This is a genomic window from Vibrio sp. VPAP30 (genome assembly GCF_001188205.1).
GTDB lineage: Bacteria > Pseudomonadota > Gammaproteobacteria > Enterobacterales > Vibrionaceae > Vibrio > Vibrio bivalvicida.
Window position 1 is genome coordinate 1 of record NZ_LBLS01000033.1, and the last position, 56,319, is coordinate 56,319.

Annotated in this window: 58 protein-coding genes, 1 tRNA gene and 1 rRNA gene (1 of these 60 only partly in view); 43 read left to right on the top strand and 17 right to left on the bottom strand. The window is 44.7% G+C overall.

All coding sequences use genetic code 11. The annotated features are described in order from the left end of the window. The first annotated feature begins 157 nt into the window (after window positions 1-157). Window positions 158-273: ribosomal RNA gene (gene rrf, locus ZX61_RS14110) — 5S ribosomal RNA — on the top strand. 32 nt (window positions 274-305) lie between these two features. Next, window positions 306-382 (top strand) — tRNA-Asp (locus ZX61_RS14115). A 620-nt stretch (window positions 383-1,002) separates the two neighbouring features. Here ZX61_RS14115 and ZX61_RS14120 read toward each other — a convergent pair. The 4 genes from ZX61_RS14120 to hemC are packed head-to-tail and all read right to left on the bottom strand — an operon-like array spanning window position 1,003 to window position 5,099. Then, complete coding sequence (locus ZX61_RS14120) at window positions 1,003-2,190, bottom strand: heme biosynthesis protein HemY (protein WP_049845269.1); 1,188 nt, start codon at window positions 2,188-2,190, stop codon at window positions 1,003-1,005. Continuing rightward, window positions 2,190-3,407, bottom strand: a complete 1,218-nt coding sequence (locus tag ZX61_RS14125; RefSeq protein ID WP_049845270.1) for a uroporphyrinogen-III C-methyltransferase — start codon at window positions 3,405-3,407, stop codon at window positions 2,190-2,192. Before ZX61_RS14125 ends, ZX61_RS14120 begins: the two co-directional genes overlap by 1 nt. A gap of 3 nt (window positions 3,408-3,410) precedes the next feature. Then, the gene (locus ZX61_RS14130) at window positions 3,411-4,154 is read right to left on the bottom strand and encodes a uroporphyrinogen-III synthase (RefSeq protein WP_049845271.1); all 744 of its coding nucleotides are present in this window, start codon (window positions 4,152-4,154) and stop codon (window positions 3,411-3,413) included. A gap of 6 nt (window positions 4,155-4,160) precedes the next feature. Continuing rightward, on the bottom strand, window positions 4,161-5,099 hold the full coding sequence (hemC, locus tag ZX61_RS14135; protein WP_049845272.1) for a hydroxymethylbilane synthase: 939 nt from the start codon (window positions 5,097-5,099) through the stop codon (window positions 4,161-4,163). 335 nt (window positions 5,100-5,434) lie between these two features. On the opposite strand from hemC, the gene ZX61_RS14140 reads away from it, so the two are divergent. Then, window positions 5,435-7,963, top strand: coding sequence for a class I adenylate cyclase (locus ZX61_RS14140; RefSeq protein WP_049845273.1), 2,529 nt, complete (start codon window positions 5,435-5,437; stop codon window positions 7,961-7,963). A 46-nt stretch (window positions 7,964-8,009) separates the two neighbouring features. Here ZX61_RS14140 and cyaY read toward each other — a convergent pair whose 3' ends face one another. Next, window positions 8,010-8,324 carry an iron donor protein CyaY gene (gene cyaY, locus ZX61_RS14145; protein WP_049845274.1) on the bottom strand — a complete coding sequence of 105 codons (315 nt, stop codon included), beginning with the start codon at window positions 8,322-8,324 and terminating at the stop codon, window positions 8,010-8,012. A gap of 75 nt (window positions 8,325-8,399) precedes the next feature. Here cyaY and lptM point away from each other — a divergent pair, with 75 nt between their 5' ends. From lptM to ZX61_RS14180, 7 genes are all read left to right on the top strand, one after another. Next, window positions 8,400-8,519 carry an LPS translocon maturation chaperone LptM gene (gene lptM, locus ZX61_RS24730; protein WP_408058679.1) on the top strand — a complete coding sequence of 40 codons (120 nt, stop codon included), beginning with the start codon at window positions 8,400-8,402 and terminating at the stop codon, window positions 8,517-8,519. 30 nt (window positions 8,520-8,549) lie between these two features. Continuing rightward, window positions 8,550-9,803, top strand: coding sequence for a diaminopimelate decarboxylase (gene lysA, locus ZX61_RS14155; protein WP_049845276.1), 1,254 nt, complete (start codon window positions 8,550-8,552; stop codon window positions 9,801-9,803). Window positions 9,804-9,813: 10 nt separating this feature from the next. Beyond that, the gene (gene dapF / locus ZX61_RS14160) at window positions 9,814-10,644 is read left to right on the top strand and encodes a diaminopimelate epimerase (protein ID WP_049845277.1); all 831 of its coding nucleotides are present in this window, start codon (window positions 9,814-9,816) and stop codon (window positions 10,642-10,644) included. A 22-nt stretch (window positions 10,645-10,666) separates the two neighbouring features. After that, window positions 10,667-11,371: a DUF484 family protein gene (locus tag ZX61_RS14165; RefSeq protein WP_049845278.1), complete on the top strand. Its 705-nt coding sequence runs from the start codon at window positions 10,667-10,669 to the stop codon at window positions 11,369-11,371. Next, a complete protein-coding gene (gene xerC, locus ZX61_RS14170; protein WP_049845279.1) occupies window positions 11,343-12,272 on the top strand; it encodes a tyrosine recombinase XerC in 930 nt (309 codons plus the stop codon). Before ZX61_RS14165 ends, xerC begins: the two co-directional genes overlap by 29 nt. Beyond that, window positions 12,272-12,994 (top strand): 5-amino-6-(5-phospho-D-ribitylamino)uracil phosphatase YigB, encoded by a 723-nt coding sequence (gene yigB / locus ZX61_RS14175; RefSeq protein WP_049845280.1) that lies wholly within the window; start codon window positions 12,272-12,274, stop codon window positions 12,992-12,994. The genes xerC and yigB overlap by 1 nt, the downstream gene beginning before the upstream one ends. Before the next feature lie 96 nt (window positions 12,995-13,090). Further along, window positions 13,091-15,565, top strand: a complete 2,475-nt coding sequence (locus tag ZX61_RS14180) for a bifunctional diguanylate cyclase/phosphodiesterase (protein WP_049845281.1) — start codon at window positions 13,091-13,093, stop codon at window positions 15,563-15,565. Here ZX61_RS14180 and ZX61_RS14185 read toward each other — a convergent pair. Together ZX61_RS14185 and ZX61_RS14190 are read right to left on the bottom strand one after the other, a co-directional pair. Further along, window positions 15,549-16,178, bottom strand: a complete 630-nt coding sequence (locus ZX61_RS14185; protein ID WP_049845282.1) for a tRNA-uridine aminocarboxypropyltransferase — start codon at window positions 16,176-16,178, stop codon at window positions 15,549-15,551. The two genes, ZX61_RS14180 and ZX61_RS14185, sit on opposite strands and share 17 nt — an antisense overlap. After that, window positions 16,175-17,707, bottom strand: a complete 1,533-nt coding sequence (locus tag ZX61_RS14190; protein WP_049845283.1) for a COG3650 family protein — start codon at window positions 17,705-17,707, stop codon at window positions 16,175-16,177. The genes ZX61_RS14185 and ZX61_RS14190 overlap by 4 nt, the downstream gene beginning before the upstream one ends. A gap of 38 nt (window positions 17,708-17,745) precedes the next feature. Here ZX61_RS14190 and ZX61_RS14195 point away from each other — a divergent pair, with 38 nt between their 5' ends. Beyond that, a complete protein-coding gene (locus tag ZX61_RS14195) occupies window positions 17,746-18,216 on the top strand; it encodes an EVE domain-containing protein (protein WP_049845284.1) in 471 nt (156 codons plus the stop codon). 62 nt (window positions 18,217-18,278) lie between these two features. Here ZX61_RS14195 and ZX61_RS14200 read toward each other — a convergent pair whose 3' ends face one another. Together ZX61_RS14200 and ZX61_RS14205 are read right to left on the bottom strand one after the other, a co-directional pair. Next, the gene (locus ZX61_RS14200) at window positions 18,279-19,106 is read right to left on the bottom strand and encodes a Cof-type HAD-IIB family hydrolase (RefSeq protein WP_049845285.1); all 828 of its coding nucleotides are present in this window, start codon (window positions 19,104-19,106) and stop codon (window positions 18,279-18,281) included. 109 nt (window positions 19,107-19,215) lie between these two features. Further along, on the bottom strand, window positions 19,216-20,202 hold the full coding sequence (locus ZX61_RS14205; protein WP_049845286.1) for an alpha/beta fold hydrolase: 987 nt from the start codon (window positions 20,200-20,202) through the stop codon (window positions 19,216-19,218). 86 nt (window positions 20,203-20,288) lie between these two features. Here ZX61_RS14205 and rhtB point away from each other — a divergent pair, with 86 nt between their 5' ends. The 7 genes from rhtB (at window position 20,289) to ZX61_RS14240 (ending at window position 26,593) form a co-directional block, all read left to right on the top strand. Beyond that, on the top strand, window positions 20,289-20,906 hold the full coding sequence (rhtB, locus tag ZX61_RS14210; protein ID WP_049845287.1) for a homoserine/homoserine lactone efflux protein: 618 nt from the start codon (window positions 20,289-20,291) through the stop codon (window positions 20,904-20,906). A 21-nt stretch (window positions 20,907-20,927) separates the two neighbouring features. Further along, a complete protein-coding gene (locus ZX61_RS14215) occupies window positions 20,928-22,154 on the top strand; it encodes an EAL and HDOD domain-containing protein (protein WP_049845288.1) in 1,227 nt (408 codons plus the stop codon). A 97-nt stretch (window positions 22,155-22,251) separates the two neighbouring features. After that, the gene (locus tag ZX61_RS14220; protein WP_004745032.1) at window positions 22,252-22,593 is read left to right on the top strand and encodes a metalloregulator ArsR/SmtB family transcription factor; all 342 of its coding nucleotides are present in this window, start codon (window positions 22,252-22,254) and stop codon (window positions 22,591-22,593) included. Between the two features lie 24 nt (window positions 22,594-22,617). Then, a complete protein-coding gene (locus ZX61_RS14225) occupies window positions 22,618-23,619 on the top strand; it encodes an ArsJ-associated glyceraldehyde-3-phosphate dehydrogenase (RefSeq protein WP_049845289.1) in 1,002 nt (333 codons plus the stop codon). A gap of 69 nt (window positions 23,620-23,688) precedes the next feature. After that, window positions 23,689-24,186, top strand: coding sequence for a phosphatase domain-containing putative toxin (locus ZX61_RS14230; RefSeq protein WP_200904247.1), 498 nt, complete (start codon window positions 23,689-23,691; stop codon window positions 24,184-24,186). Between the two features lie 72 nt (window positions 24,187-24,258). Beyond that, the gene (gene arsJ / locus ZX61_RS14235) at window positions 24,259-25,479 is read left to right on the top strand and encodes an organoarsenical effux MFS transporter ArsJ (RefSeq protein WP_049845290.1); all 1,221 of its coding nucleotides are present in this window, start codon (window positions 24,259-24,261) and stop codon (window positions 25,477-25,479) included. 100 nt (window positions 25,480-25,579) lie between these two features. Beyond that, window positions 25,580-26,593, top strand: coding sequence for an acyltransferase (locus ZX61_RS14240; protein ID WP_049845291.1), 1,014 nt, complete (start codon window positions 25,580-25,582; stop codon window positions 26,591-26,593). Here the strand turns inward: ZX61_RS14240 and ZX61_RS14245 are convergent. Next, the gene (locus ZX61_RS14245; protein ID WP_049845292.1) at window positions 26,590-26,922 is read right to left on the bottom strand and encodes a DUF2500 domain-containing protein; all 333 of its coding nucleotides are present in this window, start codon (window positions 26,920-26,922) and stop codon (window positions 26,590-26,592) included. The two genes, ZX61_RS14240 and ZX61_RS14245, sit on opposite strands and share 4 nt — an antisense overlap. A gap of 267 nt (window positions 26,923-27,189) precedes the next feature. On the opposite strand from ZX61_RS14245, the gene ZX61_RS14250 reads away from it, so the two are divergent. The 4 genes from ZX61_RS14250 to ZX61_RS14265 all read left to right on the top strand — a co-directional run bounded on the left by ZX61_RS14250 (window position 27,190) and on the right by ZX61_RS14265 (window position 30,138). After that, window positions 27,190-27,555, top strand: coding sequence for a hypothetical protein (locus tag ZX61_RS14250; protein WP_049845293.1), 366 nt, complete (start codon window positions 27,190-27,192; stop codon window positions 27,553-27,555). Between the two features lie 934 nt (window positions 27,556-28,489). Beyond that, a complete protein-coding gene (locus ZX61_RS14255) occupies window positions 28,490-29,113 on the top strand; it encodes a lysoplasmalogenase (RefSeq protein ID WP_049845294.1) in 624 nt (207 codons plus the stop codon). A 62-nt stretch (window positions 29,114-29,175) separates the two neighbouring features. Beyond that, entirely contained in the window at window positions 29,176-29,412 is a 237-nt protein-coding gene (locus ZX61_RS14260; RefSeq protein ID WP_049845295.1) for a YecH family metal-binding protein, read from the top strand. A gap of 141 nt (window positions 29,413-29,553) precedes the next feature. Continuing rightward, the gene (locus tag ZX61_RS14265) at window positions 29,554-30,138 is read left to right on the top strand and encodes a YhgN family NAAT transporter (RefSeq protein WP_049845296.1); all 585 of its coding nucleotides are present in this window, start codon (window positions 29,554-29,556) and stop codon (window positions 30,136-30,138) included. Between the two features lie 46 nt (window positions 30,139-30,184). Here ZX61_RS14265 and ZX61_RS14270 read toward each other — a convergent pair whose 3' ends face one another. Then, on the bottom strand, window positions 30,185-30,451 hold the full coding sequence (locus tag ZX61_RS14270; RefSeq protein WP_049845297.1) for a DUF1145 domain-containing protein: 267 nt from the start codon (window positions 30,449-30,451) through the stop codon (window positions 30,185-30,187). 10 nt (window positions 30,452-30,461) lie between these two features. Further along, complete coding sequence (rsmD, locus tag ZX61_RS14275) at window positions 30,462-31,064, bottom strand: 16S rRNA (guanine(966)-N(2))-methyltransferase RsmD (RefSeq protein WP_049845343.1); 603 nt, start codon at window positions 31,062-31,064, stop codon at window positions 30,462-30,464. Window positions 31,065-31,272: 208 nt separating this feature from the next. On the opposite strand from rsmD, the gene ftsY reads away from it, so the two are divergent. The 6 genes from ftsY to glpG all read left to right on the top strand — a co-directional run bounded on the left by ftsY (window position 31,273) and on the right by glpG (window position 36,859). Next, window positions 31,273-32,490: a signal recognition particle-docking protein FtsY gene (gene ftsY, locus ZX61_RS14280; protein ID WP_049845298.1), complete on the top strand. Its 1,218-nt coding sequence runs from the start codon at window positions 31,273-31,275 to the stop codon at window positions 32,488-32,490. Window positions 32,491-32,568: 78 nt separating this feature from the next. Next, the gene (ftsE, locus tag ZX61_RS14285; protein WP_049845299.1) at window positions 32,569-33,243 is read left to right on the top strand and encodes a cell division ATP-binding protein FtsE; all 675 of its coding nucleotides are present in this window, start codon (window positions 32,569-32,571) and stop codon (window positions 33,241-33,243) included. After that, window positions 33,233-34,201, top strand: coding sequence for a permease-like cell division protein FtsX (gene ftsX / locus ZX61_RS14290; protein ID WP_049845300.1), 969 nt, complete (start codon window positions 33,233-33,235; stop codon window positions 34,199-34,201). The genes ftsE and ftsX overlap by 11 nt, the downstream gene beginning before the upstream one ends. Before the next feature lie 183 nt (window positions 34,202-34,384). Further along, window positions 34,385-35,242: an RNA polymerase sigma factor RpoH gene (rpoH, locus tag ZX61_RS14295; protein WP_049845301.1), complete on the top strand. Its 858-nt coding sequence runs from the start codon at window positions 34,385-34,387 to the stop codon at window positions 35,240-35,242. A gap of 452 nt (window positions 35,243-35,694) precedes the next feature. Next, a complete protein-coding gene (gene glpE, locus ZX61_RS14300; RefSeq protein WP_049845302.1) occupies window positions 35,695-36,021 on the top strand; it encodes a thiosulfate sulfurtransferase GlpE in 327 nt (108 codons plus the stop codon). A gap of 4 nt (window positions 36,022-36,025) precedes the next feature. Then, window positions 36,026-36,859: a rhomboid family intramembrane serine protease GlpG gene (glpG, locus tag ZX61_RS14305; protein ID WP_049845303.1), complete on the top strand. Its 834-nt coding sequence runs from the start codon at window positions 36,026-36,028 to the stop codon at window positions 36,857-36,859. 44 nt (window positions 36,860-36,903) lie between these two features. On the opposite strand, the gene ZX61_RS14310 is transcribed toward glpG, so the two are convergent. Beyond that, entirely contained in the window at window positions 36,904-37,311 is a 408-nt protein-coding gene (locus ZX61_RS14310; protein WP_049845304.1) for a flagellar basal body-associated protein FliL, read from the bottom strand. A 165-nt stretch (window positions 37,312-37,476) separates the two neighbouring features. Between ZX61_RS14310 and ZX61_RS14315 the strand changes: the two genes are divergently transcribed. Together ZX61_RS14315 and ubiA are read left to right on the top strand one after the other, a co-directional pair. After that, on the top strand, window positions 37,477-38,016 hold the full coding sequence (locus tag ZX61_RS14315) for a chorismate lyase (protein ID WP_049845305.1): 540 nt from the start codon (window positions 37,477-37,479) through the stop codon (window positions 38,014-38,016). Beyond that, complete coding sequence (gene ubiA / locus ZX61_RS14320; protein WP_049845306.1) at window positions 38,017-38,871, top strand: 4-hydroxybenzoate octaprenyltransferase; 855 nt, start codon at window positions 38,017-38,019, stop codon at window positions 38,869-38,871. It abuts the gene before it with no gap. Between the two features lie 62 nt (window positions 38,872-38,933). On the opposite strand, the gene plsB is transcribed toward ubiA, so the two are convergent. Beyond that, window positions 38,934-41,369: a glycerol-3-phosphate 1-O-acyltransferase PlsB gene (plsB, locus tag ZX61_RS14325; protein WP_200904248.1), complete on the bottom strand. Its 2,436-nt coding sequence runs from the start codon at window positions 41,367-41,369 to the stop codon at window positions 38,934-38,936. A gap of 204 nt (window positions 41,370-41,573) precedes the next feature. Here plsB and ZX61_RS14330 point away from each other — a divergent pair, with 204 nt between their 5' ends. The 6 genes from ZX61_RS14330 (at window position 41,574) to fghA (ending at window position 47,239) form a co-directional block, all read left to right on the top strand. After that, on the top strand, window positions 41,574-41,936 hold the full coding sequence (locus ZX61_RS14330) for a diacylglycerol kinase (RefSeq protein WP_049845308.1): 363 nt from the start codon (window positions 41,574-41,576) through the stop codon (window positions 41,934-41,936). A 109-nt stretch (window positions 41,937-42,045) separates the two neighbouring features. Then, window positions 42,046-42,666 (top strand): transcriptional repressor LexA, encoded by a 621-nt coding sequence (lexA, locus tag ZX61_RS14335; protein WP_049845309.1) that lies wholly within the window; start codon window positions 42,046-42,048, stop codon window positions 42,664-42,666. 89 nt (window positions 42,667-42,755) lie between these two features. Then, the gene (locus ZX61_RS14340) at window positions 42,756-43,568 is read left to right on the top strand and encodes a class I SAM-dependent methyltransferase (protein ID WP_049845310.1); all 813 of its coding nucleotides are present in this window, start codon (window positions 42,756-42,758) and stop codon (window positions 43,566-43,568) included. Between the two features lie 41 nt (window positions 43,569-43,609). Then, window positions 43,610-44,947 carry an MATE family efflux transporter DinF gene (gene dinF / locus ZX61_RS14345; protein WP_049845311.1) on the top strand — a complete coding sequence of 446 codons (1,338 nt, stop codon included), beginning with the start codon at window positions 43,610-43,612 and terminating at the stop codon, window positions 44,945-44,947. A gap of 229 nt (window positions 44,948-45,176) precedes the next feature. After that, entirely contained in the window at window positions 45,177-46,325 is a 1,149-nt protein-coding gene (locus ZX61_RS14350; RefSeq protein WP_049845312.1) for an S-(hydroxymethyl)glutathione dehydrogenase/class III alcohol dehydrogenase, read from the top strand. A 74-nt stretch (window positions 46,326-46,399) separates the two neighbouring features. Further along, on the top strand, window positions 46,400-47,239 hold the full coding sequence (gene fghA / locus ZX61_RS14355) for an S-formylglutathione hydrolase (protein WP_049845313.1): 840 nt from the start codon (window positions 46,400-46,402) through the stop codon (window positions 47,237-47,239). Between the two features lie 63 nt (window positions 47,240-47,302). Here the strand turns inward: fghA and sthA are convergent, their stop codons facing one another. Next, entirely contained in the window at window positions 47,303-48,733 is a 1,431-nt protein-coding gene (gene sthA, locus ZX61_RS14360; RefSeq protein ID WP_074181705.1) for a Si-specific NAD(P)(+) transhydrogenase, read from the bottom strand. 258 nt (window positions 48,734-48,991) lie between these two features. Between sthA and fabR the strand changes: the two genes are divergently transcribed. The 6 genes from fabR (at window position 48,992) to ZX61_RS14390 (ending at window position 53,832) form a co-directional block, all read left to right on the top strand. Then, window positions 48,992-49,633 carry an HTH-type transcriptional repressor FabR gene (gene fabR, locus ZX61_RS14365; protein ID WP_049845315.1) on the top strand — a complete coding sequence of 214 codons (642 nt, stop codon included), beginning with the start codon at window positions 48,992-48,994 and terminating at the stop codon, window positions 49,631-49,633. Further along, window positions 49,633-50,022: a YijD family membrane protein gene (locus tag ZX61_RS14370; protein ID WP_049845316.1), complete on the top strand. Its 390-nt coding sequence runs from the start codon at window positions 49,633-49,635 to the stop codon at window positions 50,020-50,022. Before fabR ends, ZX61_RS14370 begins: the two co-directional genes overlap by 1 nt. 286 nt (window positions 50,023-50,308) lie before the next feature. Then, window positions 50,309-51,571, top strand: coding sequence for a tyrosine-type recombinase/integrase (locus tag ZX61_RS14375; RefSeq protein ID WP_049845317.1), 1,263 nt, complete (start codon window positions 50,309-50,311; stop codon window positions 51,569-51,571). Window positions 51,572-51,706: 135 nt separating this feature from the next. Beyond that, window positions 51,707-52,012, top strand: a complete 306-nt coding sequence (locus ZX61_RS14380; RefSeq protein WP_049845318.1) for a hypothetical protein — start codon at window positions 51,707-51,709, stop codon at window positions 52,010-52,012. Then, a complete protein-coding gene (locus ZX61_RS14385; RefSeq protein ID WP_049845319.1) occupies window positions 52,005-53,246 on the top strand; it encodes a PfkB family carbohydrate kinase in 1,242 nt (413 codons plus the stop codon). Before ZX61_RS14380 ends, ZX61_RS14385 begins: the two co-directional genes overlap by 8 nt. Continuing rightward, window positions 53,236-53,832: a 7-cyano-7-deazaguanine synthase gene (locus tag ZX61_RS14390; RefSeq protein ID WP_200904249.1), complete on the top strand. Its 597-nt coding sequence runs from the start codon at window positions 53,236-53,238 to the stop codon at window positions 53,830-53,832. Before ZX61_RS14385 ends, ZX61_RS14390 begins: the two co-directional genes overlap by 11 nt. Window positions 53,833-53,840: 8 nt before the next feature. Here the strand turns inward: ZX61_RS14390 and ZX61_RS14395 are convergent, their stop codons facing one another. Continuing rightward, window positions 53,841-54,614, bottom strand: a complete 774-nt coding sequence (locus ZX61_RS14395; protein ID WP_049845320.1) for an 8-oxoguanine DNA glycosylase — start codon at window positions 54,612-54,614, stop codon at window positions 53,841-53,843. 36 nt (window positions 54,615-54,650) lie between these two features. Next, on the bottom strand, window positions 54,651-55,202 hold the full coding sequence (locus tag ZX61_RS14400) for a hypothetical protein (RefSeq protein ID WP_150115010.1): 552 nt from the start codon (window positions 55,200-55,202) through the stop codon (window positions 54,651-54,653). A gap of 192 nt (window positions 55,203-55,394) precedes the next feature. On the opposite strand from ZX61_RS14400, the gene ZX61_RS14405 reads away from it, so the two are divergent. Next, window positions 55,395-56,319, top strand: the 5' portion of a protein-coding gene (locus tag ZX61_RS14405; RefSeq protein WP_049845322.1) for a hypothetical protein. It continues 299 nt past the right edge of the window; only the first 925 of its 1,224 coding nucleotides appear in the window; the start codon lies at window positions 55,395-55,397; its stop codon lies off the right edge, out of view.

A 56,319-nucleotide genomic window follows, 5' to 3' on the forward strand; every position in this document is an offset into this window, starting at 1 on the left:
AGGCAGGGTGTGTAAGCGTTGTGAGGCGTTGAGCTAACCTGTACTAATTGCCCGTGAGGCTTAACCATACAACACCCAAAGGGTTTTGATGGACTCAAAGCAAGAACAGATTGAATGTGTTAAGAACCTAAAACAGCTTTCCGAATTAAAGAATTTGCTTGGCGACCATAGCGATTTGGACCCACCTGATTCCATGCCGAACTCAGAAGTGAAACGAATTAGCGCCGATGGTAGTGTGGGGTTTCCCCATGTGAGAGTAGGACATCGCCAGGCTTTAAATTTAGACTCAAGAGTCTGACCAGTGCGGAGCGGTAGTTCAGTTGGTTAGAATACCGGCCTGTCACGCCGGGGGTCGCGGGTTCGAGTCCCGTCCGCTCCGCCACTTACTTAAAAACCCAGTCTTCGGACTGGGTTTTGTCGTTTTAGAAGCCCGCTGCTAACGCAACGGGCTTCTTGCGTTTTAGGGGAAGTGGAACGGACTACGTCCTCGGGAACGTTTCACTCGAGACGCGAGAACGGCTTCGCTCTGCGAGAGGTGAGTGTTGGCTGATAGATCAGATGGTTTACAATGAACTGAATTACCGGGCCCCCAAAAGAGCTGCTCATACAGGTCTACAATCTTTATAGCTTCGGTCATTCCATAGAGTGACGAAGGAGCGAGTAGGGAATCTCTCAAGGTTATCAACTCGCTAGAAGAGATCCCCCAACTCACGCATCCCTCGATCTTGAGGACGACAGCAGTAAAAGGAGGGTGGACACTAGGTATCTACCCTTCTATCGTTTCCAGTTTTCCAGTTTTCCAGTTTTCCAGTTTTCCAGTTTTCCAGTTTTCCAGTTTTCCGTAGGACGAAGTCCGTTCCCGTATCCTTGTTCTATAGCGAACAGACAACGTGAGTACTCTCACTGCAACCCTTAATGTTTTTCGATTCGCGCCGTATTGATTAGATATTAAAAAAGCCACTCGAGTGAGTGGCTTTGGTCAGTTCATTTCTAATTGATTTACTAAGCGGCAGGTTCTTTGATAAGAGTGAGAGCCTTCTTCGATACCTCATGAGCTGCCTTAGTTAAGTTCTGCTTCTCTAATGCATCAGAAAGGTAACTGTAGTCTGACACATTAGAGCGTACAGACAGTGCCTTCTCTAAGTGCTGCTGAGCTTGCGGCCACTCTTCATTGCGTAAATGGAACTGAGCGATTGCGCTGTGCGCTTCCGCGTTGTTAGAGTCTTTGCGCAGAGCACTTTCTAAGAAGGTAACCACAGGGTGGCTGTCTACTAATTTCAGCTCTGGCAATAGAGCATAGAGATTAGAGTTAGGATGTTTGCTAAGTGTCTCTTTAATTAGAGTGAAGGCTTCACTATCGGCTTGGCGAGCGATTAGCTGTTTGGCAAAGCATTCGACAAGGTGCGCATCCACCTTAGCTTTACGCGGCAGAGCATTCCAGTGAGCAATTAACCCTTCACTGCCTTTTTGCTCAGCGACTTCAGTGAGTAGACCGCATTGAGCGCGTTGAGTTAGGGGGGCCAGCTCTTCTTTTGAGACGATCTTGTGCTTGACTAATTTAGGCAATAGCTCGATTAGTGGCTGCCACAGCTTGAGTTCAATATAAATTTGCTTGAGAAGGTTCAAGACAATCGCGTTATTGGGATAGGGGCCTTTTAAGTTAGAAAGTGTATCGAAAGCATCGTTATAGTTGGCGTCACGAATCTGTTGTTTTGCACGGGTAAGCTCAACGGCTAACAGAGAATCATCTTGCTGGGCGGCTAATTCTAAGTAACGGTCACGTTGCTCATTATTGCCCATACCTTGCGAAGCTTCTGAGGCAACCAGGTAGCATAGCAGCGGCATGTCATGGTGGTTTGCCCAGCGTGTGACCTTTTTCTCCGCGAGTTTGAAGTCACCTTCTAGTAACTTGATGATACCTTCGTTGGTATAACGGCGTGAGCGACGCATTTTTCGCACACTGAACCAATTCCATGTTGAAGAACTGGCGCTCAGTGCTTTTTTCACTATAAACTCAAGGCCGAACAGAGCGGCGAGTGTAGCAATAATAAATATCACCAAAGTCGTCACACTCATCTCAATCGTCTTGCCAGCAACTGAAATCAGCACATAGCCTTGTTGGCCTGCATACTGAGTTCCGGCAAACAGACCTAAGCCAAGAACGACAAAGAGGAAAATAATTCGAAACATTAGTTTTCCTCCCTTACTAAGGTAGTAACTTCGCGGCGTAAGCGTTCACGAATAACATCGGATAGTTGTTGCTGAGTTTCCAGTTTTACTGGGTATTTAACTTCTACCTTCTGTTTACTTAATAGCTCAAGTGCTTTATTGAATTCTTTCACTTCATTGGAGTCTTGATTAAAGAAAGTCGCTGACCACTTATCTGCTGTAGTTAATGCGGTGCTGTAGATCTCTTGCTGTTCTACATAGACGGCTTTAATTGCTGTCTCTAACTTAGCCTTAATATTCTCTTTCAAGTAAAAGTGTTGTTCCGGCGATAGTAGAGGGATGACATTACCATCACGAGTTCTAAACGTAATGAAGTTCTCGGAGAAGTCTTTTAGAGAGGCCATTAAGTTATTTTGCCAATCATTTACATCTTCAGAAACAACCTGTTTCTCGACCTGCTGCGCTTCTGGTAACAGTGCATTGGCTAACGGCAGGCTATCAACCTGCTGTTGCAGCGCAGTAATTCGCAGCACTAAGCCTTCTCTATCGACAAGCGGAATAGTTTTTAGCTTGGTGATGTCGTTAGCCATAGATTTACGTAGAGGTACTAGGCTTGGGTCATTAAGAGCCGCGATTCGCTGATCGGCACTTTCCATTAGTTTGGTGGCACTCACCGCATCGTGTTCTAAAAACAGTTTTCTACCTGCCAGTTTGACTAAGTAATCGGCCTCTGCAAGCAGCCAGTCATTTGGTCGTCGACCTTTCACGTCAGCAACAGCCACTTGCAAACTTTCAATACTTTTTTGTTGCTGTTCAAGAATGGTTTCAGCACGGTGGGTAACCTCAGTCGCTTTGGCAATGGCTTGCTGTTGAGTTGATTCAAGTTCGGATTGAATCGTGCTTTGCGTATTTTTGAGCTGAGTTTGTAGTGCTTCTATTTGCGCTTGATAGTGAGCATTTTTCTGCTGCATTTGGAAGGTGAGGCCACCACCAAACAGTAAAGAGATAACAATCGCAATAGTGCCGAGTTTGACACCGCGCTTGCCTTGCTTTTCTTCAAACTCAGGCGGAGTGCTTGAAGCCAAATTAGGATCAGATGGTGTTGTTTTCTCTGCGGTGGTTTCATCCGCTGGAGCTTGAATAGTTTCAGACGCTATTGGTGCTGCTTTGGTTACTTCCTCTGCCGATTTTTTTTCTTGGTCAGGGGTGTTGTTATCGTTGTTATTTTTGTTGGTCATTACTTATTGTCCTGTTTCACTTGGCCGGAGAGCAGCCAGTAATACTTTATTTGAGGCACTGAAGGTGTTGGTAACAACTTGAAAACCGACTTCTCGTGCTTGTTGCGCTATTCGCTCACTAGGTACATAAAGGTGGAGCGTAAATAACCAGTTCTTGTGGTCATCAGTTAGCAGAGAAACAAAGTAACTAAGCTGACCTGAACTGGTGATGACTAATTGAGTTATTCGTTCATTCTGCCAGATAGGAACGAGCAAATCTGAGCGGAAAGCTAGGTTTTCTCGTTTATACACCTCGCGATATTCGACCAAAGCCCCTCGAGCAACGAGTGTGTCGAAAATCAGCTCTCGGCCGCCATTGCCACGTAAGATGAGTATCTTTTTGTTGGCGATGGAGCAAAGGGGCTCTTGCTGGAGCAGGTGCTCACTATCACTGACTTGTGGGTAGTGTACTTTTTGTTGAGTCGCTTTGCTTAAAACGTGCGCTGTTTTTTGACCAACGGCAAGGTAGATGGAGTTGGTTGGCCAGTTTTGACCTTGCTGCTTAAGGTGAGTATCTGTGGCTGTCACCGCATGCTGACTGACAGCGATAATAATATTGAATTGGGAAATGGATACCTCCAGCCCTAGCAATTGCTCTCCGGGCTGGATTTCAATCAGAGGTTGGTGGTAGCTTGCAATACCAATTCCTGATAATTGTTCACATAGTGAGCGGCCTTGTTGTCCCGGCCGAGTGACCAGTACTGCCATATAGAGTTACTCGTGATCCGCGTATAGCTTGGTTAAGATTTCTTGCGCACCATCGTCGAGTAGCTGATTTGCAAGCTTAACGCCCAATGCTTCAGCTTCAGTGCGAGAGCCGCGAATCTCACCACGAACTATCTTTGAACCATCAGGCTCGCCGACTAGAGCACGCAACCAGATGTTATCGCCATCGATTAGAGAGTAGCTGCCAATAGGTACCTGACAGCCCCCTTCTAGAGTTAGGTTCATAGCACGCTCACATAGGATGCGATCAGTGGTTTCTTTATGATTGAGTGGTTCAAGCAGTTGAATTAGGCGCTCGTCATCAAGGCGACACTCAATGCCTACTGCGCCTTGCCCTACGGCTGGTAGAGATTGTTCTGGTTCGATAAAGCTTTTAATACGTTCTTCAAGTTCTAGGCGCTTAAGGCCTGCCGCCGCTAGGATAATGGCATCGTATTGGCCATCATCGAGTTTACCTAGACGTGTCCCCACGTTACCACGCAGCTCTTTGATCACTAAGTCTGGACGATATTCTTTTAGCTGACACTGTCGTCGTAAGCTACAAGTACCCACAACCGCCCCTTGAGGTAGCTCATCAATATTGTTAAATGTGTTCGAGACGAAAGCATCACGAGGATCTTCACGTTCGCAGATTGTGACTAGGCCAAGACCTTCTGGAAAGTCGACAGGAACATCTTTCATCGAGTGAACGGCAAGGTCTGCACGTCCTTCGAGCATGGCCACTTCTAACTCTTTTACGAACAAACCTTTACCGCCAACTTTTGCTAAAGGGGTATCTAGGATGATATCGCCTTTGGTTACCATGGTTACTAGCTCAACTTCCAAGCCCGGGTGAGCAGACATCAAAGCATCTTTAACGTAGTGAGCTTGCCAAAGGGCAAGAGGGCTTTTGCGAGTAGCGATTCGAATTGGGGTTTGTTGAGTCATAGTGTTCTGCTGATAACAAAATAATGCTCTAATCCTACCACTGTCGGCAAAAAAAGTATTATTGCTTATTTGTTCACATGAGGCTTAGATGTTTGCTAGCACAAAATGATTAAAAGAGTGTGATTAAGGTCTCGTTTGTAAAGTAGGCTATTATTATTAATAGTAGTTACGTACCACACTAAGAGCGACGACTTCAGATGGACAAAAATGTGTCGAATCGATCGTACATTTCTTTACCAATCCAAAGAAAAGTGATAGATTGATCACGTTTTGTTGGTGCTTTAGAACAATTAATAGTCAAGGTGCCATCTAGGATATGAACCAAGGAAACTCCCTTGCAGGCTTACACTAAGACGCTAGTTAAAAGACTTGATAACCTAAACCAGCAACGTGTTGAACGTGCGCTGGCTCTTATGGATTTGCCAAGTCAGCGAGTGTTCCACCTGATCCCGACATTGCTTCATTTCAATCATCCGGTTATTCCTGGATATTTTGACGCGCAAGTACCATTCGGTATTCGCGAATTCGAATTGAATGATATTCAGCAGCAGTTCGTTGAAGACACTCAGTTAACCATTGGTCAGCTTCTTACTACTAGTGATACCCCTGCGATTTTAGGGCTGTACACTATGGGTAGTACCTCTTCTATTGGTCAAAGTACATCAAGCGACCTAGATATTTGGGTGTGCGTTTCGCCAAGCATGAGTTGTGACGAACGTGAAAGCCTCACCAACAAATGTTTGTTGATTACTGACTGGGCTCAAACTCAGGGTGTGGAAGCAAACTTCTTCTTGATGGATGAGCAGCGTTTCCGCTCAAACCACTCTGAAGAGATGACAGGCGATAACTGTGGTTCTTCCCAACATTTGTTGTTGCTCGATGAATTCTACCGTAGTGCAGTGCGACTCGCTGGTCAGCGTTTATTGTGGCAAATTGTTCCTCCTGAAATGGAAGAGTGCTACGACGAATATGTTACAGACCTCTGTAGTAAAGGTTATATCGATTGTTCGAAATGGATCGATTTCGGTCAGCTCAACCGAATTCCTGCAGAGGAGTATTTTGGTTCGAACTTATGGCAGCTATACAAGAGTATCGATTCGCCATATAAGTCAGTTCTAAAAGCCATTCTGTTAGAAGCCTATTCGTGGGAGTACCCTAATACTCAACTTCTAAGCCTTGATACTAAACGCCGTTTTTTTGCTCACGAACCCGATCTTTACGGGATGGATGCATATTATCTGATGCTCGAAAAGGTGACGCGTTATTTACAGCGAATCGGTGACAGTACTCGTTTAGATCTTGTTCGTCGTTGTTTTTACCTTAAAACTCATGAGAAGTTGTCTCGAGAGCCAAGTATTGGCTCTGTCGCTTGGCGACGTGAAGCTTTAGCCGACATGGTTCAGAAGTGGGATTGGGATACATCTGTTATTGCTGAATTGGATGACCGCCGTAATTGGAAGGTAGAACAAGTTAAGGTGGTGCATCACGCTTTGCTTGATGCTTTGATGCAAAGTTACCGTAACCTAATTCAGTTTGCGCGCCGCAATGATATTACCTCGGCGATCAGTCCTCAGGATATCAGTATTCTTGCACGTAAGTTATACGCGGCATTTGAAGTGTTACCGGGCAAAGTGACATTGCTCAACCCACAGATCTCGCCAGATTTACACGAGTCAGATTTAACCTTTATTGAAGTGCGCCCTGGTCGTACTAATCAATCAGGATGGTATCTGTATAAGCAGCCGCTGACGCCACACAGAATTCTTGGTCAGGCCCCACTTGAGCATAATGAGTACCTAAGTAAGCTAGTTGCTTGGTCATTCTTTAATGGTTTAATTACCGAGTCGACTCGACTGCACTCGGTTATACGCGATGCTCACCTTGATATCGACAAGTTTTATCAGATGGTGAGTGATTTGCGTAATACCTTCTCGCTACGTAAGCGTCGTCCAACGATGCAGGCATTAGCTAGCCCGTGTGAGATTAGCCAGTTAGCGATGTTTATTAACTTCGAGAATGATCCAACGTCGGAGTTAAGTGGCAAATCACTTAAGCTTGATCCTAAGACCACGGATATTTTCAGCTTTGGACGTGAGCAGAAGTGCTTAGTCGGCAGTGTCGACTTGGTGTACCGCAACTCTTGGCACGAAGTGCGCACTTTGCATTTTAAAGGCGAGACAGCGATGCTTGATGCTCTAAAAACAGTGTTGGGTAAAATGCACCAAGATGCCATTCCACCTGAGTCAGTAGATGTATTCTGCTACAGTAAAAATTTACGTGGTGTGATGCGTAACATGGTCTATCAACTCCTTGCTGAGTGTATCGATTTGCGCTTAAAACCGATTGAGCAGGAGAAACGTCGCCGCTTTAAAGCGTTGCGTATTGGTCAGCAAACCTATGGATTGTTCTTTGAACGTCGTGGCGTTTCTGTGCAAATGTTGGAAAACTCGGTGGATTTCTACCGCAGTATCTCAACCAATAAACTCAAAGGTTCACCGCTGTTAATGCTCGATAAAGAGCAAGATTATCAACTGCCCGATATTGTAGACGGTTTTGCCAGCGAAGGTTTGATTCAGTTCTTCTTTGAAGACAGTGAGCTGGGCTTTAATATTTATGTGCTTGATGAAGCGAATCGAGTTGAAGTCTACCACCAGTTTAAAGGTGAGAAAGACGAAATGATTGCGAGCGTGAACAGTTTCTACACCTCGGTGCAAGATGAGAATCCCCTGTCGTCTAAGCTGATCAATTTCAACTTGCCGCAGTATTATCAGATTGTCCATCCTGAAGAAGATGAGCCATACATCGTACCTTATCGCAACGATGGGGCAAGTTATTCAAGACCAAGTAAAATAGCTAACGCCTAGATACAAAAAAGAGCATCAATTGATGCTCTTTGTCGTTGATGGGAGATTATACCCACTCAATCTCTTCATCGCAGTGTTTTTCACACTCTTGTTTTACCATCGCGATCAGCTCAAGACTTGTTTTAGAGCATGTCCACTGCTCGTCAATCAGAGCAAAGTGGAAACCGCCGGATTTTGAGGCTAGCCAAATCTCTTTCATTGGCTCTTGGCGGTTGATAATGATTTGACTACGGTCTTCGAACTCCAATGTCATTACGTTTCCAGACGTCTCGTAGTCGATGTCCGCACCTGAATCATCAATCATTTCCTCGATGATTTGCATTTGAACATCTACCAACTGATGAAATTCAGTATCGTTCATCTAATCTATCCTATTGCTTTTCTTGAGTGTGGTGCGATTATAGGGGGCATTGACAGAATAATCACGATACAACCGATGAAAAAATCAATCTTAGCGCTATTTATCTTTTCAGTCCTTGGCTTAGCTGGCTGTGGTCAAACTGGACCTCTATACATGCCTGAAGACGCTCCACAACAAGAGCAACCTTCGCAATAAAACTAAAATCAGAATATAAGGGAAAGTACTTTGGATTACTTCAACTATCAGGATGATGGCCAGCTATGGGCCGAAGACGTCTCACTGACTGAACTGGCAGAGCAGTTTGGTACGCCACTTTACGTTTACTCGCGCGCGACACTTGAACGCCATTGGCATGCATTTGATAAATCGGTCGGAGAGCATCCACATCTTGTTTGTTACGCAGTGAAAGCGAACTCTAACCTAGGGGTGTTAAATACCTTAGCGCGTTTGGGTTCTGGCTTTGATATTGTCTCTGGTGGTGAACTAGAGCGTGTGATTGCCGCGGGCGGTGAACCTAGTAAAGTGGTTTTCTCCGGTGTAGGTAAAACAGCAGCGGAAATGAAGCGTGCGCTAGAGTTAGGTATTAAGTGCTTCAACGTTGAGTCTGAGCCTGAATTAGAGCGCCTAAACAAGGTTGCTGGTGAATTGGGTGTCAAAGCGCCGATTTCTCTGCGTATCAACCCAGATGTTGACGCCAATACTCACCCTTATATTTCTACTGGTTTACGTGATAACAAATTTGGTATTGCATTTGATCGTGCCCCTGCGGTTTATAAGTTTGCTCAAAGCTTAGCAAACCTCAACGTACAGGGCATTGACTGTCATATTGGTTCTCAGCTAACGGATATTGAGCCGTTCATTGATGCGACTGACCGTTTACTTGCGCTGATTGACGACTTGAAAGCGCAGGGAATTACTATCGACCATCTTGATGTTGGTGGTGGTCTCGGTGTTGTCTATCGTGATGAACTGCCACCAGAGCCTTCCGATTACGCTAAAGCGCTACTTGGCCGTTTAGAAAACCATCAAGATCTTGAGCTGATTTTCGAGCCAGGTAGAGCTATCGCCGCTAATGCAGGCTTGCTACTGACTAAAGTTGAGTTCCTTAAGCACACTGAACACAAGAATTTTGCCGTTATTGACGCAGCGATGAATGACTTAATGCGTCCAGCGTTGTACCAAGCATGGCAGGATATTGTGCCTGTGGTACCACGTGAAGGTGAAGCTGTGACCTATGATCTGGTAGGTCCTATCTGTGAAACCGGTGACTTCCTCGGCAAGGACCGCGCCCTCGTGTTGCAACAAAACGATCTGTTAGCAGTGCGCTCGGCTGGTGCATACGGCTTTGTTATGTCGTCTAACTACAATACCCGTTGCCGCGCAGCAGAAGTGATGGTTGATGGTAAAAAAGCTCACCTAGTCCGCCAGAGAGAAGAGCTATCTAGCCTTTGGGCACTTGAAAACGTACTTCCGGAGTAATTGGAGTCTTATGCATTTCCATTTTTCTAAAATGCACGGTTTGGGTAATGATTTCATGGTTGTTGATTGCATTACCCAGAACATTTTCTTTTCCCCAGACCTTATTCGCCGCTTGGCGGATCGTCATACTGGGGTGGGCTTTGATCAGCTACTAGTGGTTGAAGCTCCTTATGATCCAGAAACAGATTTCCACTATCGGATTTTTAATGCTGATGGTAGTGAAGTTGAGCAGTGTGGCAATGGTGCGCGTTGCTTTGCTCGTTTTGTGCGCATGAAAGGGCTGACTAATAAGTACAGCGTCAGTGTGAGTACCAAAAAAGGAAAAATGGTTCTTAACATTGAGGAAGACGATCAGGTAACCGTGAATATGGGGGTTCCTGAATTTGAGCCGAACAAGATTCCGTTTAAAGCCAAGCAAACTGAGAAAACCTATATTCTTCGTACTGATGATAAAACACTATTCTGTGGCGCCGTAAGCATGGGTAACCCTCATGTTGTCAATGTGGTAGATGACGTTGCAACAGCCGATGTAGATACTCTTGGTCCTTTATTAGAATCTCACGAGCGCTTCCCTGAACGTGTCAACGCAGGCTTTATGCAGGTCGTAAGTCGTAACGAAGTGAATTTGCGCGTCTATGAACGTGGTGCAGGTGAAACTCAAGCGTGCGGCAGTGGTGCATGTGGCGCGGTTGCGGTTGGCATTGTCCAAGGGCTGTTGGATGACAAAGTGACGGTTAACTTGCCAGGTGGTTCACTTAAAATTGCATGGCAAGGCGAAGGTAAACCGCTGTATATGACAGGACCTGCTACCCATGTATTTGATGGTCAACTAAGCTGCTAATAATAAGAAATAAGGAACTAACGTGTCTCAAATAGAAGCGGATGCGCTAACGGCGGAAGTGGTTGCCGAATACCTGCGTGACAATCCTGACTTTTTTCATCATCGACGTGATCTAGTCGATCGGCTAGCGCTCCCTCATCAAGAACAAGGCGCTGTCTCTTTGGTGCATGTGCAAATGAATCGCCAGCGTCAACGGATTGAAGAGTTGGAAGAAGAGATCACGGCTTTAATGTCTTTGGCGAAGAACAATGATCGTACTTTCCATGAGTTTATGCAGCTTCAGGAGCAGATCCTAAAATGTGACTCGCTATTGTCAGTGGTAAAAGCGATTGAAGAGATGGCAAAGTCACTCGATTTGGTGGCTTATGTTCGCCTGCTTGATAGCGAGTCGAATTACTATTCGCTAAGTAAAGAGCGTTACCAACGATTTTCGACCAATCATCTTAATGGCAAAAATGCCTACTTAGGCCGTATGCGCAAAGTGGATCGCGAACTCTTATTTGGTGACAATCAGCGTGCACCAGAAATGGGTTCTTACGTGGTATTGCCACTACACAAGCAAACTCTGCAAGGTGTATTGGTCTTTTCAAGCAGCGATGGTGGACACTTCCAACCTCATATGGATACCCTGTTCTTGCGCCACTTAGCCCTTGTTCTTTCCCATCTTATCGATAGCCTACCTTGGCAAAGCGAAGACCATGAGCGAATCACTAGCACCTCTGCCTAATGGTCTTCAACGGCCCCTTGAACGCTTCTACGAATATCTAAGGAGCGAAAAGGGGCTGAGTTTACACACTCAACGTAATTATAAACAGCAGCTTGAAACTATGGCTCGACACCTCGCTCATCTTGGCTTGAAGGAGTGGCAACAGGTTGATGCTGGATGGGTTCGTCAACTTGCCAGTAAAGGCATGCGCGAAGGAATGAAAGCGAGTAGTTTAGCGACACGCCTTTCATCGCTGCGTAGCTTCTTTGACTTTCTTATCTTGCGTGGAGAAATGACGGCCAATCCCGCAAAAGGGGTGTCTGCACCACGTAAAAAGCGCCCACTGCCTAAGAATCTCGATGTGGATGAAGTCGGTCAGTTGCTTGACGTTAATGAAGATGATCCACTCGCAGTGCGAGATAGAGCCATGATGGAGCTCATGTACGGTGCGGGCTTGCGTTTAGCCGAGATGGTTAGCGTCAACGTTAAAGATGTTCGTCTCTCTTCTGGTGAGCTGAGAGTTATTGGTAAAGGTGACAAAGAACGTAAAGTCCCATTTTCCGGTATGGCCGCAGAGTGGGTTGCCAAATGGCTGAAACTAAGACCGAGTCTGGCCAACAGCGATGAAGAGGGGCTATTTGTCTCTAAGCTTGGGGTTAGAATCTCACACCGTAGTGTGCAAAAGCGTATGGCTGAGTGGGGGCAAAAACAGTCGGTAGCCAGCCATATTAGTCCGCATAAGTTGCGCCACTCTTTTGCGACTCATATGTTGGAGTCGAGTAACAATTTACGTGCTGTACAAGAGTTGCTTGGCCATGAAAACATTTCTACTACGCAAATCTATACTCATTTAGATTTTCAACATCTTGCCGAAGTGTATGACCAGGCACACCCAAGAGCGAAAAAGAAGGATAGCGACTAATGCAGTTTTTCCGCCATTTGAAGCCTATCCAAGCGATGACCTTCGACCTTGACGATACGCTGTATGACAATCGCCCTGTTATTCGTCAGGTGGAAGCAAAAATGGTGGCATGGCTGCACAGGTACCATCCTATTTCTGCCACTAAAACCTTGCGCTGGTGGTATGACTTAAAGCGTTCCTTAGCTGAAGATGACCCTTGGCTGCTCAATGACGTCACACTATGGCGTTTTAAGCAGATTGAGCGAGGTTTATATATTTTGGGTTATCGAGAACAGCAGGCAAAGCAAGCGGCCAATGACGCTATTGAAGAGGTGCTGCGCTTACGTAGCGACTTTACCGTACCGCAAGAGTCACACGGTGTGATGGCCGAGTTAGCAAAACGCTTTCCTTTGGTGGCGATAACCAATGGTAACGTCGATGTAGATAAGATAGGTTTAGCGAACTACTTTTCCTTGGTCTTGAAAGCAGGGCCAGACGGTTACGCTAAACCCCATCAAGAGTTGTTCCACAAAGCTCAACGGTTTTTATCCGTACCAGCGGAAAACATCCTTCATGTTGGTGATCACTTAGTTTCAGATGTTGTCGGTGCTAAGCTGAGTGGTTTACAAGCTTGTTGGTACAACGATCAGGGTAAGAATATTTACCACATCAATAAGTCGCGCGTGCTACCAGACGTTGAAGTGAATCGATTAAATGACCTGCTATTATTGAGCGAGATGTAAATAACTTTAGATCAAAACAACACTTTTCATATTGGTTTAGTTCGATTACGGTATAGCAAAACATAAATCTAAATCGACAACGTCTTAGGCTTTTAAATGCGCACATATTCAAAGTTGATTACCAATAATCGGCAATTAATTGCGTATCTAAGGGATATTCCGACGAAGAATTACTCTTCGTTTCTTGTTCAGCTTCTGTCTACGGATCCAGAGCAAGTCGTATGCGACTATGCAGACCATATTCTTGAGCATATTCCTGGATGCCATATCATCGGGCATAGTACTCGTCACACCATAGTTGATGGTCAGGTTATCCACCGGGGTAGCTTGGTTTCTGTATCCTGTTTTGAACACACGAGTGTCACTTCTACTTGTGTACCTATTACTGATAACCCGCTTCCTGAAGCAAAACAGATCATCTGTGGACTTGCTCTTAACCATCATTCCAAGTCGATCATTAGCTTTTCACAACATGTCAGCTCGCTTGATTTTAATCTCTATCAAGCTTTAGGCACGCTGACCAATGTCCCTATTAGTGGTGGCGTGGCTGCGAATGTTGCTGATCGAGAAGAGTGGGTGTTGTTTGGCAATCAAACATTCCAAAAAATGACGGTTTCTGCTGCCTTGCACAGTGACAAACTTCAGGTTTGGCGTCGTGCATTTTCTGAATGGACACCGATTGGTGGGCCACTTAGAGTCACCGATGCCGACGGCACCAAATTACGCTCGTTAGACTATCAACCCGCTTATTCACTTTATCAAACTCGACTTTCCGAAGGTCGGACTCTGACCTTAGAGCAGATGTTGAGCTTCCCTTTAAAAAGTAGCTCTGGAGTCGTTAGCTGTCCGAGAGAGTTGTATCCAGATGGCAGTATTGAAGTGGATAATGCAGTGGATATCGGTGATGAAGTACGAATTTGCTATAACCACCCCTCTCTAACGCTGGAGCAGGTACGGCATGATGTCATTGGTTTAGCTCGTCACAATCCAGAGTCGATATTTATCTATAATTGTGAATCGCGTTTGGAGTTTATTGAAGGCGTCAGTGAAACTCAGCTATTTGACCAATTCGAAACGTGTTGTGGCTCATACTGCCTAGGTGAATTCTATCAAGGTGAGACGCAGCAAACTCTTCACCACAGTATGACCTACATGGCTTACAGTGAAGACGTGAATCGCCCAGCGCTGGTTTTAAACGAAAAAGCAGAGTTTCCCGTTTCCCCTTTGTTTCATTTGATCAGCTATACAATCGATGATCTTAATCAAACGCAGAAAAATATGGAGTTAAAACTCGCTCAGCAAACCGAAAAGCTCATCAACAGTTATCGATTGGATAAGCGTACCGGGCTAAAAAACCGCGTGGCTTTGCAAGATAGGTTGAAGGTCGTGAAAGATGATGAGCATGTGGTCACTTTGAAACTATCAAATTTTCATCAAATCAATGAGAAATATGGTTATCAAGTTGCTGATGAGCTTATTCGAGATTTAAGCGACTACTGTATCGGTAGTCTTTCACAACTTCGCTGGGCGCCAATTATCGATCAATTGTTTTATATTGGCACTGCGGAATGGGCATTGGTTTTTTCCTCTGATGCACCTGGCGAAGAAATCCAGCAGGAGTTTTCTCAGTTTGCCGATCAGATTGAGCATATTAACTTTGAGCCCTATGGTTTGCCTGAAGTCGACTATCTATCGGTGTCCGTCTCAGGTGGTATTGCTAGTAAACGGGACTTTCAGGCAATTTCAGGGGATGAGTTACTGCTTAAATCGATTGATGCCCGCCGAACTGGCAAGGTTCGTAATACGCACTTTTTGAATGCTTGTGATTGCTCAATTAGTGCGATGGAGCAGCAGGATAAGCTCAATCTGATGGGGGTGGTTAGCCGCGCTATTCTCAATAAACGGATTATAACTTACAGTCAGCCAATCTTTGCTGCTCACACGCGCAAACAGGTATCGCAAGAGTGTTTAGTGCGTATTGAAGATGATGGTGAGATTATTGCTCCTGGTCGGTTCTTGCCGATAATTGAAGGCACGCATCTCTATACGCGATTAAGTCGCCACATGCTGGCGTCAACCATAGAATATATGGCTGATAAGCAAGATTCATTTTCCGTTAATTTGTCCCCGCAAGATATGCTCAGTGACAAAACCCTCTACCTTTTAGAGCAAGCCGTCTCACAGATGAATGATCCCTATCGATTGGGTATTGAAGTCTTAGAGTCAGAGCGGATTAAAGATTTTGGTCGCATGGCAGAAATTTGCGCTCACTTTAAACAACTTGGTGTGCGACTACTGGTGGATGATTTTGGTTCTGGTTACTCGAATATTGACGAAATCATTCGCTTAGAACCAGATGTGATCAAGCTTGATGGCAGCTTAATAAAAACCATAGATCAAGACCCCAAACAGCGTCAAATTACCGGTCAGTTGGTTAAGTTATGCCAAGTACTCAATGCGAAAACGGTGGCTGAGTTTGTGCACAATCAAGAAGTGTGCAAAATCGCAGAAAACCTAGGTGTGGACTATCTGCAAGGTTTCTACTTTGCCGAGCCTAGTCGTTTGTTTTAGTTTTTAAAGCATGACCACTCTTGTCGGCCTTAAAAGCTTGCATATAGTGGTCAAAGAAGGTGAGTAGCTGATTGGCTTGCTCGGTTTGACCTACTTCTTTGAGTATCTCACAGCCTACTTCTATAGTGCACAATTGACCTTGCTCTTGATTACGACGCAATTGATAGCTTGAATTTTTAGTTGGGTTAATACGGATGAGAGGAAGCACCTTAAGCCAGTGACTTTTGCGCAGCATCTTTTTTGCTTCCTGCCATGTGCCATCGAGAACGATAAATAAAGGTGTCTTGCTGTTTTGTTTAGCCTGAGCGACTGCCTGAGTTACTGCGACACTTTTGTCGCCAGGAAACAGTAAGTAAGCCTGGTATTTCTCACTTTGCAGCATAGCTAGCAGTTTGTCACAAGGTTGGGTGCGTTGCCAAATATGTACACTGGTTGAAGATAGGCTCTTATCTAGCCATTGGCCGGTATTGGTTTCACGCGTAGCTTCATTTTCATGGGTTAACAGTGCAAGGTGGAAGCGAGTGTTGATGCTCGGTAGCTTGTGGCATACACATTGATACTGCAACTTGCACTGAGGGCATGGATTACCCTCAGGGAGGCTCGTTGGGCTCACAGCAGGACACCTTGTTGATGTGGCGTTTGTCCGTCGGAGAACAGTTGTACTGGACTGATTTGGTCATAGTCAGCAACAGGTGCGGAGCTTGGATTGAGTGGGTAGCTACCACCTTGATGTTTTAGCACGTGTTGATTAGGAATCGTCCCACCGCCACTGACAAACAAGATTAAGTCTTGCCATTCATTGCTTTGCCCTAAGCCGAGATTAATAGGTGTTCTGACTAGAGTTATACGGCTGTTGAAACGCCAAGCTTGCTGGTGATTTTCAAAAATCAGCAAGGTACAACCACCAGAGCCACACCAGTCTAATTGTGTCAGCAGTTCTTTCTTGCCATCACCATTTAGGTCGTACTCCAACCAGCGGTATCGTGTTCCAGTTGGATCGGTATTTTCGGATTTAAAGTAATCACGTAATGCTTGGTCGACTTTAGGGTTGAATTCGGCGCTAGAAGGGATGGCTTGCGGATTTGAAGTCGCCTTCGAAGTGGCGCTTTGCATGTCTGGCTGTGCTTTAAACAGAGTCAATCCACCATCGGCAATAGGATAGATAAGACTGCCTACCTTCTCTTGGCTAGCGCTGAGTTGGTAGCCATCACGAGTGAAGATTCGCTCTGACAATAATGCTTGCTGTTGATGACGAGTCATCACCACTTGAATCTGGTCTTTGTTAAGCTGCTGCCAGTAGCCACTCTCAACGGAATCCGCTTCTCCTGTCGTGTAGCTGTAGGTGGTTGTTGCTGAGTGATCCGGAAAGATTTTTAATGCGACGCTAAAGTTGTTCGATTTGGTTGAGGCCGCTTGATAGAGACCAGTCCAATCCTGAGTGGTGTCTTGATTAGATAGGGTGGCACACCCTTGGTAGCGGTTGCCTTCAAGCTCAAGTGTTGCACTCCAGCCATAAAGTGAATCGCTCATCCCATCAACACAGCTACGTTGGTTGAGCTCTAGTGAACCACCTTCAAACTGGTAACGACGTCGATCAGATTCAATACGGCTACCTGAGAGCGCTAACTGGCGTTTATCTTCACCGATTTTCTGAAAAGTCAGCGTGTTGCTGGCGAAATTAATCGACCAGAAGGGCTCATTGCCAAAAGCTCTGGTCGGTTTAAGCGCTTGATCACAACGCTTTGGATTCTCTGCGCTAAGAAGGTTAATCGAGTCGACAACAAAGCGTGCACTGTAGTCAGCAACAAAACCATCCGCTTGGCCAGTTTCAAGGTGACCGATAACTTCACCATAAAGAGGAGCATAAGGAGAGCGAACTAACTTTAGCGCTTGATGGAAGCGATCGTCAGAGATATCGAGCCAATACTGTTGATTACTACCACAGGGTGTAATGGAGCGTACTTCATGGCCAAGCACGACTTCACCGCGCATAACAAAGGTTTGCGGCTTTATCGTATCAGGCTTGTCTAAGCTCGCTTGCACGACCGTTTTAGGGTCGTTGTCTTCGATGGTTGTTGACGTCGAACAGGCTTGTAATGCGAGTAAAATGATCACAGCTGCTGGGTTTCGGAGCGCCTTCATGCTATATCTTCCCTATTAAGAAACTGGCGGAGCCTATTATGGCATATTGGCTATTCAAAACTGAACCAGACACCTTTTCTATTGACACACTCCGAACACAAAATACCTCATGCTGGGAAGGAGTACGTAATTATCAGGCACGTAACATGATGCGTGATCAAGTCAAACTCGGTGATTTGGTGCTGATCTATCACTCATCTTGTAAGAAAGTCGGAGTGGCAGGGATTGCGAAGGTGGTGAAGGAGTCATACCCCGACCATTTTTCGTTTGATCCTGAAAGTGATTATTACGACCCGAAATCAACACCAGACAATCCACGCTGGTTTATGGTTGATATCGAGTTCGTGCGTAAGACAGATCGTTTGATCCCACTGACAGTACTGAAAACAATGCCAGAACTAGAAAATATGCCGCTGGTGAAAAGGGGTAATCGGCTGTCAATCATGCCAGTCACCGAGCAAGAGTGGGCTGCGATTTTAGATAAAGAAAAACTACCTAGCCAAAGGTAACTGCGATAACAAAACAGGCTGCGTAATGCAGCCTGTATTGAATTGATTGCGATAGCCGCTATCTAAAAAAGATTATCGTGCAGATAGTGAGCTACTGCGTCATCGGCATTACTGCCGATCATTTCGTTATTTGGTAGTGCCGCTTTGACCTTATGGTGCGACGTTCCCATCACTAAACCCTTGCCGGCCATTTCTAACATCTCGGCGTCATTCATTCCATCACCAAAAGCAATACAGTTTTCTAAGTTCAAGTCTAACGATTTTGCTACTGCTTCAAGTGCATGGCCTTTTGATACTTCTGCAGCCATGACTTCTAGGCACCAAGGGGTAGAGAAAGCGATATTTAGCTTATCGCCAAATTTTTCACGCAGTTTATTTTCAAATGTGACTAGGTGATCGTGATCTTGATCTGGATGGGTAAAAAAGATTTTTGCGATACCATCGCTAGGTGCTTTAGAAGCGTTGAAGCGCTTATAGCTAAAGCCAGACTCGCTGTGGAATTTAGCCAGCATTTCATCCTCTCGATCGAGTAACCAATCTTCGTTTTGATACATGTGGATAAAAATGCTTGGATCTTCGCTGATCACATCGATCACTGGCTGGACTAGCTCTTGTGGGACATTGTTGCTGTACATCAGTTGATCGTTTTGGTCATGAACACGGGCACCGTTAGAGGTGATCATATAAGCTGGAATTCCGGCGATTTCGCGAATACCTGCCACATCAACGTGGTGACGCCCAGTCGCAAAGATAAATGTGAAACCTTTTTCGTGTAGCGCTTTGAGAGTTTGTTTAGAAAACTCGCTCAGTTGGTGGTTCGGTGCGAGTAAAGTGCCATCAAGGTCAGAGGCTACAATGTGAAAAGGAGTATCTTTACGTGTTTTGGTCATATCACCCTCGTATGTACAGCGTTAGTTACCCATTAGGGTTGAGAGGGTAAGTTTACTTGAACATAAAGGGGAAAAAGAGGGTAAAGATCACCCTATGGTATTTCCTATTTTAGTGCTGTTCGAAAAAGGTCAATGTGGTATCGAGGGCTTGGTTGCGAAGTTCATCTTTTTCAAACAGTAGCTCGTGCTTTGCACCGTGAACGATCTTAAATGCGCATTGGGTATTGGTGCGAGCAAGTTTTTTCATAAAACGTATTTGAGCTTGATTTGACACGATTTGGTCCTCACTCGCTTGCATGACCAATAAAGGGGCCTTTAGGTGGCGAGTCATTAAATAGCACTGCTTACAGGCCATCAATCCTTGCCACACCCAACGCGTGCTTGCACCACCAATTTTAAGCTCAGGTTGTTGATCATAGAGATCACGAAACCAGTGATAGCGCACATCGCTTTGACTTAGTAAGTTACCGTCAAATGGTTTGGGGAAATAAGCCATCTGGCCTGGAGCGAATGTGGGTTTGGGATAAATAGCGGTTAATATTTGGCCTAGAATTGTCGCAATCGGCTTTAAATGCCAAGGTAAATCCACGCCGTACATAGGCGCACTGAGCGAAACTGCATCAAATGGGTAGTCATAGGTTTGCAGATAACGAGTTGCGATGTTCCCCCCCATTGAGTGGCCCAATAAATAGCGCTTCTGATACATGTCTAAGCTGAAATGATGCAGCAGCTTGTCGAAGTCTTTGACGTAGTCATCGAATTCTTCAACATAGCCCATCTGCTTGTCTTCAATTAGGCGGTCAGACAAACCTTGGCCACGATGGTCGTAAGAATAAATATCGTAACCTTGGTGGAATAGGTCGTAAAATAGCTCTTGGTATTTTATGGTGCACTCAATACGCCCATTGACAACGACAATGGCTTTGTTGTGCTCTGGGGAAGTGAGCTTAATCCAGTACAGCGCGGTTTTATCGAACGATTTTATATAACCTTCTTCTCTAGACTCCCATAATTTAGCAATATTGTTATTGATTGCTTGCTCAAAATTGGACTCTTGAGTATAAGAAGGAGTAATGTTGAAGCTTGAATCATTCATGGTTGTTAAGCGCCTGATTACGGTTTCATTTTTGCGACAAAGTTAGATTATGTGTCTCTAGCTGCATTTAGTCGAGAGGAAATACTATGGATATGCACGTTTGGCTTGCTTATGTGGTCACCGCGATTGTTTTTAGTTTAGCGCCGGGGTCTGGCACGGTGAACTCAATTAGTAACGGTTTGAGCTATGGTACTCGTCGTTCGCTGGCGGCAATTGCAGGGCTTCAGATTGGTCTAACTATCCATATTATGTTGGTTGGTGCTGGCATTGGTGCGTTGGTGGCTCAGTCTGCGTTCGCCTTTAGTATAATCAAATGGGTGGGTGCCGCTTACTTGGTTTGGTTAGGTATTCAAAAGTGGCGCGATCACTCTAGCTTAGCAGCCACGGAAGCGACTCAGCACCTATCGAGCAGGAGTTTGATGCGTAAAGCAGTACTGATCAACCTGACTAACCCTAAGTCTATTGTGTTTTTAGTTGCTTTGTTTCCACAGTTTATAGACCCAACTAAAGATCAACTAACCCAACTTATGGTATTGGGTGTGACAACTGTGACGATCGACGCGTGCGTGATGTTGGGCTATACCAGCTTGGCGGCGCAAATGGGGCGCTTTATTCGCTCTGATAAGATCATGTCGCGCATTAATAAAGTCTTTGGCTCTATGTTTATGGGCTGTGGGGCTCTATTAGCGGCAGCAAAAGCGTAGTCAGCTATCATGCCTAATCGGATGAGAGACACCTATGTGGCTCGCCAGCCTATACTCAATGCCAAGCGACAAACTCTAGGGTATGAGTTGCTGTTTCGCGACGGTGAAAACAACGCGTACCCTGCTCATGTTGAATCTAATCGGGCGACATACCGCCTGATTGTTGAAAATTTTCTATCCATAGGCACCAATCCAGCCTTGGCAACATCACGCTGTTTTATCAATTTTCCTCACACTAGTTTAGTACGTTTATTACCCCTTTCTTTGCCTAAGGATCAAATCGTCGTTGAGGTGCTGGAAACCTGTACGCCAGATGATGAGTTGTTTGCAGCGATCAAGCAGATTCATGCCAGTGGTTACTTAATTGCACTGGATGATTTTGTTTATAAGCCGGAGTGGGAACGGTTTCTTCCGTATGTGCAAATAGTCAAAATCGATATTATGGCGACCGGGCTTGAAGAGTCTTGTGCTCTGGTTAAGGAGCGTTTAGCTAAGGGAATCAAACGTAAGTTTCTCGCAGAGCGAGTCGAAACAGAGGAAGAGTTTCTTGCGACGCGATCCGCGGGTTTTAGTTTTTTTCAGGGTTACTTTTTCAGCAAGCCACAAATTGTCCGACAACGTTATGTCAGCCCTCAGCACGCTATAGCGATGGAGCTGTTCAAAGAAGTGTGCCAGTCGGAGGTCGATTTTGAAAAGGTCGAGCGAATCGTCGCTCGTGATGTGGCACTGTCGTATAAACTGCTGCGCTTTGTTAATACCATGTCGAACCGTATCGAAGTCCCTATCTCTTCTTTCCGTCAGGCTTTGGTCTACCTTGGTCAAGATAAGCTTAAAATCTTCGTTTCTTTAGCGGTTGCCTCGTTCGTTTCCGCTAACAAGCCGAAAGAAATCTATACCTTATGTTTGCAGCGAGCCCAGTTTTTCTTGCTGATGGCAAATGACAATCCTTTCAACCAATTCCGCGAACAAGCTTTCCTGATTGGCTTACTGTCTCTGCTGGACTCCATGTTGGATATGTCCCTTAAAGACCTAGTGGAGCAACTCCCTTTAGCGGCGGCAATCAAGGTCGCTTTGTTAGAGAGGCAAGGCCCTTTTGGCGACCTTCTCAGACTGGAAGAGTGCTACGAAAGCGCCGATTGGCAGGGGATGGAAGCAGCGTGTGAGCAGCTTAACCTATCACTTAATGAAGTTATGCCACGTATTTCTCAGGCTCAGCGCTGGAGCCAAGATCTCAACACCATCGTTTAGTTTATTTATTAAGCTTTTATGACAATGCATATGTCAGGCTTGATCTAAGCTCATTTTTAAATAAACATATACGCATATCCATATATGAGTATGTTCTATGTTACCTCACCAATTCTTTAAGTTGTTGTCTGATGAAACTCGTGTTCGCTGCCTGATGTTGATTATGCGCGAAGAGTGTTTGTGTGTGGGTGAATTGACCGAAGCACTACAAGAGAGCCAACCGAAAATTTCTCGTCATCTGGCTCAGCTACGCTCGAATGGCATTTTGGTTGATGTCCGTCAGGGGCAATGGGTGTTCTACCGTTTAGCTGCTGATTTACCGGGATGGATGAAAAAATTGATTGATGATCTTGTTGCTTCTAACTGCCTTAAAACAGAGTACCAACAAGATATTGAACGACTTCATGCAATTCAGGCTCGACCTGTTTGCTGTCAGTAATTAAGAAATAAAAGAGATAGAGTTATGGCAATTAAAGTAGGTATTAACGGTTTCGGTCGTATCGGACGTTTAGCGCTTCGCGCGGCTTTTGATTGGCAAGAGCTAGAATTTGTCCAGATTAATGATGTAGCAGGTGATACTGCGACGCTTGCACATCTGCTAGAGTTCGATTCAGTGCAAGGCCGCTGGCATCACGAAGTCAAAGCCGAAGGCAATCAAATCCTAATCAATGGTCAGGTTATCAAGACTACGCAAGAGAAAGAGATCGATGCGATTGACTGGTCTGGCTGTGATGTAGTGATTGAAGCGACAGGTGTGCATCGTAAAACTTCATTCCTAAACAAGTATCTTGCTCAAGGTGTTAAACGTGTTGTTGTTTCGGCACCAGTCAAAGAACAAGGCATTGCGAACATCGTTGTTGGCGTAAATGACGAGATTTTTGACCCATCAGTCCACCAGATTGTAACTGCTGCCTCTTGTACAACTAACTGTATCGCTCCGGTGGTTAAAGTCATCAATGAGAAGCTAGGTATTGAGAACGCTTCGTTCACTACCATTCATGATTTAACTAACACACAAACCATTCTTGATGCGCCGCATAAAGATCTGCGTCGTGCGCGTGCTTGCGGTATGAGCTTAATTCCAACCACGACGGGCAGTGCGAAAGCGATTGTTGAGATTTTCCCAGAACTCGAAAATCGCATTAACGGCCATGCTGTACGTGTACCTCTGGCGAACGCTTCTCTTACCGACATTATCTTTGAAGTGAAGCAAGATACCACCGCAGAAGAGGTGAACGCGTTACTTAAAGAAGCATCACAAGGTGAGCTGAAGGGCATTCTAGGTTTTGAAGAGCGTCCACTGGTGTCGATTGACTACAAAGGTGACCAACGCTCTACGATTGTAGACGCATTATCTACCATGTTGGTTGGTAAGCGTATGGTGAAAATCTATGCTTGGTACGACAACGAGATGGGTTATGCGACACGTACGGCTGAGTTAGTGCGTAAAGTTGGCCTGGCATAATACTCCTCATACTGAAGCGGCCACTCCAGTTATTTTGACTATTGGTTTTATAAAAATTTTAAGAGATTGATGACGATGACACATCCAACCTGGCAACTCGATGTTGAAAATGGTGCGTTAGTACTTACTCCTTGTCCTGGTACTAAAGGCGTTGAACTAGAGGCTTCTCTTGCGCAGTTAAAAGAGCAAGGCGTAGAAGCGATTGTGACCGCTTTAGACGATGCAGAGCTTGCAAGTAAAGATGTCTCTGAGCTTGGGGCTAAAGCACAGCAACTTGGTATGCAGTGGTTCCAAATTGAGATTGAAGATGATTGCGCTCCAGGTGCTGAGTTTGCCGCTAAGTGGCAAGCCGCTAGCCCGGAGCTACACAAAATCGTTGATAACGGCGGTAAAGTAGCCATGCACTGTATGGGCGGCTCAGGTCGTACGGGGCTTTTTGCGGCTCACCTATTGCTAGAGAAGCTGTGGAAATTGGAAGATATTGTGCGTGAAGTTCAAGCGCTGCGCCCAGGTGCTTTCACTAAGCCAGTCCAACTTGAGTACATCACCGCAGTAGCGGCCAAATAGTTGGGTCGAGAGCTTTTGGATCATAGGTGTCCAAAAGCTCTATTCGCTGCACAATTGAGAGGGTTTCACCTTATGTTCTCCAATCTCAGCAAAAATGTCCGTCAGTATATGTTGGTGACATTCAACTACTGGAATTTCACCATCACGGATGGTGCGCTACGTATGCTGGTGGTGCTGTATTTCTATGACTTAGGTTATAGCTCGCTAGAGATCGCTTCACTGTTCCTTTTCTATGAGTTTTTTGGCGTAGTCACCAACCTGATTGGTGGCTGGCTTGGCGCGAGGTTGGGTCTCAATAAGACCATGAACCTCGGTTTGGGAATGCAGATCGTGGCGTTGACCATGTTAGCAGTGCCACATGCTTGGCTGACTATACCTTGGGTTATGGCCGCTCAAGCCCTGTCTGGTATCGCTAAAGATCTCAACAAGATGAGCGCCAAGAGCTCAATCAAAACCTTAGTTCCGGATGAGCAGCAGGGTGCGTTGTACAAATGGATAGCGATCTTAACGGGTTCTAAGAATGCTCTTAAAGGTGCAGGCTTCTTTGTCGGCGGCCTTCTGCTTTCCACCATTGGATTCAAATATGCAGTGTTGACTATGGCTGGGGTGCTGACGTTAGTGTTTATCGGCAGCGTGTTGAGCTTAGAAGCTGATTTAGGTAAAGCGAAAACTAAGCCCAAATTTAAGCAGATATTCTCTAAGTCAGAATCAATTAACATCCTCTCGGCAGCACGGCTGTTTCTATTCGGTGCTCGTGATGTATGGTTTGTGATAGCACTGCCAATTTACTTAGGTAGTGTGTTCGGCTGGGATCACTCATGGGTGGGAGGTTTTCTTGCCGTGTGGACAATTGGTTATGGCTTCGTCCAAGGTATTGCTCCTAAAATCACAGGTAAAGCGCAAGGCAAAGTACCAGATGGTTATGCAGCCACGCTGTGGGTGGGGGGGTTAGCTATTGTCACTGCTGGTATCGCTTATGCGGTGCAAATTGGCTGGCAGCCACAATTAGTGATTGTTGGAGGCTTGATGGTTTTCGGTGCTATTTTTGCCGTCAACTCTTCGCTGCACTCTTATCTGATCGTCAGCTATGCAAAAGGCGATGGTGTATCGCTTGATGTCGGTTTCTACTATATGGCTAATGCGATGGGGCGTTTGATTGGTACTATTCTTTCAGGGTTTGTGTTCCAGATGGCCGGTTTAGCTGCGTGCTTATGGGTCTCTTTTGCTTTCCTTGCTTTGACGACCGTCATTTCGATTAAGCTACCTAAGATTAAACAAGTGGCAACCGCATAGCAATTACCGACTGTTTCATGACTAAAAGCTGACCAAGGTAATACTTAGGTCAGCTTTTTTATTGCTATATTCAATAGGTTATTAGTACAAGGGGAGTGGCATGAGAGAAAGAGTTCTGTTTTTTGACTTACTGCGATGCGTAGCTGCGGTTGCGGTGATTGCAATTCACGTTCTTGCTCCGTACCGCCACGAACTTGGGCAGATCCCTTTTGGTGAGTGGGCTACTGCTGTCGGCGTGAATAGCGTCAGCCGTTGGGCGGTGCCAGTATTTATCCTTATTACAGGCGCTTTGATGCTCAGTGATACACGCTCCTTCGATGGTAAATATTATGTCAGAAGGCGTTTGGGTAAGGTCCTCGTTCCCTTTTTAATATGGTCACTGTTCTATGCGTATCTGTCAGGTTGGAGTCTGAGTGGCTTTGATGCCGCCCAAGTGAAGCAGGTTTTGGCAGACAGCGCTACCCATGCCACTTATTACCACTTGGGGTTCTTCTATTATTTTATTCCGCTCTATTTTGTTATTCCGTTTTTTCAGGTGGTGGTTAGGCAATATGGTGACAGTGCGCTGTACGCGTTTGTCGCTGTTTGGTTAGCGACCACTTTGCTGTTTCTATTGAGAATCGACGGGCCTTGGAATTATGAGCTGTGGTTGTACAGTGGCTATCTACCACTAGGCTATTTACTTTATCAGAGAGTGCCTTTGACCAAGGTTTATGTTGCATTATTTACTGTGCTTGGATTAACGGCATTGTTTGCCACTGGCTATACAGTGATTACTGATAGTCTGGCTGTAGATGAATATACCGTTGGTCGATGGCTCTCGTACAAGACTCTTAATGTCGTACTGGCCGCGAGTATGATTTTTATGCTTTGTCGTTACTTTGGCGAAGGGCTTTCACAAAAGTCTAATCAGGTGATTGGATTTATCAGCAAAAACAGCTTAGGTATCTATATTCTGCATCCGATTTTTCTCTGGCCAATGAAAGAGCTTGGCTGGCATCAAGGCCATCCGGCTTGGGTCATTCCGCTATGGATAGTGTTAAGCGGTGCAGGGGCATTGGCTTTAAGTTGGTTGCTTTCTCAATCTTCTCGTACGCGCTGGTTACTACCTTAGTGTTTCATCGCGAAGTGAAGAAACTTGTCTCCTTGGTAGGTTAAAGTACCTTGATCGCCTGGGTTTAGAGCGTGGAAATAGTGGATGCCTACCTGAAACTCACGCTTTGGCCCAATACGACCTTTCTGGACATAAATCCAATACTCTTGGTCTTCTTCTCCTAGCTTGGCATCCTCGACAGCGATCGATTGTTTATCAAGAACGGTCACTTCTGCGCTTTGCTCAGGAGCATTTTCACCTTGGATGTGTTTACGATAGAAATGAACGAATGCCCAGCCGCTCGCTAGAGCGAAAATCACGACAAAGGTAAATAGCAATGGTAGCGACATGATGGGGTCTCTTTTTCAATCGTCTCCTCTATATATTATCGAGAATCCATATTATGTGTTGGGCACGGCTCTTGCTGTAGAAACAAAGTGAACAATAGCATAAGAATATTCGAGGCATATCACACCCTGAGGTGCGTAAGGGAAACGGGTTTCTGTTTAGCTATTGATTCTTTTACACAAATTTACTTAAAACTTGCATAAAAAGTGGGACAGTAGATAGAAGAAAGATCAAACAGCCCCTAAACTTAATAGCGATGGAGGGAAACTATGTCTGATATTGAAAAAGTGGTCACTCGAACACGTAGAATCGAGAAACTCCTCCGAACGCAATATCATGCTGACGGTAAGGGAATGCACCAGCTTATCACCAGTTGCGAAGAGCGCTTGCCTCATGATGTGATTGATAAGCTGAGATATATCGCGACCATCCGTAACAAGGTGGTTCACGAAGATGATTTTAAGCTCGACAGTCGTAGGGACTTTCTCAGCGTATGCGATGAATGTGAAAAAGAACTTACGCCAAGAAGTAGCCGATTCATTTGGAGAGCCGCAATTACGTTGATGACGCTTATAACTTTGGCGGCATTACTGTTTTATTATGCGCATTGGGACATCTTATCCAAACATTTATAGCTTACACCGTAAAAACGGCAGTTATTATAAGTGGCACTTGTTTAACCAAGTGGCTAACTTTTAGCTGATAAATGTACGTTCAATCGCCAGAAAATAAAAAGGGACGCAATTGCGTCCCTTTTTATTTATGTCTACTTTTCTTAGTACATCATCGGCAGTGTCATTAAACCAACGACGACTGCGATCATTACAAGTCCTTGTTTTTGTGAAGAAGAAATCATGGCACTGCTCCTTTAAATTGATGTTTTACGATATGTTTTAAAGAATAGCAGTATTTTAGTGGTTAGATCAAGTTATTTAATGGATAAGCCTTAAAAATCTAACTTTTCTTGGCTGATTAGGCGATTTTGTCGTGACTATTCTTATTTTTTATCGTTGGCTGTTTGCGTGAAAACTAGACGCTTATCACTGTGTGAGTTTTTATATGGTTGTTTTTAAAGGTTTTTTGCATGTTTTCAAGTTGTTACTGTAGGGTTTTTTGTATGTTTTGGGTGGTTTGATTCTTCAGTTTGGGTTGTGTGTCAATTTACAATTTTATGACTGTATTTTGTCGTTGATTGACAATGGGCAGAGTAAGACGTTTGCCAATAAGCGGATGATTTAACGATAAAAATGCATAATGAGACACCGTTCGTTATAGTTTGGTTTTCATAACTTGCTGTTATTTATGGTTTATTGTTTTTGTGTTGTTGTTTTTGAGCTTAAAGGGTGTGTTTTTGGCTGTTTGGATTGCTGGTAATGGTTTAACCCTGCATCAGAGAGTAATAGAGCAATTGACTATTTACATGACAGAGAGGCGAGTTTTAAGCGTGACTTGAGGTGAGCTAACTCTAGAGAGGTATAAGTATTATCGAGATCCAAGTTTTGCCTATTGGCGGTGGACATATAAGATGCTCTGCCTACACTAGCAGCTCATTTTTATTGAGGTGTTCGAATGTGGAGCTGGCTATCAGTTGCCCTGTCTGGGTATATCAGTATTTCCGCTAATGAAAGCAATCACATAAGACAAGCCGCGATGTTTAAAACAATGTCGCTACTAATGCTAGTGGTGATGCTCTGGAGCAAAGAAGGTCTTGTAGGAGCGACAGTTTGGTGGGTATCGCTTGGCCTAATCATTTCTATGATGGCAGACTGGCTCTACATCTATAGAAAACATCTTAAGCTCTGTTTTACTGGCTTTGTTATCGCACAACTTTGTTACAGTGCATCATTCTGGTCCAAGCTTGCTGGTGACATCGTCTGGTGGTTACCTGCGATGTTGTTAGGGATAGGCGTGGTAAGTTTTTTCTTACTGCTGCCTAAGATAGATCGATTAATTTTTCCTGTGGTGATGATGGGAATCGTCTTGCTGCAACTTAACTGGGCAGCAGGTGAGGTATGGTTGATCAATGGTGGTATCGCGAGTGCTGTGGGGTTTGTGGGTTCAATAACCTTAACTTTGTCGGCAGCTTTACTGGCGATACATGACTACAGACATTCTATCTACAAAGGACGCTATCTGATTTCCGGCAGTTATTTGCTGGCGCACTCATTGATTACTGCTTCGCTGATTATCTAAAATCAAAGAAACTTTCCTGTTTGACGGTATCCTCAATACAAATACATTATTGAGGAATGTTCATGTCGACTGAAATTCATGCCCACAACGTTCTAAACTTGCTAAGAGAGCGGCCCATGTTGAAGTCAGAGTTAGAGCTGGCAGTGAGTGAAGCATTTGGTGAGCAAGCGCGTTTTCGTACTTGTAAGTGTAATGGATTCAACCTCGATAGCTTACTTGAGTTCTTTATAGAGCGCGAAAAGGTGATTGTTGAGGATGGCGTATGGATGATCAATGCAGAGCGAGTGTGCAGTCACTAAAGCAAGTTTATCAAGCTAGAGTTACGACTGTTTCTATTTGCTAGATAAATTGCCGTAATGCCTCCAAATCGTTGAACGAGATTGCTATACTTCGCCGACTTTTTATGCGGTTAGACTTATCACGATTTTCTGGAGGCTTTTATGGACATACTTTCCGCCGCGACCATGCTGTTTTTGATCATGGATCCGCTAGGCAACCTTCCTATTGTCTTGTCTATCCTCAAGCACCTAGATCCTAAGCGCAGGCGCAAAGTTCTTATCCGTGAGCTGTTTTTTGCGCTTGGCATTTTGATGCTATTCCTGTTTGCCGGTAAGAGCATCTTGAACTTTTTGCATGTGCAGCCAGAAACCTTGAGTATTTCTGGTGGTATTATTCTGTTCATTATTGCTATTAAGATGATCTTCCCGAGTGGTGGTAGCATTACAGGTCTTGCGGCAGGTGAAGAGCCGTTCATTGTCCCCATGGCCATTCCAATGATTGCAGGGCCGTCTGTACTCGCAGCCCTATTACTTCTTTCCAGTCAACACCCTGACAAGTTGCTTGAGTTATCTGCCGCGGTATTGGCTGCGTGGGGGGTGACCTTCTTTATTCTGATGTTCTACAACTTCTTCCACCGTATCTTAGGTGAACGAGGACTAAAAGCGGTTGAGCGTTTGATGGGGCTGCTGCTGATAATGATTTCCACCCAGATGTTCTTAGATGGTGTGAAGAGCTACCTTGGCTAAGGTTTTCAGCAGATAAAAATGCCGCTGATTCAAGCGGCATTTTTTGTTAACTCATATGCTTGCGACGAATGTCGAGCAAAGCAAATATGCCAAAGACCAAAATGGACCACTTCTCCCAACTGCTCATTTTTATTTTATCGCCAAAGGCACCGATAAAAATCGCCATTTGTAGACCGTGCATAATGAACAGAAAAGCGGTCATGATGTAGAGCGCGATGGCTGCTTTGCCGGGAAAAGGCACAAAAAAGTTAAGTAGAAGAATAAACCATACAAAACCAATTCCGGCTTTGGCTAACATAAGCAGTATTTTCATCGATATTTCCTTATTGATTAGGCTGCCTTTCAAATAGGCGGTAACTCACTTGGCCAGCACTCTTTTCGCGATGTAGGTGCCAATGGGCAGGAATACACTCTAGGTTGAGTTCCTTCTCTGTCTCAACATAGATCATCGCATCCTCTGCCAACCAACCGTTGCTCTCTAACAGTTCGATGGTTTGATCCAGCAAGCCTTTACGAAATGGCGGGTCAATAAACACCACATGATGCGGCGTTCCTGGTTTTTGTAAATAACTCAGCGCATCACTATTATGCACTTGCAAGTTGTTGGTGTTGAGGGAAGCGATATTTTTTTCTAACTGACGGAATGCGTTTGGGTTTAGCTCGATTAAGGTGACCATTTCAGCCTGGCGTGAAGCGGCTTCAAAGCCTAACCCTCCAGAACCTGCGAATAAATCGAGGCATTTCGCACGAGGGATATCCTGAGCGAGCCAGTTAAATAGCGTTTCTTTCACGCGATCGGTCGTCGGTCTTAATCCTTCGGCATCATAAACTGGGAGTTTACGTCCTCTCCATAAACCGCTAATAATACGAACAAAGCCAGTTGAAGGCTTTTTTTGTGATGTGTTTTGCTGGCGACGTCTTACCATAGATTTTTTGACCGCTAATAAAGTGATACTATAGCCAGTCGCTCTGCTGTGAGCGCTAACATACAGCCCAAATTTGTTGATGACAAAGTGTATACCATCGTATGGGTAGTGAAAACTTTTCACTTTGTTGTCATTTTCCTTTTCCGTGTGAGGATAATCTCTGCGGAAAAGAACCCGAGTTACATAAGATGTTCTAGGATAGCCCCAGATGACGGAAAAAAAGAAGCGCGGATTACTTTCTTGGCTTGGTTTCGGCGATGAAGAGCAAACCAAGCAACCCGCTGAAGAACAACAAAATCCAGTAGAAGAAGTCGTTGAAGAGACACAAGTTGTTGACGAACAAGTTGAGCAGCCGAAAACTGAACTAGCAGAAGCAGAAGCAGAAGCAGAAGCAGAAGCAGAAGCAGAAGCAGAAGCAGAAGCAGAAGCAGAAGCAGAAGCAGAAGCAGTTGATGAAGTGGTACAGCCTGTTGAACCTCGTGTGGCTGAACAAGAAAAACCAACTGAAAGCTTCTTTGCACGTTTAAAGCGTAGCTTGGCACGTACCAAAGCGAATATTGGTGCAGGCTTCTTTGGCTTATTTAAAGGTAAGCAGATCGATGATGAGCTGTTTGAAGAGCTTGAAGAGCAATTATTGATTGCCGATGTGGGGATGGATACCACACTAAAAATTATCGACAACCTAACCGAGAAAGCAACGCGCCAAGCTCTTAAAGATGGTGAGGCTCTGTACGGATTACTAAAAGAAGAAATGGCAGAAATTCTATCCAATGTTGAGAAGCCATTAGAGATCGACAGCGCCAAAACGCCTTATGTGATTCTTATGGTTGGTGTAAACGGTGTCGGTAAAACGACAACTATCGGCAAGTTGGCGAAACAATTCCAAGCTGACGGCAAAAAAGTCATGCTTGCGGCAGGGGATACCTTCCGTGCCGCGGCGGTCGAGCAGCTTCAAGTGTGGGGCGAGCGTAACAACGTTCCTGTTGTAGCGCAGCACACTGGGGCTGACAGTGCATCGGTTATCTATGATGCGATTGAATCAGCAAAAGCTAAAGGTGTCGATGTTGTGATTGCTGATACGGCAGGTCGTCTACAGAACAAAGCAAACCTTATGGAAGAGTTGCGTAAGATTGTCCGCGTTATGAAGAAAGTAGATGACTCTGCACCACATGAAATAATGCTGACCCTAGATGCGGGCACTGGACAAAATGCGATCAGTCAAGCCAAGCTATTTAGTGACGTAGCACCTCTCACCGGTATTACCCTAACTAAGCTCGACGGCACTGCGAAAGGTGGTGTGATTTTCGCGCTTGCTGATCAGTTCCAGATTCCAATTCGTTACATTGGTGTGGGTGAAGGCATTGATGACCTGCGCCCATTTGAAACTCAAGAGTTTATTGACGCATTATTTAGCCGCGAAGATTAATGCCCGTCATATTGGAAGCAACTGCTCCAACTACTTAGGGTATAAATACTGTATAGAAGTTCGTAAGAGGGATTTCGGGTGATAAAATTTCAGCAAGTGAGTAAGGCTTATCGTGGTGGTCGGCAAGCTTTACAGAAGGTCGACTTTCATCTTCGTCGTGGTGAAATGGCCTTTCTCGGCGGACACTCCGGCGCGGGAAAGAGCACACTGCTTAAACTAATTTGTGCCATAGAGCGACCGACCGATGGCAAGATTAGCTTTAATGACCACGATATCACTCGAATTCCAAACAAGGATATCCCTTTCTTACGCCGTAATATCGGTATCGTGTTTCAAGACCATCGCTTGCTGATGGACAGAAGCGTATTTGATAACGTGGCTTTACCAATGCGAATAGAGTCGATCTCAGAAAATGAAATCAAACGCCGTGTATCAGCGGCGTTAGATAAAACGGGGCTACTTGATAAAGCGAAGTGTTTGCCAAGCCAATTGTCTGGTGGTGAGCAGCAGCGCGTTGGCATTGCCCGTGCAGTCGTCAATCGCCCAACCCTCCTTTTAGCCGACGAGCCCACTGGCAATCTAGATCCCGAGCTTTCTAGCCGAGTATTGAAGTTGTTTGAAGAGTTTAACCGTGCGGGCGTGACAATCCTTTTAGCCACGCATGATATCGGGTTAGTGAATACTCGCCCACAATACCGCCACCTAGAGCTAAACCAAGGTTTTTTGAGTGAGGTTGAAGACTATGGGCAGTAATAAGCGCAACAAGAATGGCAATACCTCCCGAGCTAAAAACCGTGTGAAGAAAGACAGCTTTTTCACTGTTCACTTAAAGCAAGCTCGGCTTTCATTGACTGAGTTTTGGCAACGCCCGCTCGGTAATATTCTGACTTTAGCCGTCATCTCAATGGCGCTTGCTATGCCTTCTGCTTTATATCTACTGGGAAAGAATATTTCTGCGGCATCAACTGACGTAACTAGCCCATCGCAAGTGAGTGCTTACATAAAGGAGCACACACCAGAAGCAAGAATCATGGTGCTTAAAGACGAGTTGGAAACATCACTTGATGTGGCTAAGGTTGAGTACATTTCTCCGCAACAAGGTCTAGATGACCTGAGTCAATATTCGGGTTTTGAACAGGCGCTGAGTTTATTGGATGACTATGCATTACCTGGTGTGTTGGTGATTACACCGAGTAAAGAGGATAAAGAAGCTATTAAGCGTTTGGCGGCACGCGTCGCCATGGAAGATGGAATAACCGATGTCCGTTTAGATGAAGATTGGTTGACTCGACTGGATGCGATCAAGAACCTTGTCAGTGGCATCGTTATTACCTTGTCAGTGTTGATGCTTGGTTCTGTGTTCTTAATTGTTGGCAATACATTACGTTTTAATGTGTTAGCCAACAAAGAAGAGATCCAAACCATGAAGCTGATTGGTGCAACCAACAGCTATATTCTTCGTCCCTATTTGTATTCAGGAATGTGGTTAGGTTTAATTGGAGCGATTACCGCTTGGGTTTTAACTGCGGTAATCACAGTTCTTCTGAATAGTAGCGTGGAGCAATTGGCACTTTTGTATGATAGTCACTTCAGATTGGTCGGTCTGAGCTGGGATGAGTCTTTATTACTTATCATGCTAGGTACCTTCCTTGGCTGTTTAGCAGCAAAGGTTTCAGCGCAGCGTCATCTTAAAGAAATTGAACCCGTTTAATTGAACCGGATTATTTTGCTGTTGTCATACTATTGAAAAAAGTAGACGCTACCGTATACTTTTTCTCTTGTATAGACGAATTGTTTATGCATAATAACCTACCCCTGCTTGAAACCTGTTCATTTTAGGTTCAAGATTGATGGGTTAAAATATACTCCAGATCAGAGATTGATGAGGACTTGAATGGCTAACCAAGCATACCCAATGGCTGTAGTGACACAAGATAGCTTAGACAGCTATATTCGTTCAGTGAACAGCTATCCAATGCTAACTCCTGAAGAGGAGCGTGGACTTGCAGAACGTCTGCATTACGACGGTGAAATCGAGGCTGCAAAAGGTTTAATCCTTTCGCATCTGCGTTTCGTTGTACACGTTGCTCGTGGTTATTCGGGTTACGGTCTACCTATGGCTGACCTTGTTCAAGAAGGTAATATTGGTCTGATGAAAGCGGTGAAACGTTTCAACCCTGAAGTGGGTGTTCGTTTGGTCTCTTTCGCCGTTCATTGGATCAAAGCAGAGATTCACGAGTACGTACTGCGCAATTGGCGTATTGTGAAAATCGCAACCACTAAAGCGCAGCGCAAATTATTCTTTAATTTACGTAAGTCGAAAAAGCGCCTTGGTTGGTTTAACAATGGTGAAGTCGAAACCGTGGCACGTGAGCTAGGCGTTGAGCCAGCAGAAGTACGTGAAATGGAATCTCGCTTGGCTGCACAAGATGCGACATTTGAAATGCCAACCGATGACGACGACTCAAATGCTTCATACACTGCCCCTATGGTGTACTTAGAAGATAAGTTTTCTGATGTTGCAGACAATGTTGAAGCTGCAAACTGGGAAGCACACACGAATAATCGTTTGAGTTTAGCTCTAAAGAGTTTAGATGAACGTAGTCAGCACATCGTGCGTTCACGTTGGTTAGACGATAACAAGTCAACGCTTCAAGAGCTAGCTGAGACTTATGGCGTATCTGCTGAGCGAATTCGTCAGCTAGAAAAGAACGCAATGAAAAAGTTAAAAGCAGCGGTAGGCGAATTCTAACCACTGATTTTTCGCAAGAACATCGAAAGCCGAGATCTCATGATCTCGGCTTTTTTATTGCTGATCATTTATTGCTCTAATCGTTAGGAAAGGGATCGAGTTTCTCTCATCTTGCCTGTGGGTAACTCTGTGGTAAATTTCTTTGCTATCTGTCAGAAAGCAGGGTAGATAAAGGCATTTCGACTAGTTCTTCGATGGGGATAGTTTTACTTTTACACACAATAAAATAATGATCATTACTACATATAGTGGATCAAAAAGAAGCAAGATACTTTATCAACGCAATCCACAGATTTATCCACAGTTGGTGGATTTATGATCGCTGGTGGATAACCTTACTGACCTCGTGTACTTGTTAACCACTGGATAGGTTACAATGGAGCCATACCTAGTACACCTATAACCTTGAGGTTGTTAGGGTATTGTTTATTACAATATAAAAGAGAAAGTTCATGGATCAGTTTAAGCATATTGATGTCGGCGATGCGCAAGACCTTCTTCAGCAGGGAGATGCACGAATGGTTGATATTCGCGACCCTCAATCTTTTGCGGTGTCTCACGCTATAAATGCCTTCCACTTAACAAATGACACTATGGTGGCTTTTATGGAAGAGGTTGAGTTTGAGCAGCCAGTACTTGTGATGTGTTATCACGGTATTAGTAGCCAAGGTGCTGCACAGTATTTGATTAACCAAGGCTTTGAGCAGGTGTATAGTGTTGATGGCGGCTTTGAAGCATGGCAAAGGGCTGAACTTCCGACACAATCTAACTTAGGGTAGCTTTATGTACCGACTCATCACCCTCAATAATCCGCGTATGGCACAAGCATTTATCGACTATATGGCTGCGCGTCATATAGATATCCAGATGATGCCTGAGGGAGAAGGGCAATTTGCTTTATGGCTTACTGATCGTCAACATCAAGTAGAAACTGAAGCAGAGCTAAAGCAGTTTCTATCAGATCCCAATGCTAGTAAATATCAGGCCGCGTCATGGGATATGGCTGAAAGCCGTAAGAACCAGTTTAATTATCAGTCGCCGAGCATGCTGGCGCTGATAAAAGCGAAAGCCGGGCCTGTAACTTTGTCAATTATGGTGGTCTGTCTAGTGATTTTCGCTATGCAGCAACTAGGTTCAGGTGAAGGTGTTTTTGCTGCTCTACACTTTCCTGCTTTTGCTGGGCAAGAGTGGCAGCTGTGGCGCTGGGTTAGCCATGCTGTGCTGCACTTCTCTATCATGCACATTGCCTTTAACTTGCTGTGGTGGTGGCAGTTAGGTGGAGATATTGAGCAAAGACTGGGTTCGACTAAATTATTGCAACTGTTTGTAGTTTCCGCGGCTTTATCAGGGGCGGGGCAATATTGGGTTGAAGGTGCAAATTTCGGTGGTTTATCCGGTGTGGTTTACGCATTAGTGGGTTACTTATGGATGTTGGGTTATAAAGCACCACAGCTCGGCTTGGGTATGCCCAAACCTATTATTGGCTTTATGTTGGTGTGGTTAGTACTTGGTTTTGTTCAGCCTTATATGGCGATCGCGAATACCGCGCATTTAGTTGGCTTGCTATCAGGTATTGTGTTTGGCTTGATTGATGCGGGTCGAGCGAAAAAGAGGTAATAAAAAACGGCGCGTGGAGCGCCGTTTGAATAAGGGTAACTGAGCTACTGATACAAGTACTTGGTAAACAATAAATCAGCGATAATGGTTTTGCCTGTTTCTGGCAACAACGTTGCATTGAGTTGTTCAACCAGAGTTTTGCGTAGATCCTCTCGCCCCGCCAGAGAGGTAATGGTATCTTCAGATTGCTTGCCAAGTAGCTCGATCACTGCGTCGCGAATTAAGGGCTGATGAAGTTCGATAACACCAAGGTCTGCTTCATTAGCGACCATGATGTCGATACGTACTTGGATGTAGCCAAGCTTTTTTCCTTTGGTGTAAAAGTTTGTGGTCAGATCTGGCTCTAAGGTAAAGTAAGCGAGCTTAGGAGCGCCTTCTTCTTGGGCTAAAACAGGCAGGCTGACAAGTATACCCAAAGCGATAAATATTTGGGCTAGGTAACGTTTAATCATATTTATAACTTTTCTTTCTTCCAATCACGATACTCGAATCGCCTGAGTCTTGTTACAATAGAGCATCTATTTGTAATAAAAATGCGTTAAGCACACGATGTGGTGGTTAACATTAAAGATTGAAGCTTTATTGTACGTTGATAAGGCTATTTATTGAATACTAGTATGAATCAACCAACTGCGCTTTATTTATCTGCTCTTCGCCAAGTCGATTGGCAACAACCAGATCATTTTAGCTTTCCTACTCAAAGTGCAAAAAAATGGCTGTTAGAACAGGGCTCATTATCACGTTTATTGGAGTCGTACTGCCAAACGTTGAGCGTCGACTTGCTCCATAATAAGGTCATTCGAGAAGAAAAGCTAAATGCGCAAGAAATAGAGCTATTGGCTCGCGAAGAATGTTTGTTGCGTAAGGTCGTCTTAAAAGGAGACGGAGAATCGTGGGTACTAGGTCGTACATTAATCCCTCACTCCTCCATGCAGGGGCAAGAATATGACTTAGCTCAACAAGGAAAGATTCCTTTAGGATTAACTGTATTTAGTGCCAATGACGTCAAGCGAGATGCGCTGCAAGTCGGTGTTGTTGAGATCGACGGCCTGCAGTTGTTGGCGCGCCGCTCTCGTTTGTGGATGAATCACAAACCCATGTTAGTGGCAGAACTGTTTCTGCCTACCGCCCCTATTTATGCAAAGGAGAGCGTTTAGATGACGGCAGATAAAGCAGTCGCTTATTGGCAGTTAATGCGTATGGATAAGCCGATTGGGACCTTGCTATTACTTTGGCCGACACTATGGGCATTGATCATTGCAGCACAGGGGATGCCGAGCCTAAAAGTTCTATTGGTGTTTATTCTGGGCGTTATTTTTATGCGTGCGGCAGGATGTGTAATTAATGACTTTGCCGACCGCAACGTCGACGGCCATGTTAAACGCACTAAATTGCGTCCCTTACCTTCAGGACGAGTGACCTCTAAAGAAGCGATAGGGCTGTTTCTGGTCTTAGCCATTAGTTCATTTCTACTGGTGTTGAGTATGAATGCGCTAACCATTCAGCTCTCTTTTGTCGGTCTGTTTTTAGCCTTCATCTATCCGTTTATGAAGCGCTATACTCATCTGCCGCAACTGTTTCTTGGCTTAGCTTTTAGTTGGTCCATCCCTATGGCATGGGCAGCCGAGGCCAATGAAGTGACTATAATGACATGGTTTATCTTTACCATTAATGCTTTATGGACTATCGCTTATGACACGCAATATGCCATGGTTGATAGAGACGATGACCTGAAAATTGGTATCAAATCGACGGCAATATTATTTGGCCGATTAGATAAGATGGTGATTGGCGTGCTTCAGTTAATCACTCTCGCGATGTTAATGTACGTTGGAATTTGGTTTGAGCTTGGCGCGAGTTACTACTGGAGCTTACTGATAGCCGGAGCTCTGTTTGTTTTCCAGCAGCATCTGATCCGTCATCGTGAACGGGAGCTGTGTTTTAGAGCATTTCTTAACAATAACTATGTTGGCATGATAGTCACTGTAGGCTTATTTCTCGCTTTCTGGTAAAGAAAAGGGCATCCACATTGGATGCCCTTTTTGTACTTAAACCCACAGACCCTAGTTACTAATTATTTAGTCTCTGTTGTTTGGCAAATACTCTCTTTGATGGTTAAGCGTACTTCTGGATAAAGCATCGAGTAAAGTAGGTTGGCTAGCTCCGTGCTCTTACCGCTATCGCAGTTGCCATCACTATCTAGGTAAGCCTGTTGTTTCAGCGTGGTAAACAGCGCAGAGAAGACGCCCTTATCGAAGAATTCTGGCGCGTTGATACCGTGTAAGCGGCCTAAGCGCTGCGCGATATCTTGGCTCTTTAGTTCTAAATCTGACTTTCCGAGCTCAGGGTTTGCTACCAATAAATTAAGGGCAATCGCATAACGTTGCAGTGTTTCAGTGATCGTACGACCAAGCAGAACCAATACTTGGTTATTAGCCTGATTCATTGCGACGTTTTGCTCACTATCTATGGTTACTAAGCCTTGGTGAGCAATCTCTTCGATATAAGCCTCAGTTAGATCGCCCAGTTTCTCTTCTTCAATACTTAAGAACAGTTCCTGTTTGAGGAACGGGTAGACAAGCGCCACATTCTGTTTGATCTGCCCTAAAGATAATTGTTGATGACGAACTAGCATCTGGGCAATTAACGATGGCAGAGCCAATAAATGAATGATGTTGTTGCGATAGTAGGTCATTAGAATCGATTGGTTACGATCCAGTGACACGATTTCGCCCATGCTATCCGTCTCGATAAGGAACTTATCCAGTGTTTCGGCATGTTTGACTAACGCTTGTGCATCATCTTCAGGAACCGTGTAGGTTGAAGAGTAAGGCACATTCTTTAGGATCGACAAATAACAATCGATCTGATTGACCAAGCTATCACGCGACAACGCTCTTTGGCGAGATGCGAGCAGTGCCGTAGCACAGAGTGTCAGTGCGTTGGTCGCTGTAGCATCATTAATATGCGTCATCATCTTAGTGGCCAGTCCGTTGACCACTGGGTTTAACCATTGTGGCTTGGTAGCACCCATTGGGTCGATGTCTTTAGTCCACTGTGGAGCGTGTTCGTTCAGGTACTGGTTAAGTGGAATCGGTTCACCAAAGTTAACATAGCCTTGGCCAAAATTACGCAGTTTGCGAATCGTACGTAGGACCAGACCTGCATTCTCTTTCTCTTTACGTTTACCGCGCAGTTCTTTGGCATAGGTACTGACTTCCATGACATGCTCATAGCCGATATAAACGGGCACTAGCGTTACAGGGCGGTTCAAACCACGCAGCATGGCTTGGACAGTCATGGCCAACATACCTGTTTTAGCCTGTAGCAGGCGACCTGTACGCGAGCGCCCACCTTCACTGAAGTATTCCACCGAATAACCTTTGGCGAAAAGCTCAGCTAGGTATTCACGAAAGATGGTTGAGTAGAGCTTGTTACCTTTAAAGCTGCGACGAATAAAGAACGCGCCGCCACGACGGAAAAGAGGACCCGCAGGAAAGAAGTTAAGGTTGATACCCGCAGCAATGTGTGGAGGAACCATTCCTTCGCGGTAAAGTACGTAAGAAAGCAGCAAGTAGTCCATATGGCTACGATGACAAGGCACGTATACTATCTCGTGACCATCTTGCGCCAGTCTACGTACTGTTGCCGCGTTGTTGATGTTCAAACCTTGATAAATACGGTTCCACAACCAGCCCAGCAGGCGTTCGCCATTTTTTATTAAGGAGTAAGAGAAGTCTGCGGCGATCTCATCCATGATCGCATGAGCTTCTTTACGCACTTTCTCGATCGGAATGTCTTTCGAGTTCGCCTCATCCATGATGACTTTTTCAATCGCTTTAGACTTCATCAGTCGATTAAATAGTGCCTGACGGCTAGGCAAATTCGGACCTGAAGCGGCAAGCTTCTGACGAGAGAAGTGGATACGAGCTACTCTTGCTAATTTGTGGGCAATCGAAGCATCTGTACCATGTGAGTCTGCCATATAGCGCAGAGAAACAACTGGGCTAATACGGACTAAACAATCACGACCAGATAGCAAAACTGCTTTAGCTTTTTGTGGGCCGTTTAGAGATTGTAGGTAAGGTTTTTGCTGTGATTCTTTACCTGGTTTGCGCCCCCAAAGTACAGTCGCGGGAATCATTTGAACATCAAGTTCTGAATCAAACTTGTGCAGTTCAAGTAGATCAGAAAAAAGAGTCACCGATGTGCTAGGTATGTCTTGATCGCTATCCATTACCGTCTGACGAGCGGAGGTGAATACATAGCGGTTAAATTCTTTGCCGTTGATTTCGACCGGTTGTAGTGGGTCGGGTAATCCGAGATCCATAACCTGCTTTTGCAATGCAATTAGATCAACAGCCGAGCGATATGGCAGAGCGTAAATAATGGGCTTGTTTATATCAATACTATGATCTTCAATAGGATTTGAAGGAATTGTAGTCCCTTTGACTAACACTGACATTGGCAGTTTTAGTAAGGTTCGCGATAACATTCGTCCAGAAGACATAAGGTTCTTAGCCTCAAAAATAGATGGTTTGCATAAGCACATTTCCATTTCTCTAACCGTAAGAGTGGAAACGCAGCCAAGCGTGTATTTTTATAGCCGGCAAGGATAACAGAAACTGGTCGAACCTTTTACTGATTATTGATTATGAAAACGTCAATTTTCTACTTATTCAGCTATCGAGATAATTATTAAAGAGAAATTAATTTGCCTCACAAAACGCTCCATGGATTGAAACGGCTCAAAAACGCCACACGCTACTCATACCAAGGCCTAAAGGCTACGTTTAAACATGAACCTGCTTTTCAAGAAGAGATCTTACTCGCTGCCATCATGATACCTGCCGCCTGTTTTATAGGGGAGACTCAGTGGGAAAGGATTCTATTGATTGCCACAGTGGTACTGGTATTGATCGCAGAGCTATTTAATAGTGCGATTGAAGCTGTGGTTGACCGAGTGGGAACAGATCATCACGAGCTTTCTGGGCGTGCAAAGGATATCGGCTCTGCGGCGGTAATGGTCACTATGTTATTAACGGGGTATGTCTGGTTAGACATTCTCGTTTTGTAATAGTGGTGAGGGTGAAATTTCTAACTCGCTAAAAAACAAGCAATTGGCTTTTCATTTGAACAAATACTGGATATACTCACAGTTAACTGTATAAAAAGACAGGTGACTTATGAAGCCGTTAACGCCCCGCCAACAACAAGTTTTTGATCTGATCAAAAGCAAAATAGATGATACCGGTATGCCACCGACACGTGCAGAAATTGCACGCGATCTTGGTTTCCGCTCCGCAAATGCTGCTGAAGAACATCTCAAAGCGCTCGCACGTAAGCAAGCGATTGAAATTATTCCTGGTGCCTCTCGTGGTATCCGTATTCTGCTTGAAGATGCGGCTAATGACGACGAAGGGCTACCTCTAATTGGTCAAGTCGCAGCTGGTGAGCCCATTCTTGCTCAAGAGCATGTAGAAACACACTACCAAGTTGATCCAGGCATGTTTAAGCCTCAAGCTGATTTCTTATTACGCGTCAATGGCGAAAGTATGAAAGACATTGGTATTATGGATGGTGACTTGCTCGCGGTACACAAAACTCAAGATGTACGTGATGGTCAGGTAGTGGTTGCACGTGTTGACGATGACGTCACCGTTAAACGTCTAGAGCGTAAAGGTTCGACAGTACTGCTTCACGCTGAGAACGAAGAGTTTGAGCCGATCAAAGTCGACTTAACCAGTCAGCACTTAGCGATTGAAGGTTTAGCGGTAGGTATTATTCGTAATACTGACTGGATGTAATCCGATTTGTTTGAGATTTATTCTCACTTGTTGATTTTGTAATTGATATTCATTATCATATAGTTTCTGGCTACGGAAGGAAGATGATAATGGCCGTCGATCACACATCAGCTAAACATCGATATCAAATCCCTGCTAATTTATTGCAACCGTTGTGGCTTCGTAGTCGAGAAAGCTTAGTTGATAATGGCTTAGTTTACGATCCGATTGCAGCGCGTGCCTGTCAGCGCTGCCATCTAGCACCTGAGTGCCTCTCTGGTGATATCGACCAGAAACAGCTTCTTCATGCCACGCTCACTCAGTTGTGTGACCAACAGGTATGCGCTTTTATCAAACGTAACCCAGATGGTTGGATTGTTAATGTCGGTGCTGGGTTAGATACGCGTTTTTACCGGGTAGATAACGGCCGTTGTAACTGGCTAGAGCTTGACGTGACGGAAAACTTGTTATGGCGTCAAAAGCTGTTTCACAGCAGTGAACGTTATCACCATGTATGCGGTAGCGTTGATGATGTCAGCTGGTTAGAACAACTACCTATTCCAGAAAAAACACCCGTGATGATAGTGTGTGAACACGCTTTGCTTGATTGCAGTCAGCAACAAGTGGCCAAATTCATTCAAGCGCTAGGTTGCCACTTTGACTCAGCACGAGCTTGCGTTGTATTAGCGGGCGATCTCAGTCATTCCAAGCTAGGGCAGAAAATGGGCGCGGGGCAATATGCTCACGGGTACAGCGCACCGGGCGATGCTATGTTAGGCTATTTACCTTGGGCACGCTGGGCGAAAACCTATTCTCCGCTTGATCGCGATTGTGGTCGCTGGAAACTATGGCAACGCTGGCTGACTAAGGTTAACTTCTTCAAGCAAAGATTAACGCCGGTATTGGTTCAGCTTCGCTGGTAATCTAGTTACACTTGTCACTCAATTTTAATCAGAGTGGCGACGTGCAAATTCTTCAAACCCTTTCTAATCGTACCGTACACAAGCAAGTCTTGTTGCTTGCTATACCTATGGTGCTTTCCAATATTACCGTTCCATTGCTTGGGCTGGTTGATGCCGCTGTGATAGGCCACCTTGAACATGCTTGGTATCTGGGTGGCGTTGCGTTAGGCAGCACGATGATCAGCGTGACGTTTTGGCTGTTGGGCTTTTTGCGTATGTCGACCACGGGGCTTGCGGCTCAGTCGTATGGTGCCGCGAGCAAACATCAGCTTGGCTTGGTCTTTACCCAAGGCATGACAATGGCCCTTGGTTTTGCCGCACTTTTTCTGCTCTTCCATCAAACAATCGCACAATGGGTGTTCAGCTATAGTGATGCCAGTGAGCAAGTAAAGCATTATGGTGCACAGTACTTTGCTATCCGCGCTTGGAGTGCGCCAGCCGCATTGGCTAATTTTGTTTTACTGGGATGGTTGCTCGGAACGCAAAATGCCAAAGCTCCGATGTGGATGGTGATCATAGCCAACGTTACTAATATCCTACTCGATGTACTATTTGTGATTGGTTTCGGTTGGAAAGTCGAGGGCGCGGCATTGGCTTCTGTGATTGCGGACTACACCGGAATGAGCTTTGGTCTGATTTGCGTATGGCGTAAATGGACCCGGGACAGCCTACCGCCAGTGTTGAACTTGATTAAAGACACCACCAATGGATTGAGTCGCTTTGTTAAGCTCAATCGAGATATCTTTTTACGTTCACTCTGCTTGCAAGCCACCTTTACCTTTATGACGTTCCAAGGCGCGAGTTTCGGCGATGAAATCGTTGCTGCTAATGCTGTGTTGATGAGTTTTCTGATGATGATTTCTTACGGCATGGATGGATTCGCCTATGCGATGGAAGCTATGGTAGGTAAAGCCATTGGTGCGAAAGACCGAGAGCAGCTCAATCAATCGCTCATAGGCACCTTTTTCTGGAGCTTGGTCATCTGTGGATTACTGACTTTAGCATTTGGTCTTCTGGGATCGAATCTGATCGGATTGATCACTGATATTTCAGCCGTTCATGTTTTGGCGATGGAGTATTTGCCATGGTTGATTGCCATGCCGCTTGTGTCGATGTGGTGCTTTCTATTTGATGGCATCTTTGTTGGCGCAACAAAAGGTAAAGAGATGCGCAACAGCATGTTCTTATCAACCTGTGCCTTTTTTGCGATTTTCTATCTATCGATGGATTTAGGTAATCACGCTCTGTGGCTAGCTATGTTGAGCTTTATGGCCATGCGTGGTTTAACTTTAGCGATAATCTTAACCCTCCAGTGGCGGAGAAACACTTTTCTCGCCTAAGTAAAAGATACCAGCCGAGTCAATGCACTCGGCTTTTTTCTATCTCTACTAGGGTCAACAGGCCCTAAGATTATTACCTATGCGTAAAAATGATTTTCAAAAAGGTGGGATTATCAAATTTCTATTAGGGCCTAAAATACTCAGCAACAAAACGACGCAGCGCAGTGTGAGTTCCTCAACTACGCTTATGACGTCCCTATATACATAAAATATAAAGAGGAAGTATCCAATGGCGCTTGAAATCAAACCTGGTCAAACTCACATTAAATCAAAAGCAATGGTGGCGTGGGCTGCTGGTGAACCGCTGAAAATGGAAGAAGTTGATGTACAACTTCCTAAAGCTGGAGAAGTGCTAGTACGTATCGTAGCAACTGGTGTTTGTCACACTGACGCATTCACCCTATCAGGTGATGATCCTGAAGGTATCTTCCCTTCGATTTTGGGACATGAAGGTGGCGGTATCGTCGAAATGGTTGGCGAGGGTGTTACTAGCGTTGAAGTTGGTGACCACGTTATTCCGCTATACACAGCAGAGTGTGGTGAGTGCAAGTTCTGTAAGTCGGGTAAAACTAACTTATGTCAGGCGGTTCGCGAAACCCAAGGTAAAGGTCTAATGCCAGACGGCACAAGCCGTTTCTCAATTAACGGCGAGACCATCTTCCATTACATGGGCTGTTCTACTTTCTCTGAGTACACGGTACTGCCAGAAATTTCTCTAGCGAAAGTAAACAAAGAGGCACCGCTTGAAGAAGTTTGTCTTCTGGGCTGTGGTGTTACCACTGGTATGGGCGCGGTACTAAATACAGCGAAAGTAGAAAAAGGCGACACGGTTGCTATCTTCGGTCTAGGTGGTATCGGTCTATCTGCAATTATTGGTGCTCGTATGGCTGGTGCAAGCCGTATCATCGGTATTGATATCAACGAGAGCAAATTTGACCTAGCAAAACAACTTGGTGCGACGGATGTTATTAATCCGCAAAACTTTGATAAACCAATCCAAGAAGTGATTGTTGAGATGACGGACGGTGGCGTAGATTACTCATTCGAATGTATCGGTAACGTCAACGTGATGCGTCAAGCATTAGAGTGCTGCCATAAAGGGTGGGGTGAATCTGTCATCATTGGTGTTGCCGGTGCAGGTCAAGAGATCTCAACCCGTCCATTCCAGTTAGTCACAGGACGAGTATGGCGAGGTAGTGCATTCGGTGGTGTGAAAGGTCGCTCTGAACTCCCAGAAATCGTAAACCGTTACATGGCGGGTGAATTCGGCCTGCAAGAATTCATCACTCACACCATGGGGCTGCAAGACGTAAACGAAGCGTTTGAGTTGATGCACAAAGGTGAATCAATCCGTACTGTTCTGCATATGGATAAGTAACAAAGTTAAACCGATAGACACAGCGCCCTGAACGATGGGCGTTGTTGTAGTTTGAATTTTAATCTGGGGTTGTTATGACCATTGAAAATGTAAGCCAAGCCAAGGTTTTTGGTGGTTGGCACAAGCAGTACACGCATGATTCTGATGTTCTAAATTGCAATATGCGCTTCGCAATCTTTTTGCCACCCAACGCAACCAAAGCCAAACCCGTTCCTGTGCTTTACTGGTTATCAGGCCTAACTTGCACCGACGAAAACTTTATGCAAAAGGCAGGGGCGCTTCGCCGGGCTGCTGAATTAGGTATTGCCATCGTAGCGCCGGATACTAGTCCTAGGGGTGGAGACGTCGCAGATGATAAAGGTTACGATCTAGGGCAAGGTGCTGGTTTTTATCTTAATGCAACTCAAGAGCCTTGGTCTCGTCACTATCATATGTATGACTATGTCACTCAAGAGCTGCCATCTTTGATTGAAGCTAACTTCCCAGTTTCGTCGATTAAGTCCATTGCTGGGCATAGTATGGGCGGACACGGCGCGTTGACTATAGGGCTAAAAAACTCACAGCAGTACCGCTCAATTTCTGCGTTTAGTCCGATCAGTAATCCAATGCAGTGTCCTTGGGGGCAAAAAGCGTTTAATGCCTACCTAGGTAATGACTTTGAGGCTTGGCGAGAGTATGACGCCAGTGAGTTGTTAAAGCAGGCACAAGCAAAGCTGCCGATTTTAGTCGACCAAGGCGATGCGGATAGCTTTCTGGTTGAGCAACTAAAGCCACAAGCATTGATTGCCGCAGCGAAAACCCATGATTCTGACGTTGAAGTGAGAATGCAGTCGGGCTATGACCACAGCTACTACTTCATTTCGAGCTTTATTGATCAGCATCTAGAGTTTCATGCTACCTATCTGAATCAATAATTTAGCAAACTAAAAAGCCGCAACTTAATTTAGTTGCGGCTTTTTATACTTAGCTAGTTGGTATTAAAACAAACGGTTAAGCCCATTAAGTGCTGCTACGCGGTAAGCCTCGGCCATAGTGGGGTAGTTGAAGGTGGTGTTAACGAAGTACTCGATAGTATTCGCTTCCCCTTTCTGTTCCATGATAGCTTGACCGATGTGAATGATTTCTGCCGCGCGCTCACCAAAACAGTGAATACCGAGAATCTCTTTCGTTTCACGGTGGAAGAGAATCTTTAAGCTACCAATATCTTTCCCCGCGATCTGGGCGCGAGCTAAGTGTTTGAAAGAAGAGCGTCCAACTTCATAAGGTACTTTCGCGGCGGTTAACTCTTGCTCTGTTTTACCCACAGAGCTGATCTCTGGAATGGTATAAATACCAGTTGGAATATCGTCAATCAGGTTGCCGTCAGCTTTGCCCTTAGTAATCGCTTGAGCAACGAAGCGGCCTTGGTCATAAGCTGCACTTGCTAGGCTTGGGTAGCCAATGACATCTCCGACCGCGTAAACATGTTCAACCTCGGTCTGATAGTTACCATCGACTTTTAGTTGCCCGCGCGAATCTGCTTTTAGCCCAATGGCCGTCAGATGTAGTTTGTCTGTGTTACCTGTACGTCCATTGGCGTATAGGATGCAGTCAGCACGCATTTTCTTGCCCGATTCTAGGTGAACAATCACCCCATCATCCGTGCCTTCAATTTTCTCAAATGTTTCATCATTGCGAATCACAACACCACTGTTCCAGAAGTGGTATGACAATGCATCTGAAACTTCATTGTCTAGGAAAGCAAGTAGGCGATCTCGGGTGTTGATTAGATCTGTCTTTACTCCTAAGCCACGGAAGATAGAGGCGTACTCACAACCGATAACTCCTGCACCGTAGATGATGATATGACGAGGATCGTGTTTCAGGCTTAGAATTGAGTCGCTGTCATAGATACGCTCATGCATAAAGTCGACATTGTCTGGTTGGTATGGTCGAGATCCAGTCGCAATAACAAAACGATCGGCACTGTAGGTCTCTTCTGTGCCATCGCTTTGCATCACGGCAATAGTATATTTATCGATAAAGCGAGCAGTGCCAAAAATCAACGAGCACTGGTTGCGGTCATAGAAACCTTGGCGAAGTCGTGTCTGTTTGTCAATCACCGATTTGGCATGGCCGAGAATGTTGGAAAAGGTTGAGTGTAGACTGGTGTTATTATGACAAAACAGAGGGTTGTTGTTGAACTCGATAATCCGGCTGACTGCATGACGTAAAGCTTTTGAAGGAATAGTCCCCCAGTGAGTACAGCCACCACCGACACTGCTTTCCTTTTCTACAATGGCAACATCTAAGCCCGCTTTGGTTAATCCCATCGCTGCCCCTTCACCTCCGGGGCCACTACCAATAACGATTACATCAAAGTGATTGCTCTGGGCCATAGTTTCTTCCTTGTTATAGATTCTTAACATTGCTTTAGCGAGATTTTAACTGATTCCGCTACAGCGTACACCTAAAGCATACTAGACAGTCGTCGAGATCACGCCGAACCAAGCAAATAGATTAAAGGGTATGTTGTATGTCTCTTATTAGGGTGGAAAAGATTGAATTCTTAATTCAACTCGGTTTAATTGCCACTTGGTCATCAATGCGAAAGATTTTGGCTTATCTCCTTAGGTCAATCGTTGTATATTAATGGTTATCGAAGTTAGAAAAATAGAACAATAACTATGAAATCCATGGGAATCCGTGCTCAGCAGAAAGAGAAAACGCGTCGCTCGTTGATTGACGCTGCATTCAGTCAGCTTAGTGCTGATCGAAGTTTTTCCAACCTGAGTTTGCGTGAAGTGGCGCGAGAAGCGGGCATCGCTCCAACTTCGTTTTATCGCCACTTTAAAGATATGGATGAGCTAGGGTTGACCATGGTAGACGAAGGGGGCCTGCTACTGCGTCAACTTATGCGCCAAGCTCGCCAGCGTATCGTCAAAGAGGGTAGTGTGATTCGCACTTCGGTTGAGACCTTTATGGAATTCATCGAAAGCAGTCCTAACGTTTTCCGACTATTATTACGTGAACGTTCGGGCACCTCGTTTGACTTTCGTACTGCCGTAGCTCGAGAGATGCAACACTTTGTCGCCGAGATGACAGAGTACCTGATCAGTACAGGTATGGATCGTGATGAAGCTTTTGTTCAAGCAGAAGCGTCGGTCACGCTAGTATTTAGCTCAGGTGCGGAAGCTCTAGATTTAAATCGACGTGAACGCGATGAACTCGCTGAGCGTCTAATTATGCAGTTGCGAATGGTAGCCAAAGGGGCTTTCTGGTATCGCAAAGAACGTGAACGTAACCGATTAAAAGGTGGGGTAGATTAATGTCGAATGAAACAAACCAAGTTAATCGTGGTTCTGAGAAGAAAACACTGGTACTGGCACTGATTGCGGGTATGTGTGGTGACGCCATGTTGTCATGGCTCACTATGAGTGATGTCTCTTTCTCAATTTTTCCACTGATTGCGCTTGTTCTGTCAGTACAAGCGCTTTACCGAGAGTACCTAAGTAACCCAGTATCTGAAGACATTCCGTTAGTTGGCCTAGCGTGTTTCTTCGTTGGTGCATTTGGTCACTCGGCATTTGTTAAAGCTCAGTACCCAGACTCTGGCTCTAACATGTTAGCAATCTTTATTACCCTTGGCTTGCTCCTTTGGGTTGTGAAGAAGTTGGGCTTTTTGACTGCACCGTCGAAAGCGAAAGCTGAATCTTAATCGCAGTTATTTTAATAGATACAAAAAACGAGCCTGTCGGCTCGTTTTTTATTCGTGTCGTGTACGATTATGCTTTGCGTTCTAGCAGTACACCCGCTTCCATATGATGGGTAAATGATGTGATGAATCCAGTGGTGTCTATTAACGTCCCAAATTCAGTTCTAATATGTTGATATTAATGGCTTTGCTTGTGCTTGGTTGTCCAGTGGTGTTTCAGGAGATACAATAGAAACTCACCTGTCGCCGTACCCCACGCCGTACCCAGAATTCGAGAAGGTTGGTTATCATGACAAAGCGAATTAATAGCAATGCAACCTTGCAAGCGCTGAAGCCACAAGATAAAGAATACCTAATTCCAGATAAAAAAGTTGAAGGGCTTAATATTCGAGTTCGGCCAACTGGCACAATGACCTGGACGTTTCGCTATCAGGTGGGCAAGAAGCACGAAAAAATATCAATGGGGCGATACATAAAGTCTAAGCCAGAAACGGGTATGACTTTGGAACAAGCAAGACTAGAAGCTGGGCGATATCGTAGTTGGCTGGAAAATAACAGTAACCCGAAAGAAGAGCTTGCAAGAGAACGTCGTGAACAGGATGAAGCTAAGACGTTTGATGATGCATTTGCAAGCTTCGATGAGAAGCGCTTATCTAAACAGTTGCGTGGAGAGCAATCGAGAGCTGTCTACCTGAGAGATATCAAACCATTTATCGGCGCTATTAAGTTAGCAGACTTGAACATCGCAGATCTCAACAGAGTCTTTGATGCTAAAGTGGACAAGCAAGGAAAGCGTATGGCTGGCGCAATCGGCGTCTGCCATAAAATCATCAATCAGGTTATTAATCATGCCTTGGCGTTAAACATGCTCACTGCCCATCCAGCGCCGCAATTGAAAGCAAAAGATGTTGGCGGTGGTTCGAAAGTGACCAAACGAAATCTTAGTTTTTCGGAGCTAAAGATACTGTTGTCGAGCCTAGACACATGGCGTACAGATCCTGCCAATATCGGTTTATTCTCTTTCTTGCTTGGAAGCGGTCAGCGGATTAGCGCTGTACTTGAGATGCGTTGGAGTGAGCTAGATTTTGACAACAGAGTTTGGACATTGCCAGCTAGCTCTGAGGAGCGGCACACTAAGAGCCAAGATAGCCGCGAAATACCATTAAGTGATTATCTCATCGAATTATTACAAGAGCAGCGTAAAAACGTACCGCGCAAATGGAAATTGGTGTGGCCTCAAGTTACGGCTGATAAGGTCCAGCAAGCGTCCGCCGTGCGTGCTTTAATCAAACGAAATCTTCCAGAAGGCGTGGAGCGCTTCTCGCCTCATGATTTACGCCGTACCTTCATCAGTCGCTGTAGTGAAATGGGGCTTGATATTATCGCTATTGAAAAAGCGGTAGGCCACCAGCTTCCGGGTATGTTGAATGTATACAACCATCACGGTTACTTTGATGAGCAACTGGCTGTATTGCAGGCCTGGGGTGAGAAGCTACAAGAACTGACTATTGCTAACGTGGTTCCTTTGGAAAAGAAGAGATCATTGGCATAGTTTGTCTATTGATTACTTACATATTTATCCCTCTAATTTTCTTACACTTTAGTTCAACATTTTGACTGGTATAGCAAATTGATTGAATATCGAGTGTTACTATAACTCATTGGTTTTATAACTGGAGTTAAATGAATGGGTGGTTCAGGAGGAGGGTACACGCCCTCAGGAAGCAATACTGAGTGCCGTCGGCTAGAGTTTCAGGCGAACCTAAATTCACCTCAGGCGGCGATAGCAGCCTTGAATGTTGGTGATTTATTGCCTGTAGTCTTGCAACAACGAGTAGTAACTGTTCTACATAATGGTAGCCCCATTGGCTCAATCACAGGACCTAGAATACAACGGTTAGTTTCTTGTATTGAGAATGGCTACAGCTATGAAGCCGAGGTTGTATTTGTTAGTGGTGGAACATGTGCAGTAATGGTTCGATGCGATGAGTAAAAATATAAGTATTGTTGGAGGGGCGTACTTTGAGGAGTGCTGTTACCCGCGAAAACAGCTGTTCAGAGGGAGCGGTGTTCGTGCAGCTTGTCTTTTGAGTAGTTGGGACTGTTCAACCAGTTTAAGTACAGCGTGTGCCTCACTGAAAGATGAATTTGTTGATCTATCTGAACACCTTAAATTTGAACTGAAAGTTCAGGACAAACGTGAAGATGTTTTTTTTCGATATAGGCATCCTTTGTCCATACCAGAAATAGTTAATCTTCCAAGGCAATGTATACAATACGATTACGTTGTAGAGTCGGAGCTTGCGTTAGTATTCGGAATGTTGGAAGGGCGACCAATCGTTAATGCTCGAAGAGTTGTTTACGATCCTCAGGATGGGGCCAATGCGACTCACTTTTCAGATAATGGATCAAGTGCCAATGAAATTGCTATCGTTGTATCATACTCCGAAGGGAAGAAGTTAGCTGGTCATTCCGATCCTAAGGAAATTGCTGGTTATTTATTAGATCAGCCAAATGTAGTGGTCGCTATTGTGAAGTGTGGCCCTTCCGGAGCTTTGGTAGCCACTTCTGAATCGAAAGAATGGATACATGCCTTTCCCACAAAATCAGTTTTTAAAGTAGGTTCTGGAGACGTTTTTTCTAGTACTTTTGCCTATGAGTGGCTCACTGTAGGTTCATCAGCAATAGAGTCAGCCTGGATAGCTTCTAGAGTAACAGCAGAGTATGTCGAAACTGGCTTGGATAAGATTAGCATTGATAGGTTTAATGAGCTGAAAAAGGAGGCGTTGCAAGCACAGGATGGTTGCATAGAACATTCCTTCAAAAACATCCCTTCGACACAGATTTACTTAGCCGGACCTTTTTTTAACACTGCTGAACAATGGAGAATTGATGAGATAAGAGATTCATTGATAGATATGGGCTTCTCGGTTTTTTCTCCAATCCATGATGTTGGAGAAGGAGAAGTACATGATATAGCACAAGCAGACCTCAAGGGCTTAGATGAGTCAGGGGTAGTATTGGCTATTTTAGATGGTATGGACTGCGGTACAATTTTTGAAATTGGATACGCTAGGGCAAAAGATATTCCTGTTGTTGTTATCGCTGAGTTTGTGGACTCCAGACATTTAACGATGCTTACAGGCTCAGGGTGTATTGTAACTGATGACTTCTCTTCAGGTGTGTATAAAGCTGGTTGGGTGGTAATGGGGGAGAATGTTGAATAGTGTATTGCTTTTGTCTGGAGGGTTGGACTCTATTGCTATTGCTGCATGGAAAAGACCCAGGTATGGATTAACCATTAACTATGGACAAATTACAGCACAAGCCGAGATTAATGCATCGTCACAAGTCGCATCGGAGCTTGGTATTGAGCATGTGGTGCTTGATGTAGGCTTATCTTCATTAGGTTCAGGAGCTATGGCTGAAGATCATTCTGAGTCAGTTAGTAATAACGCGGAGTTTTGGCCTTTTAGAAATCAGATGCTTATTACTATTGCATCAATGTTTGCAACTAAGAAAGGGTGTGACGAAGTACTTATTGGAACGGTTTCAACTGATAGTAGGCATCGTGACGGAACTGGACACTTTCTAGATTCAATTGATGAGCTTATAGCATATCAAGAAGGTGGTATACGAGTATCTGCGCCAGCAAAATGTTTAACAACAGCTGAACTTGTCCAGATTTCAAAGGTGTCCATGGAAACTTTATCTTGGGGGCATTCATGCCATACAGGTAATCTTGCATGTGGTCACTGCCCTGGGTGTCTACAGCACTCGGAAGTTATGGCGAAGCTCGGTATTGAAAGGTAGGACGATCGCTATTTGGAGGCTATGGTTTCTTTGTAACACTTTAAAGCTGTATGTCCGTAAAGTCTCATTTGGTCCCACAGAAAACAATCGAAACTAGATGGCTTCACTCCCGCATTCACACAAAAATCAATGAAGAGTTGCTCCATATCAAAATAGTCCTTTTCCACTTTGTGCTGTTTGCTAAAGAGACCAAATATGACTCCTGCACGCAAGATGTGGATATCTATTATTGCGACATCATCAGCATCAGAGTAATTACGAGCTATCCATCCTGCAGTTTTAGCGCCGATGCCACGAATATTAAGAAGGTCATTGCGCAGCTCTTTGCCTGTTAGCGACTCTATATGCCTATTTTGTAAGTAACTCATTGCTCCAGAAATATAGGTGGCTTTTTGTTTAGGGTAGCGATACCTTTTGTTTTTTCCATTGATGGTAATTGGAGCCTCTAGGACTTCCCGCCATTTGGTTTCTGACGTTTCTAGTTGTTCAATGAGGCCATGGTTTTTGCACATTTCGAATGCGGCTGTTGCTAGCTCAGCAGTAATTCCAAAGCCACCTAACATGCAAAAAACCACTTCTTCCTTTAAGTCTCCTTTGCATAGCTTATTTGGCTGAACCGAACTGGAATTTGGCTCCATAAGAAACTGTGAAATCCAGAAAGCAGGGGTAAACAACTCGGTACAGCATCCCCACTTGATTCCGTTTATTAACTCTCGATTTGGTGCTGGTAGAGCTACTGAATGTTGTTCGCCACCGATCCAGTATGTAACAGTCTGGTTCACTAGTAAGCCACCTTGTTTGATCTTTCACTTATCAGTTTAATTGCTATCATTGGAGCGCTCTTTTTCGTTTGACTCACAAACTCTTTTTTCTGCAGCCGTTAGACGATCTTTGAAAGAGTCTGCTGAAGTAGCTTTGAAATTATCCCGAGGTACAGCGGCACCTTTCTTTAGCTTTTGAGCTTCTACCTTGGTTTGGTATGTTTGATTAATTAGGTCTGTTAACACTTGCTTCATCGACGCGTTGGGTATGCTGCTTTTTTTAGCAAGCTCTTTCAGTTGCTTATGCGTTCTAGAGTCTAAGGATAGGTTGTAATGTTTTTTACCTTCTCTTGACTTTTTTGCCCGCCAAGTAGCACTCATGTTGACTATGAAATATTGACCAACACTTCCGATCTGGTTGAGATCTTCAATCAGATTATTGAATTTGCTTAAGCTTAGTTCACTTAGTGGGGAGTATCCCGCCAATAGCTCAGCAACCTTCCTTTCAATTTCTGTACTCTCTGCTTTCACCTTGAAATAGTTTCTGGCCCATTCAATGTTGTTCCCTTGCCATTTAAAGCTATCAGGTAACTTTTTCTTCTTCGTCATATGCTCACTATCTTGGTCAAGATAAAAATAAAACGAGTATAGCATACCTATATAGCTAAGATATGAAATTATGTTGCATCATTGCTATAAACTAGCATACGAGATGACCAATGAAACATTGCTATGTGACATGCAAATATATACTATTCATACAGGTAGTTATTATAGAATTTAATGTAAGAAATTGTACCAATGCTAACTAGATTTTTGTTGATTAACTTTGAGTATGTGACACCAGAAATGAGGTTGCTAATTGCAGGCTTGTTGATTGATTTTTATCGTAAGGGAGAGTTTTCAGCACCGGTTAAACAGATACAAAAAAGATACGGAGTTACATTACATACTGTTAATAGAACACTAAGGTATCTAGTACAATCAGGGTACGTAGATCGTACAAACCTGCCACACAGGAGAGGAAGACCAGTTGGGAGGTATGTGTTTACTTCAGTTATGAAGAGGAAAGTAGAAACAGTACCAAAATGGGTCGAGTCTCTATCTACGTCAACTTTCTGGAAGCAGGTTATTCGACAGTTAGTGGTTTCGAATGATGAAGTTGTTCAGGATGAAAAGTATTCAGCATCGAACAGATATTTAGTTTGTATGCTGGCTTTATTTTCGAATGAGACTGGTGTCGTGACTAAGCTTCCCGCTGCACAACTACGCAAAATTACTGGTTTCACAGCTTTACGGTTACGCTCTCAACTAGCGACACTTAAAGAGAAGAAGGTGCTGATAAGTTACACCGGAGGGGTTACTGGCAAGTACCTCTTTGGTAAAGCAGAGGGTATTTACTTCTTAAACACTGAGCAAGTTGCACGTTTATTGAATGTCCCGAAGCCCGTAACGCCGTTTAGAACGAGAAAATTTGTGGCAGTTACTCCAGAGAGAGGGATGTACGTTGTTAAAAGACTTGTCCGCACTGCATTGTTAGTGCAAGAAGAGTCAAAAGAAGGAAAACGAAGACTTGCCGTTGAAGAGGCAGAACAAAGAAAGTTCTGGGATTATGACCGAGAGGAATTTAGTCAAATTGCCCAGCTTTTTTCTGATAGGAGCGATACGAGGGTATCAGACTATTTGCAAACAAAGTTGGACATCTATGTTGCACGTGGCTTCACTA

Excerpts from the sequence above, each read along its gene's own strand:
- ZX61_RS14120 (WP_049845269.1), bottom strand. The coding sequence starts at position 2,190 with ATGTTTCGAATTATTTTCCTCTTTGTCGTTCTTGGCTTAGGTCTGTTT.
- ZX61_RS14125 (WP_049845270.1), bottom strand. The coding sequence starts at position 3,407 with ATGACCAACAAAAATAACAACGATAACAACACCCCTGACCAAGAAAAA.
- ZX61_RS14130 (WP_049845271.1), bottom strand. The coding sequence starts at position 4,154 with ATGGCAGTACTGGTCACTCGGCCGGGACAACAAGGCCGCTCACTATGT.
- hemC (WP_049845272.1), bottom strand. The coding sequence starts at position 5,099 with ATGACTCAACAAACCCCAATTCGAATCGCTACTCGCAAAAGCCCTCTT.
- cyaY (WP_049845274.1), bottom strand. The coding sequence starts at position 8,324 with ATGAACGATACTGAATTTCATCAGTTGGTAGATGTTCAAATGCAAATC.
- lptM (WP_408058679.1), top strand. The coding sequence starts at position 8,400 with ATGAAAAAATCAATCTTAGCGCTATTTATCTTTTCAGTCCTTGGCTTA.
- dapF (WP_049845277.1), top strand. The coding sequence starts at position 9,814 with ATGCATTTCCATTTTTCTAAAATGCACGGTTTGGGTAATGATTTCATG.
- xerC (WP_049845279.1), top strand. The coding sequence starts at position 11,343 with ATGAGCGAATCACTAGCACCTCTGCCTAATGGTCTTCAACGGCCCCTT.
- yigB (WP_049845280.1), top strand. The coding sequence starts at position 12,272 with ATGCAGTTTTTCCGCCATTTGAAGCCTATCCAAGCGATGACCTTCGAC.
- ZX61_RS14180 (WP_049845281.1), top strand. The coding sequence starts at position 13,091 with ATGCGCACATATTCAAAGTTGATTACCAATAATCGGCAATTAATTGCG.
- ZX61_RS14190 (WP_049845283.1), bottom strand. The coding sequence starts at position 17,707 with ATGAAGGCGCTCCGAAACCCAGCAGCTGTGATCATTTTACTCGCATTA.
- ZX61_RS14195 (WP_049845284.1), top strand. The coding sequence starts at position 17,746 with ATGGCATATTGGCTATTCAAAACTGAACCAGACACCTTTTCTATTGAC.
- ZX61_RS14200 (WP_049845285.1), bottom strand. The coding sequence starts at position 19,106 with ATGACCAAAACACGTAAAGATACTCCTTTTCACATTGTAGCCTCTGAC.
- ZX61_RS14205 (WP_049845286.1), bottom strand. The coding sequence starts at position 20,202 with ATGAATGATTCAAGCTTCAACATTACTCCTTCTTATACTCAAGAGTCC.
- rhtB (WP_049845287.1), top strand. The coding sequence starts at position 20,289 with ATGGATATGCACGTTTGGCTTGCTTATGTGGTCACCGCGATTGTTTTT.
- ZX61_RS14215 (WP_049845288.1), top strand. The coding sequence starts at position 20,928 with ATGAGAGACACCTATGTGGCTCGCCAGCCTATACTCAATGCCAAGCGA.
- ZX61_RS14220 (WP_004745032.1), top strand. The coding sequence starts at position 22,252 with ATGTTACCTCACCAATTCTTTAAGTTGTTGTCTGATGAAACTCGTGTT.
- ZX61_RS14225 (WP_049845289.1), top strand. The coding sequence starts at position 22,618 with ATGGCAATTAAAGTAGGTATTAACGGTTTCGGTCGTATCGGACGTTTA.
- ZX61_RS14230 (WP_200904247.1), top strand. The coding sequence starts at position 23,689 with ATGACGATGACACATCCAACCTGGCAACTCGATGTTGAAAATGGTGCG.
- arsJ (WP_049845290.1), top strand. The coding sequence starts at position 24,259 with ATGTTCTCCAATCTCAGCAAAAATGTCCGTCAGTATATGTTGGTGACA.
- ZX61_RS14240 (WP_049845291.1), top strand. The coding sequence starts at position 25,580 with ATGAGAGAAAGAGTTCTGTTTTTTGACTTACTGCGATGCGTAGCTGCG.
- ZX61_RS14245 (WP_049845292.1), bottom strand. The coding sequence starts at position 26,922 with ATGTCGCTACCATTGCTATTTACCTTTGTCGTGATTTTCGCTCTAGCG.
- ZX61_RS14250 (WP_049845293.1), top strand. The coding sequence starts at position 27,190 with ATGTCTGATATTGAAAAAGTGGTCACTCGAACACGTAGAATCGAGAAA.
- ZX61_RS14255 (WP_049845294.1), top strand. The coding sequence starts at position 28,490 with ATGTGGAGCTGGCTATCAGTTGCCCTGTCTGGGTATATCAGTATTTCC.
- ZX61_RS14260 (WP_049845295.1), top strand. The coding sequence starts at position 29,176 with ATGTCGACTGAAATTCATGCCCACAACGTTCTAAACTTGCTAAGAGAG.
- ZX61_RS14265 (WP_049845296.1), top strand. The coding sequence starts at position 29,554 with ATGGACATACTTTCCGCCGCGACCATGCTGTTTTTGATCATGGATCCG.
- ZX61_RS14270 (WP_049845297.1), bottom strand. The coding sequence starts at position 30,451 with ATGAAAATACTGCTTATGTTAGCCAAAGCCGGAATTGGTTTTGTATGG.
- rsmD (WP_049845343.1), bottom strand. The coding sequence starts at position 31,064 with ATGGTAAGACGTCGCCAGCAAAACACATCACAAAAAAAGCCTTCAACT.
- ftsY (WP_049845298.1), top strand. The coding sequence starts at position 31,273 with ATGACGGAAAAAAAGAAGCGCGGATTACTTTCTTGGCTTGGTTTCGGC.
- ftsX (WP_049845300.1), top strand. The coding sequence starts at position 33,233 with ATGGGCAGTAATAAGCGCAACAAGAATGGCAATACCTCCCGAGCTAAA.
- rpoH (WP_049845301.1), top strand. The coding sequence starts at position 34,385 with ATGGCTAACCAAGCATACCCAATGGCTGTAGTGACACAAGATAGCTTA.
- glpE (WP_049845302.1), top strand. The coding sequence starts at position 35,695 with ATGGATCAGTTTAAGCATATTGATGTCGGCGATGCGCAAGACCTTCTT.
- glpG (WP_049845303.1), top strand. The coding sequence starts at position 36,026 with ATGTACCGACTCATCACCCTCAATAATCCGCGTATGGCACAAGCATTT.
- ZX61_RS14310 (WP_049845304.1), bottom strand. The coding sequence starts at position 37,311 with ATGATTAAACGTTACCTAGCCCAAATATTTATCGCTTTGGGTATACTT.
- ZX61_RS14315 (WP_049845305.1), top strand. The coding sequence starts at position 37,477 with ATGAATCAACCAACTGCGCTTTATTTATCTGCTCTTCGCCAAGTCGAT.
- ubiA (WP_049845306.1), top strand. The coding sequence starts at position 38,017 with ATGACGGCAGATAAAGCAGTCGCTTATTGGCAGTTAATGCGTATGGAT.
- plsB (WP_200904248.1), bottom strand. The coding sequence starts at position 41,369 with ATGTCTTCTGGACGAATGTTATCGCGAACCTTACTAAAACTGCCAATG.
- lexA (WP_049845309.1), top strand. The coding sequence starts at position 42,046 with ATGAAGCCGTTAACGCCCCGCCAACAACAAGTTTTTGATCTGATCAAA.
- ZX61_RS14340 (WP_049845310.1), top strand. The coding sequence starts at position 42,756 with ATGGCCGTCGATCACACATCAGCTAAACATCGATATCAAATCCCTGCT.
- ZX61_RS14350 (WP_049845312.1), top strand. The coding sequence starts at position 45,177 with ATGGCGCTTGAAATCAAACCTGGTCAAACTCACATTAAATCAAAAGCA.
- fghA (WP_049845313.1), top strand. The coding sequence starts at position 46,400 with ATGACCATTGAAAATGTAAGCCAAGCCAAGGTTTTTGGTGGTTGGCAC.
- sthA (WP_074181705.1), bottom strand. The coding sequence starts at position 48,733 with ATGTTAAGAATCTATAACAAGGAAGAAACTATGGCCCAGAGCAATCAC.
- fabR (WP_049845315.1), top strand. The coding sequence starts at position 48,992 with ATGAAATCCATGGGAATCCGTGCTCAGCAGAAAGAGAAAACGCGTCGC.
- ZX61_RS14370 (WP_049845316.1), top strand. The coding sequence starts at position 49,633 with ATGTCGAATGAAACAAACCAAGTTAATCGTGGTTCTGAGAAGAAAACA.
- ZX61_RS14375 (WP_049845317.1), top strand. The coding sequence starts at position 50,309 with ATGACAAAGCGAATTAATAGCAATGCAACCTTGCAAGCGCTGAAGCCA.
- ZX61_RS14380 (WP_049845318.1), top strand. The coding sequence starts at position 51,707 with ATGGGTGGTTCAGGAGGAGGGTACACGCCCTCAGGAAGCAATACTGAG.
- ZX61_RS14385 (WP_049845319.1), top strand. The coding sequence starts at position 52,005 with ATGAGTAAAAATATAAGTATTGTTGGAGGGGCGTACTTTGAGGAGTGC.
- ZX61_RS14390 (WP_200904249.1), top strand. The coding sequence starts at position 53,236 with ATGTTGAATAGTGTATTGCTTTTGTCTGGAGGGTTGGACTCTATTGCT.
- ZX61_RS14400 (WP_150115010.1), bottom strand. The coding sequence starts at position 55,202 with ATGACGAAGAAGAAAAAGTTACCTGATAGCTTTAAATGGCAAGGGAAC.